This window comes from Methylosinus sp. shoA (assembly GCF_059718125.1).
Genome location: NZ_AP046091.1, coordinates 1,530,202 through 1,577,500 on the forward strand (window position 1 = coordinate 1,530,202; position 47,299 = coordinate 1,577,500).

Annotated in this window: 41 protein-coding genes, 7 pseudogenes and 1 riboswitch (2 of these 49 running past the window's edge); of the genes and pseudogenes, 27 read left to right on the top strand and 21 right to left on the bottom strand. The window is 65.3% G+C overall.

From position 1 onward, the window contains the following. The 5 genes and pseudogenes from tnpC (AC6IW9_RS06940) to AC6IW9_RS06960 form a co-directional block, all read left to right on the top strand. Positions 1–316: the end of an IS66 family transposase gene (gene tnpC, locus AC6IW9_RS06940; RefSeq protein ID WP_497763766.1), read on the top strand. Its footprint begins 1,322 nt before the window's first position; 316 of the gene's 1,638 nt are visible here — the last part of the coding sequence; its start codon lies beyond the left edge, outside the window; the stop codon is at positions 314–316. A 56-nt stretch (positions 317–372) separates the two neighbouring features. Continuing rightward, positions 373–1,958 (top strand): annotated as a pseudogene (locus AC6IW9_RS06945) (ISL3 family transposase); the annotation flags it as partial. Between the two features lie 212 nt (positions 1,959–2,170). Next, positions 2,171–4,462, top strand: a complete 2,292-nt coding sequence (locus AC6IW9_RS06950) for a protein-disulfide reductase DsbD family protein (RefSeq protein WP_497770662.1) — start codon at positions 2,171–2,173, stop codon at positions 4,460–4,462. Positions 4,463–4,490: 28 nt separating this feature from the next. Beyond that, positions 4,491–5,177 (top strand): redoxin domain-containing protein, encoded by a 687-nt coding sequence (locus AC6IW9_RS06955; protein ID WP_497770666.1) that lies wholly within the window; start codon positions 4,491–4,493, stop codon positions 5,175–5,177. A 163-nt stretch (positions 5,178–5,340) separates the two neighbouring features. Then, positions 5,341–6,435 carry a DUF3500 domain-containing protein gene (locus AC6IW9_RS06960; protein WP_497770668.1) on the top strand — a complete coding sequence of 365 codons (1,095 nt, stop codon included), beginning with the start codon at positions 5,341–5,343 and terminating at the stop codon, positions 6,433–6,435. Here the strand turns inward: AC6IW9_RS06960 and AC6IW9_RS06965 are convergent. After that, positions 6,405–6,998: a hypothetical protein gene (locus AC6IW9_RS06965; RefSeq protein WP_497770671.1), complete on the bottom strand. Its 594-nt coding sequence runs from the start codon at positions 6,996–6,998 to the stop codon at positions 6,405–6,407. The two genes, AC6IW9_RS06960 and AC6IW9_RS06965, sit on opposite strands and share 31 nt — an antisense overlap. A 109-nt stretch (positions 6,999–7,107) precedes the next feature. Between AC6IW9_RS06965 and AC6IW9_RS06970 the strand changes: the two genes are divergently transcribed. From AC6IW9_RS06970 to AC6IW9_RS06980, 3 genes and pseudogenes are all read left to right on the top strand, one after another. After that, on the top strand, positions 7,108–7,470 hold the full coding sequence (locus AC6IW9_RS06970; protein ID WP_497770673.1) for a DUF2384 domain-containing protein: 363 nt from the start codon (positions 7,108–7,110) through the stop codon (positions 7,468–7,470). After that, on the top strand, positions 7,467–8,000 hold the full coding sequence (locus AC6IW9_RS06975) for an RES family NAD+ phosphorylase (protein WP_497770676.1): 534 nt from the start codon (positions 7,467–7,469) through the stop codon (positions 7,998–8,000). The genes AC6IW9_RS06970 and AC6IW9_RS06975 overlap by 4 nt, the downstream gene beginning before the upstream one ends. 9 nt (positions 8,001–8,009) lie before the next feature. Then, a pseudogene (locus AC6IW9_RS06980) lies at positions 8,010–8,690 on the top strand (IS3 family transposase); the annotation flags it as partial. A 337-nt stretch (positions 8,691–9,027) separates the two neighbouring features. Here AC6IW9_RS06980 and tnpC (AC6IW9_RS06985) read toward each other — a convergent pair. From tnpC (AC6IW9_RS06985) to AC6IW9_RS07000, 4 genes and pseudogenes are all read right to left on the bottom strand, one after another. After that, positions 9,028–10,279, bottom strand: a pseudogene (gene tnpC, locus AC6IW9_RS06985) (IS66 family transposase); the annotation flags it as partial. Positions 10,280–10,348: 69 nt separating this feature from the next. After that, positions 10,349–10,705: an IS66 family insertion sequence element accessory protein TnpB gene (gene tnpB / locus AC6IW9_RS06990; RefSeq protein ID WP_497770679.1), complete on the bottom strand. Its 357-nt coding sequence runs from the start codon at positions 10,703–10,705 to the stop codon at positions 10,349–10,351. A 204-nt stretch (positions 10,706–10,909) separates the two neighbouring features. After that, positions 10,910–11,428 (bottom strand): annotated as a pseudogene (locus AC6IW9_RS06995) (IS701 family transposase); the annotation flags it as partial. A 505-nt stretch (positions 11,429–11,933) separates the two neighbouring features. Further along, positions 11,934–12,158 carry a hypothetical protein gene (locus AC6IW9_RS07000; RefSeq protein ID WP_497770681.1) on the bottom strand — a complete coding sequence of 75 codons (225 nt, stop codon included), beginning with the start codon at positions 12,156–12,158 and terminating at the stop codon, positions 11,934–11,936. A 236-nt stretch (positions 12,159–12,394) separates the two neighbouring features. Between AC6IW9_RS07000 and AC6IW9_RS07005 the strand changes: the two genes are divergently transcribed. Then, positions 12,395–13,465, top strand: coding sequence for a FecCD family ABC transporter permease (locus tag AC6IW9_RS07005; protein WP_497770683.1), 1,071 nt, complete (start codon positions 12,395–12,397; stop codon positions 13,463–13,465). A gap of 22 nt (positions 13,466–13,487) precedes the next feature. Here the strand turns inward: AC6IW9_RS07005 and AC6IW9_RS07010 are convergent, their stop codons facing one another. From AC6IW9_RS07010 to AC6IW9_RS07020, 3 genes are read right to left on the bottom strand one after another with little or no spacing between them, the layout of a single operon-like run. After that, positions 13,488–14,468, bottom strand: coding sequence for an LLM class flavin-dependent oxidoreductase (locus tag AC6IW9_RS07010; protein WP_497770686.1), 981 nt, complete (start codon positions 14,466–14,468; stop codon positions 13,488–13,490). A gap of 21 nt (positions 14,469–14,489) precedes the next feature. Further along, on the bottom strand, positions 14,490–15,524 hold the full coding sequence (locus tag AC6IW9_RS07015) for an ABC transporter substrate-binding protein (protein ID WP_497772460.1): 1,035 nt from the start codon (positions 15,522–15,524) through the stop codon (positions 14,490–14,492). A gap of 55 nt (positions 15,525–15,579) precedes the next feature. Beyond that, positions 15,580–17,712, bottom strand: coding sequence for a TonB-dependent receptor (locus AC6IW9_RS07020; RefSeq protein ID WP_497770689.1), 2,133 nt, complete (start codon positions 17,710–17,712; stop codon positions 15,580–15,582). A gap of 599 nt (positions 17,713–18,311) precedes the next feature. On the opposite strand from AC6IW9_RS07020, the pseudogene AC6IW9_RS07025 reads away from it, so the two are divergent. Then, a pseudogene (locus AC6IW9_RS07025) lies at positions 18,312–18,811 on the top strand (ABC transporter ATP-binding protein). Beyond that, positions 18,811–19,059: a hypothetical protein gene (locus AC6IW9_RS07030; RefSeq protein ID WP_497770692.1), complete on the top strand. Its 249-nt coding sequence runs from the start codon at positions 18,811–18,813 to the stop codon at positions 19,057–19,059. The pseudogene AC6IW9_RS07025 and the gene AC6IW9_RS07030 overlap by 1 nt, the downstream one beginning before the upstream one ends. 244 nt (positions 19,060–19,303) lie before the next feature. Here AC6IW9_RS07030 and AC6IW9_RS07035 read toward each other — a convergent pair. Continuing rightward, positions 19,304–19,908, bottom strand: a pseudogene (locus AC6IW9_RS07035) (PHP domain-containing protein); the annotation flags it as partial. A 196-nt stretch (positions 19,909–20,104) separates the two neighbouring features. On the opposite strand from AC6IW9_RS07035, the gene AC6IW9_RS07040 reads away from it, so the two are divergent. Further along, positions 20,105–20,449, top strand: a complete 345-nt coding sequence (locus AC6IW9_RS07040; protein WP_497770695.1) for a Tn3 family transposase — start codon at positions 20,105–20,107, stop codon at positions 20,447–20,449. Here the strand turns inward: AC6IW9_RS07040 and AC6IW9_RS07045 are convergent. Continuing rightward, positions 20,424–20,612 (bottom strand): annotated as a pseudogene (locus tag AC6IW9_RS07045) (transposase family protein); the annotation flags it as partial. The gene AC6IW9_RS07040 and the pseudogene AC6IW9_RS07045 overlap by 26 nt on opposite strands. Positions 20,613–20,739: 127 nt before the next feature. Next, a riboswitch (cobalamin riboswitch) is annotated at positions 20,740–20,941 on the top strand. 104 nt (positions 20,942–21,045) lie between these two features. Here AC6IW9_RS07045 and AC6IW9_RS07050 point away from each other — a divergent pair. Both AC6IW9_RS07050 and AC6IW9_RS07055 read left to right on the top strand, forming a co-directional pair. Further along, on the top strand, positions 21,046–23,064 hold the full coding sequence (locus tag AC6IW9_RS07050; protein ID WP_497770697.1) for a TonB-dependent receptor plug domain-containing protein: 2,019 nt from the start codon (positions 21,046–21,048) through the stop codon (positions 23,062–23,064). A gap of 20 nt (positions 23,065–23,084) precedes the next feature. Continuing rightward, positions 23,085–23,609, top strand: a complete 525-nt coding sequence (locus AC6IW9_RS07055; RefSeq protein ID WP_497770700.1) for a hypothetical protein — start codon at positions 23,085–23,087, stop codon at positions 23,607–23,609. Here AC6IW9_RS07055 and AC6IW9_RS07060 read toward each other — a convergent pair. From AC6IW9_RS07060 to AC6IW9_RS07095, 8 genes are all read right to left on the bottom strand, one after another. After that, positions 23,600–24,700 (bottom strand): hypothetical protein, encoded by a 1,101-nt coding sequence (locus AC6IW9_RS07060; RefSeq protein ID WP_497770703.1) that lies wholly within the window; start codon positions 24,698–24,700, stop codon positions 23,600–23,602. The genes AC6IW9_RS07055 and AC6IW9_RS07060 overlap by 10 nt on opposite strands. A gap of 119 nt (positions 24,701–24,819) precedes the next feature. Further along, positions 24,820–25,782, bottom strand: a complete 963-nt coding sequence (locus AC6IW9_RS07065; RefSeq protein WP_497770706.1) for a hemolysin family protein — start codon at positions 25,780–25,782, stop codon at positions 24,820–24,822. Between the two features lie 5 nt (positions 25,783–25,787). Then, positions 25,788–26,294, bottom strand: coding sequence for an rRNA maturation RNase YbeY (gene ybeY, locus AC6IW9_RS07070; RefSeq protein WP_497770709.1), 507 nt, complete (start codon positions 26,292–26,294; stop codon positions 25,788–25,790). Continuing rightward, entirely contained in the window at positions 26,291–27,337 is a 1,047-nt protein-coding gene (locus AC6IW9_RS07075) for a PhoH family protein (protein WP_497770712.1), read from the bottom strand. Before AC6IW9_RS07075 ends, ybeY begins: the two co-directional genes overlap by 4 nt. Next, positions 27,334–28,647 carry a tRNA (N6-isopentenyl adenosine(37)-C2)-methylthiotransferase MiaB gene (gene miaB, locus AC6IW9_RS07080; protein WP_497770714.1) on the bottom strand — a complete coding sequence of 438 codons (1,314 nt, stop codon included), beginning with the start codon at positions 28,645–28,647 and terminating at the stop codon, positions 27,334–27,336. The genes AC6IW9_RS07075 and miaB overlap by 4 nt, the downstream gene beginning before the upstream one ends. Before the next feature lie 133 nt (positions 28,648–28,780). After that, positions 28,781–29,578, bottom strand: a complete 798-nt coding sequence (locus AC6IW9_RS07085) for a lysophospholipid acyltransferase family protein (protein ID WP_497770717.1) — start codon at positions 29,576–29,578, stop codon at positions 28,781–28,783. Positions 29,579–29,637: 59 nt separating this feature from the next. Then, positions 29,638–29,934: a hypothetical protein gene (locus AC6IW9_RS07090; RefSeq protein WP_497770720.1), complete on the bottom strand. Its 297-nt coding sequence runs from the start codon at positions 29,932–29,934 to the stop codon at positions 29,638–29,640. Between the two features lie 185 nt (positions 29,935–30,119). Then, a complete protein-coding gene (locus AC6IW9_RS07095) occupies positions 30,120–31,157 on the bottom strand; it encodes an Ntn hydrolase family protein (RefSeq protein ID WP_497770724.1) in 1,038 nt (345 codons plus the stop codon). A gap of 249 nt (positions 31,158–31,406) precedes the next feature. On the opposite strand from AC6IW9_RS07095, the gene pgi reads away from it, so the two are divergent. Continuing rightward, positions 31,407–33,053, top strand: coding sequence for a glucose-6-phosphate isomerase (gene pgi, locus AC6IW9_RS07100; RefSeq protein WP_497770727.1), 1,647 nt, complete (start codon positions 31,407–31,409; stop codon positions 33,051–33,053). Between the two features lie 319 nt (positions 33,054–33,372). Here pgi and AC6IW9_RS07105 read toward each other — a convergent pair whose 3' ends face one another. Then, positions 33,373–33,879 carry a transposase gene (locus tag AC6IW9_RS07105; RefSeq protein ID WP_497770730.1) on the bottom strand — a complete coding sequence of 169 codons (507 nt, stop codon included), beginning with the start codon at positions 33,877–33,879 and terminating at the stop codon, positions 33,373–33,375. Between the two features lie 1,139 nt (positions 33,880–35,018). On the opposite strand from AC6IW9_RS07105, the gene amoC reads away from it, so the two are divergent. The 10 genes from amoC to AC6IW9_RS07155 all read left to right on the top strand — a co-directional run bounded on the left by amoC (position 35,019) and on the right by AC6IW9_RS07155 (position 43,630). Further along, positions 35,019–35,795 carry a bacterial ammonia monooxygenase, subunit AmoC gene (amoC, locus tag AC6IW9_RS07110; RefSeq protein WP_497770733.1) on the top strand — a complete coding sequence of 259 codons (777 nt, stop codon included), beginning with the start codon at positions 35,019–35,021 and terminating at the stop codon, positions 35,793–35,795. A gap of 155 nt (positions 35,796–35,950) precedes the next feature. Beyond that, positions 35,951–36,721, top strand: coding sequence for a bacterial ammonia monooxygenase, subunit AmoA (amoA, locus tag AC6IW9_RS07115; protein WP_497770736.1), 771 nt, complete (start codon positions 35,951–35,953; stop codon positions 36,719–36,721). A 123-nt stretch (positions 36,722–36,844) separates the two neighbouring features. After that, complete coding sequence (gene amoB / locus AC6IW9_RS07120; protein ID WP_497770739.1) at positions 36,845–38,122, top strand: bacterial ammonia monooxygenase, subunit AmoB; 1,278 nt, start codon at positions 36,845–36,847, stop codon at positions 38,120–38,122. 169 nt (positions 38,123–38,291) lie between these two features. Next, a complete protein-coding gene (locus AC6IW9_RS07125) occupies positions 38,292–38,768 on the top strand; it encodes a hypothetical protein (RefSeq protein ID WP_497770741.1) in 477 nt (158 codons plus the stop codon). Positions 38,769–38,970: 202 nt separating this feature from the next. Continuing rightward, the gene (gene aroA, locus AC6IW9_RS07130; RefSeq protein ID WP_497770742.1) at positions 38,971–40,317 is read left to right on the top strand and encodes a 3-phosphoshikimate 1-carboxyvinyltransferase; all 1,347 of its coding nucleotides are present in this window, start codon (positions 38,971–38,973) and stop codon (positions 40,315–40,317) included. After that, positions 40,310–40,963: a (d)CMP kinase gene (gene cmk, locus AC6IW9_RS07135; RefSeq protein ID WP_497770743.1), complete on the top strand. Its 654-nt coding sequence runs from the start codon at positions 40,310–40,312 to the stop codon at positions 40,961–40,963. Before aroA ends, cmk begins: the two co-directional genes overlap by 8 nt. A gap of 16 nt (positions 40,964–40,979) precedes the next feature. Further along, the gene (gene gluQRS / locus AC6IW9_RS07140; protein WP_497770746.1) at positions 40,980–41,816 is read left to right on the top strand and encodes a tRNA glutamyl-Q(34) synthetase GluQRS; all 837 of its coding nucleotides are present in this window, start codon (positions 40,980–40,982) and stop codon (positions 41,814–41,816) included. A 108-nt stretch (positions 41,817–41,924) separates the two neighbouring features. Beyond that, on the top strand, positions 41,925–42,809 hold the full coding sequence (locus tag AC6IW9_RS07145; RefSeq protein WP_497770748.1) for an FkbM family methyltransferase: 885 nt from the start codon (positions 41,925–41,927) through the stop codon (positions 42,807–42,809). A gap of 40 nt (positions 42,810–42,849) precedes the next feature. Beyond that, complete coding sequence (locus tag AC6IW9_RS07150; protein WP_497770750.1) at positions 42,850–43,254, top strand: VOC family protein; 405 nt, start codon at positions 42,850–42,852, stop codon at positions 43,252–43,254. Positions 43,255–43,303: 49 nt separating this feature from the next. Continuing rightward, a complete protein-coding gene (locus AC6IW9_RS07155) occupies positions 43,304–43,630 on the top strand; it encodes a hypothetical protein (RefSeq protein ID WP_497770752.1) in 327 nt (108 codons plus the stop codon). Between the two features lie 5 nt (positions 43,631–43,635). Here the strand turns inward: AC6IW9_RS07155 and AC6IW9_RS07160 are convergent, their stop codons facing one another. Next, a complete protein-coding gene (locus AC6IW9_RS07160) occupies positions 43,636–44,673 on the bottom strand; it encodes an AI-2E family transporter (RefSeq protein ID WP_497770755.1) in 1,038 nt (345 codons plus the stop codon). Between the two features lie 141 nt (positions 44,674–44,814). Here AC6IW9_RS07160 and AC6IW9_RS07165 point away from each other — a divergent pair, with 141 nt between their 5' ends. Then, positions 44,815–45,054: a hypothetical protein gene (locus tag AC6IW9_RS07165; RefSeq protein ID WP_497770757.1), complete on the top strand. Its 240-nt coding sequence runs from the start codon at positions 44,815–44,817 to the stop codon at positions 45,052–45,054. 44 nt (positions 45,055–45,098) lie between these two features. After that, a complete protein-coding gene (locus tag AC6IW9_RS07170; RefSeq protein WP_497770759.1) occupies positions 45,099–45,680 on the top strand; it encodes a hypothetical protein in 582 nt (193 codons plus the stop codon). 3 nt (positions 45,681–45,683) lie between these two features. Here AC6IW9_RS07170 and AC6IW9_RS07175 read toward each other — a convergent pair whose 3' ends face one another. Next, positions 45,684–47,299 carry the 3' portion of a M23 family metallopeptidase gene (locus AC6IW9_RS07175; RefSeq protein WP_497770762.1) on the bottom strand. Its footprint extends 421 nt past the window's final position, so 1,616 of the gene's 2,037 nt are visible here — the last part of the coding sequence; its start codon lies off the right edge, out of view; the stop codon is at positions 45,684–45,686.

Genomic DNA, 47,299 nt, shown 5'->3' on the forward strand with positions numbered 1-47,299 from the left:
TCTTCTGAATCATTGGGCCGGGCTGACCCTGTTCCTCGACGATGGACGCGTCGAGATGGACACCAACCTCGTCGAAAATCAGATTCGGCCGCTGACTCTCACGCGCAAGAATGCGTTATTCGCGGGGCACGATGAAGGTGGACGTTCCTGGTCACGTCTCGCTTCGCTCATTGCGACATGCAAGTTGAACAGCGTCGATCCCTATGCCTGGATGAAGGCGACGCTCGAGGCGATCGCCGATGGCCATCCGCAGTCGCGCATCGACGAGCTGATGCCCTGGGCCTTCAAATCCTCGTCGCCGACGCCAGCCGCCTGATCGCTCACCATTGCGCTGAACCAATCGCTGACAAAGCTTTGCGCCAAAGGCTTGCAATGCCTTGTCGCAACGAATTGCAAGCTATTCTTCCATTCCAGCGGCAATGGGACGACAACGGCGCTTACGCTGGGTCCTTTCGGCGCGTGCCGTTGGCGAGCGGTCGTGCCCCGGGCTGTGGCGACGTTTCGACGTCTCGGCATGATTGGCATCGTCGACGTCTGCAGGATCTGCCCGTTCAGGGAACGCCGCTCGTGCTCGATCTGCGTCTGGCACGCTGGCGATGCCTCAACGAACGGTGTAGCCGTAAGACCTTCGTGGAACGCCTGCCTTCGGTGGCGGCTCCCATGGCGCGCCACACTGTCCGGGTCGCAGAGATCGTTCGGCTGTTCGGACACGCTGCAGGAGGTCTGCCGAGTGAAAGATTGCTGGCGCGGCTCGCCATGCCGATCAGCAACAATGCGATCCTGCGTCAGCTGAAGCGCCATGTTCGTGAGCGCGCCGACCCGGCTCCTCTGCGGGCGATCGCCATCGACGACTGGAGCTGGCGCAAGGGTTTTACCTATGGGACGATCGTCGTTGATCTGGAGCGCCGAACCGTCGCCGATGTCCTGGAGACCCGCTCGGCCAAGGAGACCGCGGATTGGCTCGCGCGGCGGCCAGAGATCGAGATCGTGAGCCGCGACCGCTGCGGACTGTACGCCCAGGGCATCCGGCGGGGCCCTCCGCAGGCTCGCCAGGTCGCGGACCGCTTTCATTTGCTGCAAAACCTGCGCGAGGCCATCGAGCGGCAAATGACGGCGGTCAGTTGCTTCAGCGGTCGCTCCCGCCTGCCCCAGGCGACCGTCAATTGGTGCTGCGCAGCAGAAATCGTGACGCGAGGGAGCAGATGTTCGCGCAGGCCAAGGCCCTCCACGCCTCGGGCAAGAGCTTTGTCGCCATCGCCGCGGAGATTGGGATCGGCCGTGGAACAATCGCCAAGTGGGTCGAGGCGGATTCGTTGCCGGATCGTCGTCGAGTGACGCTGAAGCCGAGTTCTCCACTATATTTCCAGGAGTTTCTTGCCCGCCGATGGGCGGAGGGCGACAAGATCGGCCGTCGACTAGTTCACGACGTCCGGCATCGCGGCTACACAGGCAGCCGTTCCCATCTGGAGCGACTTCTTTCCGAATGGAGGCGCGTGGAGCGTCCCGAGACGAGCCGGCGGAGAGAGGCGACAAGAGAAGAGCGCGCTATCGATCCCGCGACGGGCTGGCAAATCTCTCCCCTCGTCGCGGCCGCTCTCTGCATGAAGCCGACGCGACTGCTTACCCATTCTCAGACCGCAAAGGTCACTGTGTTGAAAGAAGCCTCTCCGAGCTTTGTCGTCATGCGCAGACTGGCGATGCGATTTCGTGGCCTCTTACGGGGCGCCGATCCCGACAAGCTCGGCTCTTGGCTCGATGACGCGCGCCATTCCGGCATCCACGCCCTACAACAGTTCGCGCGGACGTTGGCCTGCGATATCGACGCCGTCAGGAATGCGATCGCCGAACCATGGAGCAGTGGTCAGGCCGAAGGCCAGATCAACCGATCGAAAACCCTCAAGCGGGCCATGTTCGGCCGCGCGGGCATTGAATTGTTGCGGGCACGAATGCTGCCAATCCAATAACTCCATCTCCCCAGAAAGTGACGAAGACCCAAGAATTGTCGCAACTGTTGCGGCGACGCCCTTCCTGTGCAAGGGCGAGGATATGCGGTCCAGGGCCCAAGACATAGTCCTATCCATGTGATATGTATTTCGCAGTTGAAGGCGACCTTTCCAGCGCCCTCGCCGGTCGCTCGTGATGACCTCGATGTCATGAACGCATGGAAGCAATGTCTTCCATCCTCGGCCCCTGCGGGTCGGCCCGGTTTGACGATTCCTATAAATCAACTAGATTGAATGACGACGACGCGCGATTTCCGGCGCCGCCCGCCTCGGACGCAGAACACGCCGATCGCGTTCTCGTCTCGTTGCGCCTTCTGAGTTCGCATAGCGAAGGATCGAGCATGCGCCCCTATGCCACGAGCCGACCATGGATCGCTTTTCTGGAAGCGATCGCGATGCTGGTCTGGGTCGCGTCTCCCGGAGCGGCGATGGAAAGCGACGCGCATGTCAGTCCGCGGGCCTCCGTGACCTTGATCAGCGATGTGGACAGCGTCGCGCCCGGCCAGAGCTTTCGCGTCGGGCTGCGCCAAAAGCTCGCGCCGCATTGGCACAGCTATTGGAAAAACCCCGGCGACGCCGGCATCGCGCCGAATCTCTCTCTGGCATTGCCCGAAGGGGCGAGAGCGAGCGCGATCGCCTGGCCGGGACCCGATCGCATCGACACGGGGCCGGTGCGCAATTTCGGCTATGAGAACGAGATCGTCCTCCCCGTCACCGTGACGGCGCCCACGACGATCGCGCCGGGATCGACATTTTCCATCGCGGCTGACGCCGACTGGCTCGTCTGCGCGAAGCAATGCATTCCAGAGGCGGCGAGCTTTCGGCTCGAGCTCCCCGTTTCCACGGCCTCGCGCCCGGCCGACGGCGACGTCGCGGCCGCCTTCGCGGCGACGGACGCCCGAGCGCCGGAACGACGCGGCTGGACCGCGCGTCTGACGAATGAAGGCGCCGCGCTCGCGCTGACCGTCGAAGGCGAGGACATCTCGGCGGAGACGATCGAATCGGCCTTCTTCTATCCCGCCGAATGGGGCGTCGTCGTCCATGCGGCGGCGCAGCAGCTCGAGGTGGAAGACGGCCGCTTGCGGCTCGCCATGGAGAAGGGCGCCTCCTTCGACGCGCTGGGCGACGACGTCTCCGGCCTGCTCGCGATCTCGGACGACGCCGGCGGTCGGCGCTGGATCGAGATCGCGCCGAGCGTCGCCCCGTCGGGTCCCGGCGTCGCCGATGCGACGCCGAGCGCGAAATATGCCGAGAGCCTCCCATGGGCGCAGGCGGCGCTCTTCGCCTTCCTCGGCGGGCTCATCCTCAATCTGATGCCCTGCGTCTTTCCTGTTCTCGCGATCAAGGCCGCCTCGGTCGCTGGCCTCTCGGGCGGAGCGCTGCGCGAAACCCGCCTCTCCAGCATATTCTACACGCTCGGCGTTGTCGTCGCCTTCGTGTCCCTGGCGGGCGTTCTGCTCGTTGCGCAGGCAGGCGGCGCGGCGGTCGGCTGGGGCTTTCAATTCCAATCGCCCGTTTTCGTCGTGGCGATGAGCTGGCTGTTTCTGGCGATCGGACTGAATCTTTCCGGGGTCTACGAAATCGGTCTCGGGGCGACCGGCGCCGGTCAGAGCCTCGCCCAGAGGCGCGGACACGTCGGCAGCTTCTTCACGGGCCTCTTGGCGGTGGTCGCGGCGACGCCCTGCACGGCGCCTTTCATGGGCGCGGCGGTCGGCGCGGCGCTCGCGGCGCCGCCGCTCGTCTGCCTCGCGCTCTTCGTCGCCCTCGGGCTCGGCCTCGCGGCGCCTTATGTGCTCTTGGCGCTGTTTCCGCGGCTCGCCCGCCGGCTGCCGCGCCCCGGCGCCTGGATGCTGCGTCTGCGTCAAGCGATGGCCTTTCCCATGTATGCCTCGGCGGCATGGCTCGTCTGGGTGCTCGCGCAGCAGGCCGGAGACCTCGGCGTCCTGATCGCCCTCTCCGGCGCGCTTCTGGTCGCCTTCGGCGCCTGGACATATGGCGTCGCCGCGCAGAGCGCCACGCGGGACCTCGCCGCAGCCTCCGTCCTCGGCCTCGCAGCCTTGCTTCCGCAGCTCGGCGCGGCCACGGCGCCACGCGCGATGGACGCGGTCGCCGGCCGGGAGCCGTTCAGCGCCGCGCGCCTCGCCGCGCTCCGCGCGGAGGGCAAGCCGGTCTTCGTCAATATGACCGCGGCCTGGTGCATCACCTGCCTCGTGAACGAGCGGATGACGCTCTCGACATCGACGGTCAAAGACGGCTTCCGGGCCCATGGCGTCGCTTATCTCGAGGGCGACTGGACCAATCAGAACCCCGAGATCACCGCCTTTCTCCGCGGTTTCAACCATGACGGCGTGCCCTTCTACGTGTTCTATCCGCCGGGCGGAAAAGACGCCGTGCTGCTGCCTTCGGTGCTGACCGTTTCGGCGGTGGTGGATGAATTGGGTCGTGTCGTCGCCAATTGATCTTCAGAATTCAACGGGAGACATCCGCATGTCGAAAACTCGAAATTCGTCATCCATCCGCCCGCAGGCGCCCGTGATCGACCGGCGCGAGGCGCTGGTCGGCGGGACCGCGGGCCTCGGCGTCCTGCTGGCCGGCGGCGCGCTGCTCGGCGGCGGCCCTGTTCTCGCGGCGCCGCAGGTCGGCCGGCCCACGCCCTCCTTCTCGGCCACCGACACCAAGGGCGTCGCGCGCGATCTCGCCGCGCTCGAGGGCAAGATCGTCGTCCTCGAATGGACCAACGCCGAATGCCCCTTCGTCGCCAAGCACTATAATTCCGCCAATATGCAGAAGCTGCAGAAGGAGGCGTCGGCGGCTGGCGCGATCTGGCTCTCGATCATCTCCTCGGCGCCCGGAGAGCAAGGCTATGTCGAGGCCGCGGGGGCGAATGCGCTGACGGTCGCGCGCGACGCCGCGCCGACGGGCGTCATTCTCGATCCGGATGGCAAGATCGGCCACGCCTATGGCGCGCAGACGACGCCGCACATGTATATCATCGATGCTCATGGCGTGTTGCGCTATGTCGGCGGCATCGACAGCATCCCCTCGACGCAGGTCGCCGACGTCCCCAAAGCGCAACCCTGGTTCCGCGAGGCCTTTCTCGCTGTGACTCAGGGACGGCCGGTGAAAAATCCGGCGACGCGGCCCTATGGCTGCTCCGTCAAATATTCGGTCTGATGCGAGCGGCGCCGGAGCATCGCTCTATCGGCGCCGGCGACACCAGAGCGCTTTCCGATCCGTTTTAGATCGGAAAGCGCTCCAGCTTTTCGTTTGGAAGCGAATTCTGATTGCTCGAGCAATTCCGTTCGAGCCGAAAGCGTTAGCGACGAGGATGCGCGCCATGAGGGTCCAGATCGACTCGACTCATAGCGACAGTCACGAAGATCCGCTCGATCGACGTCAAGTCCTGAAGCTCGCAGGAAGCGCCGGCGCCGCAGCGCTGCTCCCCTCGTTGCCGGCGGCGGCCGAGCCGGCCGGATTTTCGATACGGCGGGCGGCCGCGTGCTTGCTCGGGGGCTCGTCCACGCGGGAGCGCGAGCGGCTGCATCTTTCTTTCGGCGCGCCGCAGCGCTATCGCTGGAGCTACCTTCCGGGCGAGCGTCCGGGACTCGCGGCGGCCGACATGACGCAAGAGACGCGCGATCGCGCTTTCGCTCTGCTGCGCGCCGGACTGAGCGAAACCGGCTTTGCGAAGGCGCGGGGCGTGATGTCGCTCGATTCGGTGCTGAGGCGGCGGCCGAAGCCGGGCCCGACGCTGCAAGACGGCGAGAACGGCTATGCCTTCGCCCTGTTCGGCGACCCCGCCGGGAACGAGCCCTGGGGCTGGCGCGCCGAGGGGCATCATTTGTCGCTCAACTACACGCTCATCGGCGACCGCGTGATCGCGACGACTCCGCACTGCGTCTGCGCCGATCCGACGGATGTCCGGGACGGCCCTTTCGCCGGCCTCGCTGTGCTGAACCGGGAGGATGACATCGGCCGCGACCTCGCGCGCAGCCTCGGCGAAGCGCAATATGCGCGGGCGGCGCTCGGCGGCGATGCGCCGAACGATATTCTCGCGGGACCGGGACGCGCGCAGGCGTCTCCCGGCCCCGGCGGCCTTTCCTTCGAGGAGCTTTCGAACGAGACGCAGCGCCATCTGGCGCTCGCGATCGCCGACGCCTGGTTCTCCAATCTTCCGCTCGACCTCGCCGAGCGAGAGCTCGCGCGTCTCGACGACAAGGCGCGCGAAAGATTGTCGTTCCAATGGATCGGAGGGTTCGACCCGACCGATTTGCACTATTACAGGCTCAGCGGGCCCACATTGCGGATCGAATATTCGACCCGCTTCCGGGCCAGCCATGTGCACGCCGTGTGGCGCGATCCGGCGAACGACTTCGGCCGCAGGGACCTGCAACTGATGGGCTACGCGTCCCCGCCGCCGGCCGACGCCTGACGCCGCGCGCGCCGATAGGGGACGAGGAGGTCGGCGACGAGTCTATCGCCGTTCCGAATGCGCACGCGGACATTATCTCCGAGTGAGATCTTCAATTCGTCGAACAGGGACTTCGGTATGTCGGTCCAGACATTCCCGAAATGCGCATCGAGCACGGGGATGACGCCGACGACCGTGTCGCCTTTGCGTTCCGCGGCCCGATAGGGAATCGTGATCAACGCGTCCCGCGGCAGCTTTCGTCCGATCTGCTCGAAGGACTGGACGCCGGCGGCGAGCCACGCGCCGGCGTAAGCGAAAATATCGCGGCCGTGGAATATGTAGGAATCCTCGGAGCCCGGCCTTCGGTTGGAAGCCTCGGGGCGCTTCAACAGACCTTCCTCCTCCAGCCGCTCATGATCGGGGAGATCGCGCGGGTTGCCGAGGCCGAAACGGCGAGGAACTTCTCCGGCGTCGATGAGGCCGAGCCGCTTCAGGCGGGCGATGGTGTCGCAACCGATCGGCCGGCCGGCGAGCCGCGTGACATCCGCCCGCGTGGCGGTCTGCAGATAGCCGATCGCCGTCACGGCCAGCTGTTCGGTCGACCCGGGAGCGTCGGCGTCGATGATCGCGCCTTGAAAACAGTGCGCTAAATGTGCATATAGTGACTATACAACGCACAGACGGCGACCGAACATGCTCAGCGCTTTTCTCGACCAAGTGACCGACCGACACGGCGGCTTCATCTCGCCCCAGCGGGTGAGCGAGGCTTTGCACGTCCCGCTCGCTAAGATCGCGCGCCTCGCCAAGGTCCACCGCAACACTCTCGCCCAGCATCCGGATTCGCCGGTCGTGCAAGAGCGTCTCGGCGACATCGCCCGTATCATCACGACCGCAACCGAATTGCTCGGCGGCGAACAGGGGCGCGCGATCGTATGGTTCAAACATCAGCCATTGGCGGGCTTCGACGGCCGGACGGCCGAAGAGTTGGTCGGCGCCGGCCATAGCGACGCCGTGCTGGCCCATCTCGATCTGTTGCGGGAAGGCTCCTACGCGTGACGAAAAAGCGCGTGCGAACGATCCGCGTCGCTCGCCGCTATTGGCGCATGCTCGCGCCGAAATGGGCTCATGATCCCCTGAGCGGCGCGGGAGCCGCCCTTCGTGGTGGGCGTTTTAATCCTCCAGGGACGCCGGCTCTTTACATGTCGGAAGAATTTTCGACGGCGGTCGCCGAATACGAACAGGATCTCGGCATCCGACCGGGAACATTGTGCGCCTATGATGTGCAAAGCGAACGGATCGCTGATCTCTCAGACGCTCGCATCCTCGAGTCGCTCGGCGTCGACGCGGCGACGTTACGCGCACCGTGGAAACATGTCGCCTTTGTCGAAAAGCGCCGACCTCCGACTTGGTCGCTAGCCGAACGACTGCTGGCGGCAAGGGTCGACGGAGCGCGCGTCGCGTCGGTTCAGGCGGTTGGATTCAACCTTGTGCTCTGGCGTTGGAACGCCGACAGCGCGACAAGCGTGGTGGCGCTCGATCCACTCCGTGAGCTTCCGGTTGATCAATCTTCGTGGAAAGACAAATGAACTTATCCTGTGCGGCGCGAGGGCGAGGATGTCGCGCGCTGCACGGTGGAGCGGCTGATGCGGCGCATGGGCTTGCAGGGCGTCGTGCGCGGCAAGGCGATCAAGACGACGGTGAGCGACAAGAAGACGCTTTGCCCGCAAGACAAGGTGAACCGGCAGTTTGCGGCGGATCGGCCGAACCGGCTGTGGGTGGCGGACTTCACCTATGTCGCGACCTGGCAGGGCTTTGTCTATGTGGCCTTCGTCATCGATGTCTTTGCTCGGCGGATCGTCGGCTGGCGCGTCTCGCGTTCGGCGAAGACGCCCTTCGTGTTCGACGCGCTCGAACAGGCGCTGCATGATCGCCGGCCTGTTCGCGGCGGTCTCGTGCATCACTCGGACCGAGGCGTGCAATATGTCTCTATAAAATACACGGAGCGCCTCGCCGACGCTGGCGTCGAGCCGGCCGTCGGCAGCGTCGGCGACTCTTACGACAATGCGCTCGCCGAAACGATCAACGGGCTCTACAAGGCCGAGGTGATCTGGCGATGCGGACCGTGGCGCAGCCTCGAGCAGGTCGAGTTCGCCACGCTCGAATGGGTGGACTGGTTCAACAACAAGAGACTGCTGGAGCCGATCGGAAACATCCCCCCGGCCGAAGCCGAAGCGCGCTACTATGCGCAGATCAAAGAGCACGCCATGGCGGCGTGACTCAAACAAAACGGCCTCCGGCAAACCCGGGGCGGTTCAGCGCCGTCGCGCTCACCACTGTCCAAGAGGAGGACTGACCATGGCCACCTATTGCGTATTCGCCGATGCAGAGAACAAGCGTCGCGCCGATCGCTGCAACACGATCATCGTGCGAGCCGATGACGCCGATGCGGCTCGTGCCGCTGCCGAGGTGCACATCGGCGCCAACCCGGTGACCTTGCCGACTTCGCTGTGGTCGATCTCGCGTCCGCTCCGAACTTCGTCGTTCGCGGTCATCCGCCGCTTGGCGGCGCCGGGCAGACCGTCTGGCCAAACACCATCCATTCGTTGTGAGGGCATCTATGAAGCGCGTCAAGCCGTCCCAACGCGAGAGCGCGTAGCGTATCGCCTCGGCCAGCTTGGTCTTCTGGCTGATCAGCGCGAGCTTTTCTCGCAGCCATGGCTCGAGCGCGTCGAGCATGGGGCGAGATTTTTCCTGTCGCGCATCGCGACGCCGGTCGGGGCTTCGCCCGCGGATTTCGCTCTCGACCGTGTAGAGCGCGCCGATACGTTCGAGCGCCTCGCTGGCGATTGGCGCAGGGCCGGCGGCGGCGAGTTCGTAAAAGCGCCTGCGGACATGCGCCCAACAGAAGGCGAGCGCCACGCTGTTCTTCTGCGCCAGCGCACGATAGCCGGCGTAGCCGTCGACCTGCACGACGCCGGTGAAGCCGGCAAGATGCGCGAGCGGCTGCTCGGATTTGCGGTTTTGCGCATAGACATAGACGGCGATCGGCGGGTCGGAGCCGCACCATGGCCGATCGTCTCTCGCATAAGCCCAGAGCTGACCGTTCTTGGTGCGTCCGCGCCCGGGATCGAGCACCGGCGCCCTCGTTTCGTCGGCAAAGATTTTCGTCGACGATCTGATGTGTTCCAGAAGGCGCTCATGCACGGGCCGCAAATGCCAGGCGGCGCGGCCGACCCAGTCGGCGAGCGTCGAGCGATCGAGCGCGATCCCTTGCCGGGCGTAGATTTGCGCCTGACGATAGAGCGGCAGATGGTCTGCATATTTGGAGACCAGCACATGGGCGACGGTCGCCTCGGTCGGCAGACCCCCTTCGATCAGCTGCGCCGGGGCCGGCGCCTGCACGACGGCGCCCTCGCAGGCGCGGCAGGCGTATTTGGGACGCCGCGTCACCAGAACACGGAACTGAGCCGGCACGATGTCGAGCCGCTCGGAAACGTCTTCGCCGATCCGGTGGAGCGCGCCCTTGCAGCACGGACGGCCTTGTCCTCGATATCGACGACGGTCTCGATGCGCGGCAAATGCGCGGGCAGAGCGCCCCGGTTCGTGCGGCGTTTGTGCGTCGCCTTCTCACGTTCGGCCGCGGATTTGGCTTCCGCTTCCGCCGCCGCGCCAGCCTCTGCCTGCTCGACCTCTTCGAGCGCGAGCAGCTCTGGTCTTCGGGGAGCGTTTCGGCGCGCCGTCCGAAGCGGTGTCGTTGCACCTCCTTGATGATCTGAACGAGGCGCTCGCTGCGCGCGCGTTCGGCGAGAAGCATCGCCTTCAGCTCGTTCGGATCGTCGGGAAGCTTTTCGATCGCCTGCGCCATACCCGCAGGAGACCATATTTTCCCGCGCTTTTCGATGACCTTCGACGCACTGATTCACTGTGTCGCGGCTCATCCGGGCGCCGCCGGCGCCGGCGTCTCTTTCGCCGCGCGCACGCGCCGCCAGTCGAGGCCTTCGAGCAGCGCCGAAAATTGCGCCGCCGACAGGCGCATCACGCCGTCCTCGATCTTCGGCCAACGGAACTCGCCATCCTCGAGACGCTCGGCGAACAGACACACGCCCGCGCCGTCCCAGAAAACCAGTTTGATGCGGTCGGCGCGCTTGGCGCGGAAAACGTAAATCGCGCCGTCGAAGGGATCGGCCCTCATCGTCTCGCGGACCAGCGCCGCCAGACCCTCCGCGCCCTTGCGGAAATCGACCGGCTTCGTCGCCACCATCACCCGCACCGCGCCGGTCGGACCGATCATTTGGCGGCTCTCAACGCCCGGATCACCGCAGTGATGGTCTTCGCTTGCGCGCCGCGTCCGACCCGAACCGTGACGCCATCGACTTCGAGTTCGATCGTCGGCGCCGAATCGATTTCCTGGCGCAGGGCTCGTCGTTCGCGTTTCGCCGGCGGCGCGGGCTCAGGCCCTTGCATGACTGCGGGAACGAACAATGGCGATCAATTCCTGCGGGACATGCGCCTTCCTCATACGTTCTTTGTCGCCCGCCCAGCTCTTCGGCAGATAGAGCTCGCGGTCGATGAAGGCATGGCCGCGATGCGACACATAGCAAGCGAAAACGCCGATCTGGCAGTTCGTGATCTTTCCCGCCGAGCCCGTGTATTGCCGTGCGACGCCGCAGGATGCCTTGCCTTGCTTCAGAAAGCCGGTCTCGTCGACGACGAGAACCGCATCGTCGTCGGCCAACGTCTCCAGCGCATAGTCGCGCACGATGTCGCGCAAGGCATCCGCGTCCCAACGTCCGCGGCCAAGAATCGCCTGCTGTCGCCACGGCCCCGGATCACCGGCGGATTCCGCCCGCATCCAGCCCGTCTTGCGTCGCTCTTCACCGAGCAGGCCGTCGAGAAAATCCTCTGCCGATCGCGCCACGCGGTCTTGCGTGAACAACGGATGCATCCGATGTTTCACATCACGCAGCGACGACGCCCACAACTCCAGCGTCGTCTCGATCGAAGTTCTCGCCATCCCATGACCTCCAAGCCGAATCATGGTGGCCCAGTGAGTCAGAAACCGCCAGAATATGCAACTGTAATGCTAGGCTGGCAATTCCCGGTTGGTGTCACGTTACGCTTAATTGCAAGAATGTGGCGGTTCGAGCGCTTTGCTGTAGCTTATTTGAGAATCTCTTGGCGCAAGATTATCAATTATGCTGCAATAATGATAATGTCTTGGGGTGGATGCTGAGCATGGTTGAAGCGAGCTCGCTAAAGCGCGTGCAGTTTTGACCAATGGTTTTGCTTTGGAGCCATGTCAGTATGGCGGGTCCTTCGCGTTCAACGATTGAGACTGCAGCCAGCAGCGCCGGGCACAACCAAAGCGGTAGAATCGGGCTTGCCCGGGAAGGCAGTGAGATCTGGCGCGGAAATCCGGTCCGATCTGCACTTGAGCGACATCCTCGACGCCATCAGTTTCTGACGCCATTTCAAGATTTTCCGATTATTTTCACCGGGGGGCCGACTTCGGCGCGAGTTCACAGCTCGCGTGGGCGCGCGATCGACGTGATGCACCTCGCCAATCCCGAATCGACGCCGTCGCCGACGTGGTCGAGTTCGAGAACATCTATGAGACGGAACGGCAACTGCTTTACGTCGCCGGGCGTCGAGCTGCGGGATTTGGTGTTCGCGCGTGGTACGGCGTCGTAGAAGCCGCACGACGCGCAGGCTCGGTCGAACGCCGGTTCGGTGCTCGCCGCCACCAGAGCCCGATTTTGACGCCTCGCGACCGACGAAGGTCCGCGTCTCGAAGAAGGCGCCGAGCAAAACAATCTATGTATACAAATTACATATCTGCGATACTATGAAGCATCCCACGTTGGTGATCGTGTCGAGTTCCGGAGGATGATGTGCGCTCAGTTTCGTGGTCGGTTCTCGGAGCGCCAGACGCGCGTGAAGCTCGGAAGGGCTCGGCCGACATCGGGCCCCTGAAACGCCGATGACGCTGCGAGACCTCTCTCACTCGGCGCGGGACCCTCTCGCAAGTCCCGCCCGGCCGCGCGCTTCGGCCTGGATTTTGGGCCTTACGGTCGTTCTCGCGCTATTTGCGCTCTTCGCCATCTGTGTCGGCCGCTTTTCCATTTCGATCTCGACCGTCTGCGGCATTCTCGTCGGCGGCGTGCTGCCGATCTCCGAGACATGGACCCACACCGAGGCGACCGTCGTGAATGTGGTCCGCTTGCCGCGCGTGGCGATGGCGATCATCGCCGGGGCCGGGCTCGCGATCTGCGGCGCCGCGTTTCAGGGATTGTTTCGCAATCCTCTCGTCGGTCCGCAGATCCTCGGAATATCCTCCGCGGCGTCGTTCGGCGGAGCGTTGGCGATCACGCTCTCCGCGTCGGTCGTAGGGATCATCGGTTCGGCCTTCGGATTCGGGCTGGTCGCCCTCATCGCCATCTTCATCCTGTGTCGCGCGACGCCGAGAGCAAACCTCTCGATCATTCTCGCGGGCGTCGTCGTCGGCTCCTTCTTCACGGCGCTGGTCGGCGTGCTCGAATACGCGTCCGATCCGCTGACGAAGCTGCCGAGCATCGTCTACTGGCTGCTCGGCAGCTTCGCGACGGCCAATCCTCAAAAGCTCGTGGCCCTCGCCATTCCGACCTTCATCGCCAGCGCAACGCTCTTGGCGATGCGTTGGCGTCTCAATATTCTCTCGCTCAATGAGACCGACGCGTCCGCCTTGGGGGTAGACGTGAAGAAATGCCGATGGCTGGTTCTGATGACGGGCGCGCTGATCGTCGCCGCTCAAGTCGCGGTCAGCGGCGGAATCGGCTGGGTCGGCCTCATCATTCCGCATTTCGGGCGCATGTTGGTCGGCCCGGACCATCGCCTGCTGCTGCCCGCTTCGGCGCTGCTCGGCGGGCTCTATCTGTTGGCCGTCGACACGATCGCCCGAACGGCGACAACCCAAGAAATCCCGCTCGGTCTGCTGACGGCGCTGATCGGCGCGCCGATCTTCGGCTATCTCTTGTGGCGAACACATCTGCGAGGATGGGGCGGCGGCGAATGAATCCTTTTCGCCGCCTCGATGCTCAAAGCGCCGGCATCACGTCGCGCGAGAGCAGCCGAAGCGATTTCATTGTCGTCTCCAGCGGCATGAAGCCGAAGAAAGACGACTGCATGTTGATGCGGCGGATTCCGTATCTTTCCTGCAATCTTTCGAGCTTGCGGATGCAGGTGTCGACGCCGCCGATGATGGCCAACTGCTCGTAGAGCGCTTCCGGCTCGATATCCTCCTCGCGCACGGTTCTGGCGCGTTGCGCTATGCCGATCGCCTTCAGCCGCTCCGACAATTCGCGCACCGCACGCTCGGCTTCACATCTCGCCTGCTCATCGGTCTCGGCCACATGAAAAAAGCGGCCGAGGGGAACGTCCTCCACTCGTCCTCCGGCCGCACGATAGGCGTCGAGCATTCGCTCGAGATGCCAATCGGCCTGAATGCCGCTCTGGATGATGCGATGTCCATCGCGCGCCACTGCGGCCCCAGTCTCTGGCGTGTAGGTCGCGACATAGATCGGCGGATGGGGCGACTGCGCGGGCTTCGGCAGCACATTGTATCGGCCGCTGCCGAGCGTCGATTCCTCCTCTTGCCAATAGGACAGGATCTTGCCGAGATTGTCGTCGAAGCGCGCTCTGGTTTCGTCGACCGTAACCTCATAGGCGTCGCAGTAGCGCGGATTGGCGCCTCTGGCGACGCCGAAATCGATGCGTCCGCGCGAGATCACATCGAGCGTCGCGATTTCTTCCGCCAGTCGCAATGGATGATGCAGAGGCAGCAGCAGCGCCGAAAACCCGATGCGTATCGTCGTCGTCGCTTGCGCGACCGCCGCCGCCATGACGACCGGCGATGGACAGATGCGGCCTCCCGATGTGTGCAGGAGCCGCTGAAAATGCTCCTCGTTGAACCAGACGCTCTTCAGTCCGAGCGCTTCGGCCTCGGCGATCAGCGCCGACAATGCCGAGGCGTCGGGAGCCGCAAGTCCGGCGTCGCAGCCGGCCAATCCGAATTCCATGGTGAAAGCTTCTTCTGCTTGTCAACGATCCGGAGCGCCCGTCAGTATGTCGGCCGCCTCCTCGTCGTCGAGCGTGTAGGAAAAGAACCCCGAGTAGAAGCGCTTCAGCTCGCCCGTGAGATCGATGTCGCCAAAGCGATTCGGGTGCAGCAGCTTCGCGGCCCACAACAGGGTCAGCGGATGTTCGACCGTGTGATAGCCCCATCCGCAGACGCCCCAGGGAATGGCGTGGATGCGATTGGCGCGCACGGCGGTGAGGTCGGCGAGCCTGAGGTCCTTGCGGATCTCGTCGATCTCGCGTCGGGAATTGACGATGATGATGTCCGGGTCCCAGGCGATCACCTGCTCGATGGAGAGCGTCATCAGCTCCGTATGCCGATCGCGCGCGGTGACGCTCACGCCGCCGGCGCGCGCAATCCACCAATCCGGCACATAATGCTGCTGACGCATCAGGCCGTATTCGAAATAGAGAACCTTGGGCCGTTCAGCGTCGGAGAGGCCGGTCAGCCCCCTGCGCAGACGGGCGTGCGTCTCGTCGAATAATCGATCATAGGCGTCGGCCGCTTCCTCTCTGCCATAAAGCTTGCCGACCGCCGCGATGATGCGGCGATCGACCGCGTCGCTATCTCCATCCGCGCCGAAGCGCGTCAGGCGGAAGGGCGTCAAGCCCAATCGCTCCAATTGCTCCGCCGATTCCTCGGCGGCGGCGCCCGAGACGAGAACGACATCCGGCCGGGCGCCGAGCAGAGCTTCGATATTGGCTCTGCCCGCAGGGTCCTGCATGGTCGGCAGCTTTGCCAGGCGCGGCGCGAGACGCGTCTGAAAGCGCCATCGCGGCGTCGTCGCGAAAGCCGGCAGGCCGGTGATGATGGTGTCGCGATCGCCTGCGAGGAATACGTAGGAATTGACGACCGGCACGCCGCCGAGGATCGCGGTCTTCGTCACGACCTGCGGGACGCGGCGTTCGATTCCGCTCGCATCCTCGACCGATCGCTCGAGGGCGTGAGCGATCGGGGCGGCGAGAGCCGCTCCGATCCAGAGAGCCCCTCCGAACATTCGCACCACGCAGCGGCTCCTATGCGTCGACGACATCATCGTCCCGCTCGCTTCGTCACATTTTGGCGGAGAGAGTGACAGCGACGCTGAACGGCGCGCCCTGATAGAAGGTCGCCGCGCTGCTGCCGTCGATCGTGATGTCGCTGTAGCTGATCACGCCGATATATTTCGTGTTGAACAGATTCTGGATGTTGAGCGACAAGGACGCGTCCTTCACATAGGGGAGATCCTTCAGCGGATAGGCGACCGTCAAATCGACGACGCTGTAGCCGGGAATGGGTTGTGTATGCAGGACGTCGGCGTAGCGCTGTCCGAGCAAGTGCATCACGGGCGTGATGTTGAAGCCGAACAGCCGGACATTCGCTCCGAGATTGCCCTGGAACATGGGCGCATCCTGGACCTGCTTGCCTTTCGATCGCAGCGTGACACTCGTCGCGGTCTGGATGTCGTCGTCGAAGACGAAACGATTGTACGACGCCGATGCGAAGACGTCGATCTCCGGCGTAATCCGCCAATCGCCCGAGACCTCGGCTCCATAGCTCGTCGCCTGCGCGGCGTTCATATTATAGGCGAGGCCGACGGTGGGATCTACGGCCTGCACCTGACGGTTTTGGAAATGCGCGTAATACAGCGTCCCGTCGACTGTGAGCGCGTCGTCCTTGTAGCGCAGGCCGACGTCGATATTGTCGGAGGTCTCGATGTTCAGCCTCTGCGCGAGGCGATCCATCGTCACGCCTGCCGCGACGAATTTCGCTTCGTTGTTGAGAAAGGTTTGCGAACCGAATTCCGGCCGCGCATAATTACGTCCATAGGACAGGCTCGCTGTCACTTCTTTCGACAAGGGAAGGAGCACGCCGAAATTGGGGAGCCATCCGGTGAACGTTCGCGACGAGGTCGATGCATAGGGATCTGGAGTCGCAAAGCCGAAGATGCTGACATAATCGACGTCCGGCAGGCCGCTCGTATTATAGAACAAAGCGCTGCCGTAGTAGTAATTCAGGTAGCGCAGACCGGCCGTGACGGTGGCGTCGCCGATATGCGTCTCGATCATGGCGTAGGGCGAGTTGAATACGGTGTTGACGCCGTCGGCGAATTTGCCGAGCGCGGTCCATCCGGCGAACTGCATCTGACCCGCCGCGTTCAGGCTATAACCCTTCGCCGCGCTGATCGGCATGGCTTTGGCGTCGCGCTCATAGAACCAATAGCCGAACTTCCATGCGACATCGCCGAATTTGTCGTCATATTCCGCGACGGTCCCGAAGATCGTGGAGTCGCGATATTGCCGGACGATTCCCGCGCTTCCGCCGAGTTTCGACAAAGCGCTCGCCGAACCGGTGAGGCCGTAGCCGCTTTCCACCGAATAGAATGGCTTCAGCGTGAAATGCGCCTTATTGCCGACATCGAAGACGATGTTGCCGAAGAGACGATTGTCGATCAATCGCTGGGTGTTGTAATCGTAATATTGATAATCCGCGCGCGCATTCCCGGTGAGGAGGCCATAATAGTCGAGCCTGTAATTGTTGCGCAGGTCCATCGCTTGCGCGTAATTGAGTGGGCGATATCGATCCTGATCGAGATCCTTGTGGATGTAGAAGATCTCGGCCTTGCCGATGTCGCCGAGCGGCACGGTCGCTCCGAGCTCGAAATTGCCGCGCTCGGTTTCGCCGCTGCCCCGCCATTTGTTCACGGTCGTCCAGGAGCCGGAAACAAACGCCTTGGCGCCGCCGGGAAGAAGACCGGTGTCGGCGCGCGCATAGGTGCGCAGCAGGCTGTAGTTTCCGACGGTCTGATTGACCTGAAATCCCGGCAGGTCCGAAGGTCGGCGGATGACGATATCCATGCTGCCGGAGGTGTTGAAGAAGCCGACCGCTTTGTCGGTCGGCACGGCGCCGCGATAGACGTCGATGTGGTCGACGTCCTCGAGATCGAGAATATCGTTGGCGGCGTCGCGGCTGGTGATCGCCAATCCTTCCACGGTGCGGCCGAAATGGCGGCTGAACTTGCCGCGGGAATTTATATTTGTCTCGCTTTCGCCGATTCCGAAAGCCGCGGCGGATTCCACATGGATCGACGGTTGCTGGTCAATCGAGCGATAGAGATTGGTCTGGCCGGCGCCGCCGACGGCGGTGATCGCGGCCGAATCGAAACGCGTCGTTGTGTTCGGCGTGTCGATCGATCTTTTGCCCATGGCCTCGGCGCGACGCTCTTTTTTCTCCCCTCCGTCGCTCTGCGACGCCACATCGATGTCGGGTAGGCGCGCGGGGGGCTCCGCTATCGCGAACCCCGTCGACAGGATGAGGCTGGAAAGAGACGCGCCTGCGAGGGTTTTCGTCGAGCCCTTCGCGGAAGCGGGACGGCGTATGCGGCGATAGGACATGATCACGGCTCTCCTTCTCCGGCCGGCGGCGACGAGGGAGGCGGTCGCGCGGTCGTTCTGACCAGACATTATCAATATGTTTGTGATATATATAGCGTATATTTGACGCATGGCCGCATGTAGCATGTGCAGAGAATCAGGCCTCCACCTCGAAGGCAGGACGAGCTTGCCTCGACGGCAGGCAGGCGGGCGTAATTTTGCACGTTTTAACAACTATATAACTATAGGTTGCCGTTGGCTCCGGCCTGCTATCATAAGGAGCTTCCCGCGCGCCCGAGCAGGATGTCGCCCTGCGAGCAGGAAGGTCTGGTCTTCATCATGCTAAAGGCGTAAATGTATTTCGTGGCGTATCGGCCAGACAGAGGAGCGCTGCATGAAGAAAATATCAGAAATGGCGGTATCGATGTCAGATGCCGGCTACTTCTATCGGCCAGAACCTCTGGGTGCTGCGTCACTGCGAGGCGAGGATCTCGCGCGGGAGCGTCTTCGCTCTCCTCGGCCCCAATGGGCGCGGCAAGACAACCTTACTGTATCTGCTCGTCGGAGCTCTGAAGCCTTGCAAAGGAAGCCTCGTCGTGAGCGGTCGGGTCGCTTTCGTCCCGTAACTGTTCGAAGTGGGGTTATGGCGCTGATGGGCCGCGCGCGAAAGATCGGTCTGTTCTCGCAACCCTCGCGCGCCGACGAAGAGGCCGCGCCGGCCGCGCTCGATCGCTTCGGAATGGCTCATCACGCCGCACGGCCGTTTCACGAGCTCTCGGGCGGCCAGCGCCAGCTCGTGATCTTCGCGCGGGCGCTCGTGGCGGAGGCCGACATTCTCATATTGGACGAACCGACGTCGGCGCTCGACCTCGAGAACCAAGCTCTCGTCCTAGAGCGCATCGCTTCGCTCGCGCGCGAGGACGGATTGTGATGACCACGCATCATCCCCATCACGCGCTGGCGGTGGCCGACGATGCGCTGCTGATGCGAGGCGCCGGAGACTATCTCTGCGGCTCGGCGCGCGATATTCTTTCCGAGCAGAATCTGGGATCGCTCTATCGCGCGCCGCTGAAGCGGCTCGCCTTCGAGCATGAAGGCAAAGAGCTCGAGACGATCGCTCCTGTTCTGATGCCGCGTCGCGCCGTCGAAGCCGATCGGGCGTACAATGCCGCGCTCTGAAACGCGGCGGCCGAGCGAAGGGCCACCACAACCGCCGACGGCAGCGCTCGATGGACAATGAATCGCCGTCTGCCCACCCGTCGCCATGATCAAAAATTTGGATCGATATGCGCACTCTCGTCTGTCGTATCGCCGAGACGCGAACAGCCGGAATGCGCCCGCGCAGGACATGTTACGACTCCATCTCGAACTGGCATCGCGCGCAAAAAGCGTCCGGTTTCAACCCCTGTGGCGCAAAACGATCGTCGTCCTTGTCCCATTCGATCACTTGCCGATCGACCATGGCTGCGGGCTCGATCGGCGCGAGCTCATCGAGCCGATCGTGCGTCAGCACGAACCGCCGGGATGCTGGCTGAGATGGCGCGGCGCGCCCATGAGCTGACGGGCGAGATCGAGCGTCAGGCGCAGCCGTCGATCGGAGAGATTGAGGTTCAGCGCCTCGACATGCTTGTCCTCGACGCCATCGTCCGACCATCCCCAGACCTGAGAGGACAGCATCTTGATCAGGTCCTCGGTGAGGCCGAGCGCCTTGCCCACGTCGCGGATCGCGCCCTTGGTGCGGTAGCGAATGACAGTCGAGCAGAGGGCAGCGTGGTCACGGCCATATTGCTTGAAGATCCACTGCATCACCACCTCCCGCTTTTCATGTTCGAAATCGACGTCGATGTCGGGCGGCTGGCAACGTTCCTCGCTGACGAAGCGCTCGAACAGCAAATCATTCCTCGCCGAATCGATCGAGGTGATGCCCAACACGTAGCAGAAAGCCGAGTTCGCCGCGGAGCCGCGGCCCTGGCAGAGAATGTCCTTCGAGCGGGCGAAGCGCACGATCGAATGCACCGTTAGGAAATAAGTTCAGCTTCTCGATCAGCGTGAGTCTGGCGCAGTGTCCGCACCACATCATCGGGCAAGTCTGTCAAACGCCATCGAAACGGGACCCCGCATTTGCATACCCCTTTCGAGCGCGCGGTTTCCGCCGTTGTCGGCGTGACGGAGGGCGGGCGTAGCCCGACCGCAGTCATGCCGACAACAGCGGCGGCTCGACCGGATGCGCATCATCGATCTCCTTGCGGAGGTGCACGGATGGACGGGCTTCTCAGAGCGCTTTCTCCATCTGCGCAGCGGCGCGCCGCCGGAGGACATTCTCGCGCTGATGACCGCCTTGCTCGCCGACGCCACCAATCTCGGCCTCGCACGGATGGCGCGCAGCTCCACCGTCTCCACGCATTCCAAGCTGCTCTGGACCGCCGAATGGCATGTGCGGGACGAAACCTATCAGGCGGCGCTCGCCTGTCTTGTCGATGCGATTCACGCGCCGGCATGCCATTGGCGGAGGGGCGGAAGCGACGCAAAAGGTCGAGCTTCTTCTCGCCGAAGCGCGCGATGTCGGTGAAGGCCTCCGCCCCGGCCAGCACGGCGAGCAGGGACAAGAGCAAGATCTCGTCGAGCGGATACATCACCTTGCCGGGCCGCCGTTCGTCCGGCATGTCGTTGAAATAGTGCAGAAACACCGTCGTCTCGGCCAAAGCCGCGCAATCCGACCCGCTCTCGTCCATCGACTTGACCTCCTGCCCGAACCACAGGAGGTCGACTGATTCAGCACGAAAGCGATCTGTCACCTACTTCTTCACCCGATCGCCCCGGCCCGGCCTCGCCTCGAGCTTGACTCGCGCGCAGTCTCGCCTATGACTTATCGTCGATGGTTCCCCGTGAGGGATCGAATGGGAATGCGGTGAGCGTCGGCGGCGGCGCGATTCCGCGGCTGCCCCCGCAACTGTGAGCGGATAGCCGAAGACCGAAAGCCACTGGAGCAAGCGTTCCGGGAAGGCGGTCAGAGCGGCGAGGACCCGCGAGCCAGGAGACCTGCCATCATTCGTGGTCACGCGCGAGAGCGTCGGGCGGGGTGCACCGATGCGGCCGAGACCCGTTCGATGGACGGGTCGAGACCTTCGCAGTGACGGCCCACGTCACGCTGCGAGCGTTTCGTCCATGTCTTTCCATTCCGCGCGGTCCGCGTGTCTCGGCGCGCCGCTCTTTTCTGCTTCTCTCTTTGCGTTTCTTCCCGTTCTCGCCGCCGCGCAGGAGGCGCTGCCGACCGTCGAGATCGGCGCCGCGACCGTCGTCTCCGCTGATCGCGTCGAAGAGCCGGCGTCGCGCGCCGCCTCCGCCATCACTGTCGTCTCGGCCAAGGAGATCGAGAAGCGCGCCGGAACCGGTCTCGTCGAGGCTCTGCGCGGGACGCCCGGGCTCGACCTCTATTCATCCGGCGGCGTCGGAACGCAGAGCTTCGTCTATCTGCGCGGCGCAACGCCCGGCCAGACCCTCGTGCTCATCGACGGCGTGCGCATCGGCGATCCGTCCTCGACCGACGGCTCGGTCGATTTCGGCGCCCTCGTCGCCACCGACATCGAACGCATCGAGGTGCTGCGCGGACCGCAATCGTCGCTCTACGGCTCGAACGCCATGGGCGGCGTCATCGACATCATCACACGCAAGGGCGAGGGCGCGCCGAAAGGGTCCGTCCTCTTCGAAGGCGGCTCCTATGGAACGATCCATACCCGCGCGAGCCTTTCGGGAAGCGAGGGACAGCTTTGGTACGCCTTCGCGATCGATGCGCTGCATGTCGACGGACATCCGCGCTTCGGCTATCGCATCACGCGGCCGCTCACCATCGGCGACGGGGTGACGCCGCCGCCGCCCCTGCCGTCCGACGATCCGACCAACAAGGGCGGCGCCAGCGCGAGGCTCGGCTATCGCATTTCGGAGGAACTCTCGGTCGAGGCCGCCTTCATCGGCTACGATAGTGCGATCCGCTTCGACAATCCTTTCGCCTTCTCGCCGGCCGACGTGTTCGACCGCGAAAATCATTCCCATTCGTCCTTCGGCCAGGGCTATGTGCGCATCGACGCCGATCTCATCGACCGCAGGCTCCATAATCGGCTGGTCCTGTTCGGCAATGTGATCGACCGCGACGTCTGGCAGCCGAACGCCTGCTTCGATGCGAGCTTCGCCTCCTTCGACTGCCGGACCGGATCGCGCGGCGAGCGCCGCGGGCTCGAATATCAGGGCGATCTGACGCTCGATTCCTTTGGCCTCCTCACCTTCGGCGCCCGCGAGGAGACGGAGGCGGTCCACACGTCGCAAGAACCGGCGCCGGCGGGAAGCTTCACGCCGATCGACGCCGCGCAGACGACCCATTCCGGCTTCGCCCAGCACAAGCTCACCGTGTTCGACCGCTTCGATCTCTCCTATGGCGGCCGCATCGACGCCGTCGAGGCCAATCACACTTTCGGCACGTGGCGCGCGACCGCCGCCTATCGTGTCGAGGAGACAGGGACGAAGCTCAAGGCCAGCGCCGGAACGGGCGCGCGCATCGCCTCGCTCTATCAGCGCTTCAGCCAATATGGCGACCCGCGCCTGAAGCCGGAAACGAGCCTCGGCTATGACTTCGGCTTCGATCAGACCCTGTTCGGCGATCGCCTGTTCGCCTCGGTGAGCCTGTTCGAGAACGACTTCCGCGAGCTCATCGAATATGGCTCGTCGCCGACCTGCACGGCGACGCAAGTCTTCGGCTGCTATTTCAATGTCGGCCGGGCGCGGACCCGCGGCGTCGAATTTTCGGGCGAGGCCGCGCTCGTTCCGTCCGAATGGCGCCTGAAGGCGAGCTACACGCATCTCGTCGCCGAGGATCTCGCCGAGAACGTCGGCCTGTTGCGCCGCCCGCGCGACAAGGCCATGGCCGCGCTCGTCTACACCGGCGTTCCGGGCCTCGAGCTCGAGGCGCGGCTCAATCTGGCCGGGCCTCGCGCCGATTACGACTTCGTCAAATCGCGACGCGTGACGCTCTCGACCTATGCGCGGCTCGACCTCTTCGCCGATTACAGGGTGAACGAGCTTCTGTCCGTCTTCGCGCGCATCGAAAATATGAGCGATGCGCGCTATGAGGAAGTCTACAATTACGGAACGGCCGGGCGATCCGTCTATGGCGGCGTGAGGCTGAAATGGTGACCTCGAACAGGAGACTTCGGATGACGCTTTCTCTCGATCGTTTCGGCGGCCCCCGCCTCGCATGGCTCGCCGCCTTTCTCGCCGTCGGCGCTTTCACCACTTTCGGCGTCGCCTGCGCGGCGCCCTTCGCCGCCTTTGCGGCGATAGCCGCTCTCACAAATCCGCGCGGCGCCGCATTGGCGCTGACGGCCTTCGTCTGGCTCGTCAATCAGATCGTCGGCTACGCCTTCCTGCATTATCCGACCGATCTCGAGACGCTCGGCTGGGGCGGCGCGCTGCTCGCCGTCGCGCTGCTCGGCTGCGAGACCGCGCGTGTCGTCGCGCCGCGCGCCGGAGCCGTCGCCGCCTTCGTCGCGAGCTTCGTCGCCTATGAAGGCGCGCTCTATCTCGCCACTGTGGCGACGGGCGGCGTCACGACGCATTATGCGCCGGAGAGCGTGGCGCGCATCTTCGCCATCAACGCGGTCGTCTTCGCGGGGTTGTTCGCGGCGGGCCGGCTCGCTGCGGCGATCGCCGCGCGCCGTGCGCGCCTCGCCTATAGCTGAGCGTCGCGGCGCCGATCGGCCGTGCCGACCCATCGCGCGAGCGCGAGGCTCGCGGCGACGAAACGCCGCTCGGCGAGCAGGCCCTTCGCGCGCTCCTCTATGTCGGCTGTCGCGGCGCGGCCCTCGTCGGGCGTCTCCGACATGCGCGGCAGCTCGACCGATGTGAGCGCCGCGAGCTTTTCGATATCCTCGTCGACCAGCGCGGCGAGCCGGGCGCGCCGCTCGCCTTCGACGCGCAGCCGGCCGTCCGCGCATTGCGGCGTCGCGGCGAGCGACCGCAATATGCCCGCCCGCGCGAGCGTCAGGAGGAAGTGCCGCAGATATCCCCTGCGTGGAAAGGCTTCCTGGTCGCCGATGATCTCATTCACGCGGCGCATCGCCTCCAGCACGCCGGCGCCGGGATCGGCGTTGACGAAATCCCCGCGCTGCGGCGGCGCGCCGTCGAATCGAAGCATTTCCGTCCACAGCAGCTCGACGATGTCGCGTGATTTACGGAAGGGGAGGATCGTGACGCGCTCCGCGCCGAACACGCGGCGCCAGCGTGAAATCGTTTCCGCATATCGGCAATACCAATTCTCGGGAACGAGCAACTCGTCGACGAAGGCGTCGAGCGTCAGGCTGCGGCCGGCGCGGATCGTGCTGGAATAGGCCGAATAGACGCGCTCCTCATGAGGACGCAGCACGCTGACGATGCGGCAGTCGAAACTTTTGAAATCCTCCGCGAGCCGCTCGATCTGGAACGGATAGAGCCGCGAGGACAAGTGTTCGGCGCTGACGAGCGCCGTCGACGCCGCGTCGCTCTCGATCTCCGCGACGAGGGAATCGACGATGGGGCGGCGGCCCTTCCACGAGCGTGCGAGATTGAAGTCCGCCCAGCCGGCGTCTTCATAATAGCCGGCGACGAGCGCCGCGTGATTGCGGCTCCGGCGCGAGAAGGCGAGGTTCTTCGTCGGATAGAGCACGCCGCGCGCGGCGAGGGCGCGGCGGTGCGCGTAGCAGAAGCGCTGGAACGAGCTGGTCCCGGTCTTCTCGAGCCCGATGTGGAAGATGATTTTTTTGCGCGTGTTCGTGTGTTCGAGGGGCCCTTCCATCAGCTTCCCACGCGATCCGCGAGGAGGCGCGATCCTTCTCCCGCGAGCGGGAGAAGGAAGAAACACCCTTTTTGTCTCGAGTGCGGAACACGCAATCTGCGTCACTCCCTCGTCGTGCGCTATTTCGGCCCATGCACCAGGAGCCGCGCGACGCGGCGCGGGTCGGCCTCGACGATCTCGAACTCCCAGCCCTCGACCGGCGCGGGCACGATCTCGCCGCGCATCGGCACATGGCCGGCGAGCGAGGCGACGAGGCCGCCGAGCGTCGTCACCTCCGCGCCGGTGTCCTCGGGCGTGAAATCGACGCCGAGCCGGCGCGAGACGTCTTCGAGATCGGCCTTGGCGTCGACCATATAGACGCCCTCGGACACCGTTTCTATGCGCGGCTCCTCGTCGACGTCGTGCTCGTCCTCTATGTCGCCGACGATCATCTCGACGATGTCCTCCATCGTCGCGAGGCCGTGCGTGCCGCCATATTCGTCGATGACGAGAGCGAGATGCGTGTGCGTCGCCTGCATTTTCACCAAGAGATCGAGCGCCGGCATGGACGGCGGCACATAGAGAACCGGCTTCAGCACGTCGATGGTCGAGAGCGGCGCGGAGAAATCGATCGCGGCGAGCGAGACGGTCGGCGCATGTTCCTGCGGCTCGGCGGCCGGCGCGCCGGCTGTCGCCGGCTCCGCGCGCTCGGCGAGCGAGGCGAGATAATCGACGAAATCGCGGATGTGGATCATGCCGCGCGGATCGTCGAGCGTGTCGCCATAGACGGGCAGACGCGAATGGCCGGCGTTGCGGAACAGGGCCAAAGTCTCGCCGAGCGTCGCGTCCTGCCCCACGGCGACGATGTCGGCGCGCGGCACCATGGCGTCGGCGACGCGCAGATCATGCAGCGCCAGCACATTCTTCAGCAGCACGCGCTCGTGCGGCGTGACGTCGCCGGTCGAGTCCTCCAGCGCCTCCTCTATGTCCTCGCGCACCGAGACGGTGCCGAGGCCGATCAGGGCGCGCAGACGATCGACGATGCCGATCCGCGGCTCGCCGCGACGCGAACCCGCATGCTCGCCGTTATCGATCCTGGACATAGTCTTCAGCGGTTCCCTCGAATGGAAGGCCCGCCCACGAGTTCGGCGCCTTCGTAAGGATCGGCGAGGCCGAGCGACGCCGCGATGCGGCGCTCCAGCGCCTCCATCTCCTCGGCCTCGCGCGGCGATTGGTGGTCGTAGCCGATCAGATGCAGAAATCCGTGAACAATCAAATGAGTGAGATGCGCGTCGAAGCTCTTGCCCTGCTCCTCCGCCTCCCGCGCCGTCGTCTCGCGGGCGATCACGATGTCGCCGAGCGAGAGGCGCCTCGCCAGCGGCCCGGGCGTCTCGAAGGAGAGGACATTGGTCGGCTTGTCGATCCCGCGCCATTGCGCGTTCAATTCGCGGATCGTCGCGTCGTCGGTGAAATTGACGCTCAGCTCGCAGTCCTGCGCGAGCGGCGCCGCCGAGAGGGCGACGCACTCGCGCACGGTACTCTGCGTCAGCTCGTCCAGGCCCGCCTGCTGTTCCCAGCAGGAAGCCGTGACGATAATGTCGATGGAAAGGCTCATGGCTCCCGAGGCTTTGCCCTCTCCCGGCCGGCCGCCTCATAGGCGCCGACGATCTGCCGCACGAGGTCGTGGCGCACCACGTCGCCCTCGGCGAATTTGACCCGGCCGACGCCCTCGATCTTCGAGAGCAGGGCGATCGCCTCGCTCAATCCGGATTTCTGGCCGGGCGGCAGGTCGGTCTGCGAAGGGTCGCCATTGACGATCATACGCGATCCTTCGCCTAAACGGGTCAAAAACATTTTCATCTGCATCGAAGTGGCGTTCTGCGCTTCGTCGAGCAGGATACAAGCCTTGGTGAGGGTGCGCCCGCGCATGAAGGCGAGCGGGGCGACCTCGATCATGCCGGTCTGAATGCCGCGCTCCACCATGCGCGGGTCCATGAAATCGTGCAGCCCGTCGTAGATCGGGCGAAGATAGGGGTCGACTTTCTCGCGCATGTCGCCGGGCAGGAATCCGAGCCGCTCGCCGGCCTCGACGGCCGGGCGCGACAGGATGATCCGCTCCACGACGCCTTGCTCGAGCAGAGAGACGGCGTGGCCGACGGCGAGCCAGGTCTTGCCCGTGCCGGCGGGACCTTCGGCGAAAACCAGCTCGAAGCGCTTCAAGGCCCGAAGATAGAGGTCCTGGGCGAGGTTGCGGGCGCGCACCGGGCCGCGGCGGCGCGTCGAGATCTGCTCGAAGACGGCGCGGCCGGCGTCGGCGTCGGGGAAGAGCGTCCCCTGCCGGGCGCATTCCTGTATGGCGCCGTCGACATCGCCGAGCCCGACGCTCTGGCCCTGCTGCACGCGGCCATAGAGGATCTCCAGCACGCGCCTGGCGTGCTCGCAGGCCTCGGATCGGCCTTTCAAAGTGACATGATTGCCATTGGCGAAACAGGCGATGTCGAGCTTGCGCTCGATCTTGGCGAGGTTCTGGTCATAGAGGCCGAAGACCAGCGAGGCGTAGCGATTGTCCTCGAAGGCGAGCGTGATCTCGGCTTCCGGCTCGCCGGGACGCGGCGCGTCCGGCTGCTCGTAGACCCGTGGCTCGCGCTGAAGCCTCACAGGGCGGCCTCCCTCATGGGCTCGCCGATGCGTCCGGCGAGCGAATTGGAGCCGGCGGCGAGAACCGTCACCGGCAGGAGCGAGCCGATCAGCTCGGGGCCGCCGGCCGCATGCATGGCTTGCATATAGGGGCTCTTGCCGGCGATCTGACCTTCGTGCCGGCCCGGCTTTTCGAACAGCACTTCGACGGTTCGTCCCACCGTGGCGGCGTTGAATTCGCGGCGCTGCTCCTCGAGCAGGGCCTGGAGCACGGCGAGCCGCTCGACCTTGGCCTCTTCGGCGATCTGATCGTCGCGCTCGGCGCCGGGGGTGCCGGGCCGTGGCGAATATTTGAACGAGAAGCTCGACGCGAAGCCGACCGCGCGGACGAGGTCGAGCGTCGCCTCGAAATCGTCCTCGGTCTCGCCCGGAAAGCCGACGATGAAATCGGAGGAGAGCACAATATCGGAGCGCGCCGCGCGCAGCCGCGCGACGATGTCCAGATAAAAGTCCGCGTCATGGCGCCGGTTCATCGCCTTCAAAATGCGATTCGACCCCGATTGCACGGGAAGATGCACGAAGGGCGCCAGCATCGGAAGAGACGCATGGGCGTCGATCAGCTCCTGATCCATGTCGATCGGATGGCTCGTGGTGTAGCGCAGGCGCGTGACGCCTTCGATACGAGAGAGACGTTCGAGCAAGCGGGGAAGGGTCGACGGCGCGCCGTTTTCCTCGACGCCGCGGAAGGCGTTGACGTTCTGGCCGATGATGGTGATCTCGCGCACGCCCGCGGCGGCGAGCGCTTCTGCCTCGGCGACGATCTCGGCGACGGAGCGCGACACTTCCGCGCCGCGCGTGTAGGGAACCACGCAGAAGGTGCAGAATTTGTCGCAACCCTCCTGCGCGGTGACGAAGGCCGTCACGCCGCGCGGAATCGGCGCGCGGCGCAGCGCGTGGAATTTTTCCGCAACCGCGAAATCGGTCTCGGCCAGTCGCTCGCCGGCCTCGGCGCGGGTCAGCAATTCGTCGAGGCGATGATAGCTCTGCGGGCCGACCACGAGATCGACCGCCCGCTGGCGGCGAAGCACCTCGACGCCCTCGGCCTGGGCGACGCAGCCGGCGACGACGATCCGGAAATCGCGGCCCTCGGCGCCGCGCTCGGCCTTGAGCCGCGCGAGCCGGCCGAGCTCGGAATAGACCTTCTCGGTCGCTTTCTCCCGAATATGGCAGGTATTGAGCACCACGAGATCGGCGTCGTCCTCACTCGCCGCTTCGCCATAGCCTCTGCCCGCGAGCAGATCCGTCATGCGCTCGGCGTCATAGACGTTCATCTGGCAGCCGTATGATTTGACGAAAGCTTTCGTTCGCCCGGGCAATGTCCCGCTCGCGCTTGCGGCGAGCGGGAGAGGCGCGAGGGTTTTCGCGGCGGTATCGGAAATGTCAGCTCTCCTCGAGGCCGTGTGCTCATTCCTTCGGAGCGATTTTACCCTGCTCGGCGCGGCCTGCAACGCCGCCTTCCAGGAGCGCGCGCACACGCTGCTCGGTCGCCTGGGCGAGAGCCTTGCGGTCGCCTGCGCGCGGGTCCACCGCCTCACCCCATAATATATGACATTTTGCGCCGCCGCGCCTCATCAGGCTCCACAAATGTGGAAGAAAAGTCATGTCGCCGTACCAGCCGACGTCGAACCGGCGGCCGCTCCGCGGCTTCTTCTCCGCATAGACGATCGCCGCCGGGGCGAGGATCGGCGCCTCGCCATCCTCGGCGAGCCCGGCCAGCATGGCGAAATGCGAGGCGTTGAACTTCAGCACGCCGGAGCCGTCGCTGGAGGTCCCTTCGGCGAAGACGACGATGTCCTCTCCTCGGCCGAGCCTCTCGGCGAGGGCGGCGTTGACGATGGGGATCGCTCTACGGTTGCCGCGGTCGACGAAGATCGTGCCCTGCAGCCGGGCCAGAAAGCCCAGCACCGGCCAGAAGGCGACCTCGCGCTTGGCGAGGAAAACGAGCGGATAGCGGCTGGCGAGAGCAATGATGTCGGTCCAGGAAACGTGATTGGCGACGACGAAGCGCGGCGTCGCTCCCGGCGGCCGCCCCTGTTCGCTGACCTCTATGCCGATGATCGCGCACATGGTCCGGCAGAAGCCGGTCTGAATGCCGTGGCGAATCGCCCAGCCGCGCCGGCGCGCCAGCCATTGGACGGGAACGAAGAAGACGAACGCCCCGGTCATCGCCAGGACGAAAGCGATCGCGCGTAGATAGGCCATGGCCTTTCTTTCAACGCGCGAACGACAGTTTCGTGACAGAGCGACGAGGCGCCGGGGCGTCAGTCGATCCAGCGGGACCTCATACAATTGTAGAACCGGTCCTGCAGAGCGTTGCCGCGGGCGTAATCGCCGTGTCGAAAGGCCGCTCGCGACGCCGCGTTGAACCTGTGGCAGTCCTGCCAGCGGCCGACGCCAGAATAGCCGGAGCGCCCGCCGTGGCGCGGCCCCCATCCTCCGCCGCCGCCATAGGGGGACCCGCCCCAGCCCCCACCGCCTTGGCCGCCCATCATGCCGCCGCCGGCATGGCTCGGCGGCGCGGCGAGCGCGCCCAGCGCGAGGATGGCGACAGCGGCCAAAGACCGCTTTCCGAGAGGGAGCGCGCGCGATTTTTTCATTTGCCCGAGCATGACGACCCCTTCGCTTTGGGTTGGGGGGAGATCGCGGTGAGATGACGCGCCTAGTTGGGGCGGCGCCGGCGCTCGGCAATGCGTCGGCGCGCGCCCGGGAGAGCGGCCGCGAAAGGATCGTCGAAAGTCGTCGATCAGGCCGCGATCGCGTCGGCCCCGTCGGCGAGGCGAAAATCCTGCGTCGCCGGCTCCGGCAGGCGCCGCCAGGGCGCGCACTCATAGCCCCGCGCCGAGAGTTCGCCCGCGCCGTACGCCGACATTTCGACGACGAGCCGCGTCGTATGGTTGAGCACGGGCGGAACCGCCCAGGCGAAAGGAGGGGCCACGGCCGGCGTCGCGCGCAGCGCGGATTTGCGCGCCTCGTTGTTGTCATGGCCCATGCGCGCCCGCCAGCCGGCGGCCGGCTCCTGCCAGTCGTTGGCGACGACGATCGGGCCGCGCAGCACACGCGCCTCGCGTTCGGTGCGTTCGATCAGCGCAATCTCGTGCCGAGCCGTTCCGGTCAGCGTGAACAGCACCGGCCGCGCCAGCGGCTCGCGCGAGAGGAGCGCGACCGCCTCCTCGAAACTCGCGCAGCTCTCGAAGGCGAGGCGCAGCAGATGGTCGGGCGGCCAGCCGTTCTCCTGCGCCAGCGCGTCGCGCAGATTGAGCGCGAAATCGAAGGGAAAGGTGAGAACGCCGTCGCGGCGGCGGCGCATCGGCGCCTGATTGACGACGGCGGCGAAGCGGCCGGGGGCCATGGCCGTCAGCACGCCGACCGCGCCGGGCCAGGTGACGTTGTAGAAGCCGCCCGCCGGGCCCTGCTGCCAGGCGATCTCGGCGCCGCGGCCGAGGCCGCGAAACGGCCAGTCCAGCGAGCGGCGCAACGCCGGGACGCCGCCCGGCGCGAGATAGGCCGAGGTCGTGCAGGCGAAGAGATAGGACATGTTGAGCGCGACGGCGCCATGGAACCCGAGGATCTCGGCTACTCGCTCGAGGTCGCGCCGGTAGAGCGACGCCGATTTGCGCAGCCAGGCGGCGGCGAGATGGTCGAGAGGCGCGAGGCATACGTGGCTCCAGCGCGGCGCCGGCGCGAGACAGGCGTCGCGCAGCGCGGCGGCGGCCTCGAGGCGCGCCGCGGCATGCGCGATCGGACCGCCATCCCGCACATCCACAAAAGGAATCTGCCGCATCCTGGTTCCTCCGGCGGTTGTCATGAAAGCGATATGAATCTCACATACAACTGTCATATAACAGTCGGAAAGCGAGGTCTCCGCGGCCCCACGCGAAAAAATGCGCGTGGGGAAGCGCCGTCTCGACTGATCTTTCCGCTGGCTCGGCCGCTGGGCGGGCGCCCGCGATGTTCTCGGAGGGCGCGTTCGGGTTAGATAGGGCGTCGACGAGCGAATCGCCGCTCGACCTCGCCAATAGGGTGGAAGCGCATGTCTCGTCCGAATGTCCTCGAAGCGATGACCGCTCTGCAGGATCACGCGCGCACTCTGCGCGCCCTGCGCACGACGGAGCTGTTCTCGGCCGATCCCGGCCGCTTCGCGGATTTCTCCGTGACCCTCGACGATTTCCTGTTCGATTTCTCCAAGCACAGGATCACGCGCGAGACCTTGCGCCTGCTCGTCGAGCTCGCGCGCGCGGCCGATGTCGAAGGGCGGCGCGCGGCGCTATTTGCGGGCGAGACGGTCAATTCGACGGAGCATCGCGCGGCGGCCCATATGGCGCTGCGCGATCTCGGGCAAGGGCCGCTCGTCGTCGGCGGCGAGGATGTGCAGCGCATCGTCGCCGAGGAGCGCGCCAAAGTCTACGACTTCGCCCGCGCCATCCGCTCGGGCGCGTCGCGCGGCGCCCGTGGCGAGCCTTTCACCGATGTCGTCAATATCGGGATCGGCGGCTCCGATCTCGGCCCCGCCATGGCCGCGCGCGCGCTCTCGCCCTTCACTGCCGGCGGCCCGCGCACGCATTTCGTCTCCAATGTGGACGGCGCCGACATCGCCGACACGCTGAAGACGCTCGATCCCGCCCGCACGCTGTTCGTTGTCTCGTCGAAGACCTTCACGACGCTGGAGACGATGACCAATGCGCGGAGCGCGCGCGCCTTCGTCGTCGCGGCGCTCGGCGAGGCGGCGGTCCCCGCGCATTTCGCCGCCGTCTCGACGCGGCTCGACAAGGTCGCCGCCTTCGGCGTCGATTCGTCGCGCGTGTTCGGCTTCTGGGATTGGGTCGGCGGGCGCTATTCGCTATGGTCGTCGATCGGCCTCTCGCTGGCGATCGCGATCGGTCCCGAGCATTTCACCGAATTCCTGCGCGGGGGCGCCGATATCGACGCGCATTTCGTCGCCGCGCCGCTCGACCGCAATATTCCGGCGCTGATGGCGCTCATCGGCGTGTTCCATCGCAATGTCGAGGGCAGGGCGGCGCACGCCGTCATTCCCTACGACCAGCGCCTCGCGCGCTTTCCCGCCTATCTGCAACAGCTCGACATGGAGTCGAACGGCAAGTCGGTCGCGCGCGACGGCGGCGTCGCGGAATTCGCGACGGGCCCGATCGTCTTCGGCGAGCCCGGCGCCAATGGCCAGCACGCCTTCTTCCAGCTCTTGCATCAGGGAACCGACGTCACGCCGATCGATTTCCTGATCGCCGCCGAGCCGATCGACGCCGATGCGCATCATCACGCGCTGCTGTTCGCCAACTGCCTCGCGCAGAGCGAGGCTTTTATGCGCGGGCGAACGCTCATGGAGGTGAAGGCGCTGCTCGCCGCACAGGGGCTCGGCGAAGCGGAGATCGAGGCGCTCGCGCCGCACAAAGTGTTCTCGGGCGACCGGCCGAGCAGCGTGCTGCTCTATCGCCGCCTCGATCCGCGCACGCTCGGCCGCCTCGTCGCCCTCTATGAGCACAAGGTGTTCGTGCAGTCGGCGATCTGGGACATCAATCCCTTCGACCAATGGGGCGTGGAGCTCGGCAAGGAGCTCGCCAATCGCCTCGCGCCGATCGTGGAGACATCTTCGGCGCCGCTCGACGGGCTCGACGGCTCGACGGCGGGGCTCATTCGCTGGCGCCGGGAGAAGGCGGAGAGCTGATCATCGACGCGCCTCGCACATCGGCGCTTTTGCCCGGGCGTCAGCGCGCCGCGCAAATCCTCGTCCTCGTCGAGCGCTGCCGTTTCGGCGGCGGACTGCTCGCCCCAGCCGCAGCAATCGACGGCGATCGTCGCTCGCCCTCGCATCGCGGACGACGCCGGCGGCGAGCGCTTTTACGAATCGCCCCGAGGGGCCGAGCGCGCGGCCGGTCTCCGCGTCGATGACGATCGCATCCACCTCGGCGTGATCGTTCTGGACCGCTTCGAGCGGCCGCCCGGCTTCTGATCTCTCGACGCGCCTTGCCGCTGCAGCCGTTGGATTATTCGGATTCGCTGCGCCGCCGCGCGCGCGTCTCCACATCGATGTCGTGCACGCGCGCCTTGATGGTTCGCCAATTCGGCGCGGGCAGGCGCTCCTTGAGGCAGCGCTTGCTGATCTCGCGCACGAGCTGGCTGAACTTCGGCCGCGAGGGCTGCAGATAGAAATTCTCGATGGCGTCGCGGATCAGCGTCTCGCGCGTCGCGTCGAGCACGCGCGCGCCCTTCGGCCGCCCGACCGGACGCGTGAAGGGCGAGGTGACCGCGCCGCAGGTGCGGAAGGTCTTGATCATGCGATAGGCGGTCGCGCGGCTGACGCCGAGGTCGCGCGTCAGATTCTGGATCGCGCCCTGAGACAGCCGCTCCCCCTCGCGCGTCAGCAGCTCGCGAATCATCTCCTCGCGGCGACGCTCCTCCTCCGGACGGCGGCTCCGTCTCTCCTCTCTCTCGTTCGCCGTCGTCGGCGACGCCACGGCGGGGCGGTCGGGCTCGAGAATATTCCCACTCATTTTCTCGGCGCTCCTCGCGAAAGCTCGTGTGGTTGCTCCCGTCACGGCGAGGCCCATGCGCGGGCGCCGTGACTGGAAGAGTTTTTCTCATGTTTTCAAAACCGAACACAATGTTCGATTTTTCGCTCGCGAGCGCTTCTGCAGCCCGTCGCCGCGGTCTCTGGTCCGCTCGGCGACCGTCGTCTCTCATAATCTGCACGAAAAAATCCCCGTCGGACAGGCGCTTTCGGTCGACCCGGCGTGAATTAGAAAAGTTCAAAATTTCGTCGGGCATGGTCGAAATTCGAACGGGCTTTAGTCTTGCTACATAATGTCGCATCGTCGAGTCCAATAATCGTAGCGGAGCCCGGGCCGGTACGGAGTCGTACCTTACGATGACCGTGCAGATCGAGGGGTCTTCCGATCGCGCATGAAGAAACCCGGGTCCGCGCAGCGCGCGCCCGGGTTCGGGACGTGACGCGTCACGCGCGATAGGTCAGAGATTGAGCGCTCGGTTGACCGTCGGGATGAAGATAGCGAACACGAATACCGTGACGAGAATCCACAGCGCGACCCATTTCAGCTCTTCCGCCTTGTGCAGCATTTTCTGAGCTCCTCCCTCTGTTGCCTCGGAATTTCGGCGCCGCCGCGCCGCTCTGCGGCCCATCGGCGCCCCATCGTTCTTGATCCAAGATTCTGCTGCGCACAATGAGCGCTTGCGGGCGGCACGATGTCGCATGTCTCCTACGATCAAAGACATCTCGCCGTTTCAATACAAGTATCATTCAAAAATACAGCCATTAATGCTTACATATGCCTGCGTGTCTCATTGTAAATAACATTGATGTATCATCATAAATGACAGTATCAAGTATAAAATGCAACAAATGCTGCATAATGTCGCATGTATATCGCTTTATTGTTCGTTGACGTACGAAGATTTCGCAGTATCAATTTTGACACTGTCGTCAGTTGCTCCAGCAATGCTGTAGCACATGCGTCGCATGGAAAGAAATTCTGCGACAGGGCCGGGCGCCGCGAGTCGGCCTCGTACGGGTGGACAGTGGCCCGGGCGGCCGGCTCACGGAACGTAAAAACGTCGTCCGAGCGAGGCGGGAAAAATTTCTGCCAACGGACGATCTGTGAGGAGGAAGTCTAGGATGAGCCTTACGACCGAGAAAGCATCCGAAGCCGTACGAGCGGCGGAGAGCGACTCCATTGTCAATTACTGGCCTGCCTATTGGACGATGATTTGTCTCGCCGTGTTCTACATCGCCATTCGCATCTACGAGCAATATTTCGGCTGGAAAGCCGGACTCGATTCATTCGCGCCCGAGTTCCAGACCTATTGGCTGAACCTGATGTGGACCGAGCTGCCGCTCGAATTCGTCGCCTTCTGCGGCATCGGCGGCTATCTGTGGAAGACCCGCGACCGCAACATCGACAATGTCGCGCCGCGCGAGGAGATGCGCCGGCTGCTGACTCTGGTCGGCTGGCTGGCGATCTACGCCTTCACCGTCTATTGGGGCGCCTCCTATTTCACCGAGCAGGACGGCACCTGGCATCAGACGGTCATTCGCGACACGGACTTCACGCCGAGCCATATTCTGGAGTTCTACCTCAGCTATCCGATCTACATCATCGCCGGCTGGGGCGCCTTCATGTATGCGCGCACGCGTATTCCGCAGTTCGCGAAGAAAATCTCGCTGCCCTTCCTGCTGTTCTTCGCCGGCCCGTTCATGATTTTCCCGAACATCGGCCTCAACGAATGGGGCCATACGTTCTGGTTCATGGAAGAGCTGTTCACGGCGCCGCTGCATTGGGGCTTCGTGTTCTTCGGCTGGTTCGCCCTCGCGGTGTTCGGCACGGCCTGCCAAGTGCTCGATCGCGTGATCGAGCTCTCGAAGGACTATGAGGCGGACGTCCTGTCTCTCTGATCCGACTGGATGGAAACAACCGCGGCCGGCGACGGCGAGGCGCCGCCGCTCGCATTCTCCGTTCCTTCCGAAGCGATCGCGTCCGAGGGGCGAAGGGGACAAGTCCGAAATCCGGCGCGCGCGCCGGGGAAGAGAATCTCGAGGAGCAAGAAAGAATGTCCATCTCGACAGAGGCCGGCGCGGCTGCCGGCAAAACATGGAAATCGAAGGAGGAGTTTCTCGGCTGCGTGCTGCTGACCGACTGGATCTTGCTGGTCGTCCTGTTCGCCGTCGTGCTCGGCTCGTTCCACATCCACTATATGCTGCTCGCCGGCGACTGGGATTTCTGGATCGACTTCAAGGATCGCCGCATGTGGCCGACCGTGGCGCCGATCGTCGCCATGTGCTTCGCCGCCGCGGCGCAGTCCTTCCTGTGGCAGAAGTTCCGCCTGCCGATCGGCGCGACGGTCGCCTGCCTCGCTCTGCTCGTCGGCGAATGGATCAACCGCTATGACAATTTCTGGGGCTGGACCTTCTTCCCGATCAATCTGGTCTTTCCCTCGGCGTTCATCCCCATGGGCTTCTGGCTCGACGTGGTGCTGATGCTGTCGGGCAGCTGGCTGGTGACGGCGCTCGTCGGCTCGATGGGCTGGGGCCTTCTGTTCTATCCGATCAACTGGCCGGTCCTCGCGCAATATCACCAGTCCGCCGAGATCGACGGCGTGCTGCTGACGCTCGCCGATCTCATCGGCTTCAACTACGTCCGCACGGGCACGCCGGAATATATCCGCATGGTCGAACGCGGCACGCTGCGCACCTTCGGCAAGGATGTCGTTCCGGTCGCGGCCTTCTTCTCCGCCTTCATCTCGATGCTGATCTACTTCCTGTGGTGGAAGATCGGAACCTGGTTCAGCAACACGAGATATATCGAGGCAGAGGACATCTGACCGCTCGAGGCGACCGAGGCGGGCCGCCGGAGCCGGACCGCCTCCCGAGACGAAGATCGAGACAAACGCGCTGTCCCTTCCGCTCGGGAGGGACCAGGCGAGACCACGGGGAGAGAAATAAAGATGACCACCTTCTTCGGGAAACTGGCCGAATATGCGAGGAGCGCGCGCGCGGCCTTCGGCCTCGCGGCGGCGATCGCCGCCACGACGCTGCTGGCGGCGAGCCCCGCGTCGGCGCATGGCGAGCGCTCGCAGCAGGCCTTTCTGCGCATGCGCACGCTGAACTGGTACGACGTCAAATGGTCGAAGACCGAAGTCGATGTGAACGAGGAGATGGTGCTCACCGGCAAGGTGCATGTCTTCTCCGGATGGCCGCAGGCGGTCGCCAAGCCCGAGGTCGCCTTCCTCAATGTCGGCGAGCCGGGCCCGGTTCTCATCCGCAAGGGCGCCTATGTCGGCGCCGTGCCGGCGCCGCGCTCCTTCTCGATGGAGGTCGGCAAGGACTATGAGTACAAGCTGGTGCTCAAGGCGCGCCGCCAGGGCCGTTTCCACGTTCATGTGCAGATCAATGTCGAAGGCGGCGGACCGATCGTCGGCCCCGGCGAATGGATCACCATCAAGGGCGACATGGCGAACTTCGCCAATCCGGTGACGCTGCTCGATGGCGCGACGATCGATCTCGAGACCTATGGGATCAATTGGGTCTTCACCTACCACTTCCTGTGGATGGCGGCGGCGGCGGTCTGGATCCTCTACTGGTTCATGACCAAGGGCATCATCGTGCGCTATTGGTGGGTGAAGGCCGGCAAGGCCAACGAGCTCATTACCGCCAATGAGAAGAAGTTCGGCGGACTGTGGCTCGCGGGAACCATGCTCGCGGTGATCTTCGGCTACGCCTGGGCCAACAGCGCCTTTCCGCGCACCCTGCCGATGCAGGCCGGCCTGCTGAAGGGCATCGATCCGATCCGTCTGCCGCCCCAGTCGGTCGCGATCCGGTTCAAGGGCGGCTCCTATACCGTGCCCGGCCGCGAACTCGCGATCAGGCTCGAGGTCACGAACAGCGGAACGGAGCCGGTGAAGATCGGCGAGTTCACGACCGCGGGCCTGCGCTTCCTCAATCCGGAAGTGTTCACGACGCGGCCGCAGTTCCCCGACTATCTGCTCGCCGACCGCGGCCTCTCGGTCAGCGATCCGGCGCCGATCGCGCCCGGCGAGACGCGCGACCTGACCGTGCTGGTGCAGGACGCCCGCTTCGACATCGAGCGCCTGTCGGATCTCGCCTATGACACGGACAGCCAGTTCGGCGGACTCCTGTTCTTCTTCGCTCCCTCCGGCGCGCGCCAGGGCGTCGAGGTCGGCGGACCGGTGATCCCGAAATTCCAGGCCGGCGCCACGCTGTGACCTGAATCCGAGCTTCACGCGGTTCTCGCTCTTCTCGCCGCGTGTCGGCCCGAACTTGCCCCCGCCCGGTTCGCCGGGCGGGTTTTTTGCTTCGGTGGGGCAAGGCGCCTCTCCCGTAGGCTGGTCGAGGCCGGAGCCGCGCAGGTCCCTCGTCCGAAGGGAGATTACAATGCACAAGCACGAACAAGCCGGGGATGTTCGCGCCGTTCCGGCGCATATATTGGACCGAGGCTTTCGAATTTTAGTGCTGCGGGAGTTTCGTGAGACAGATCAACCGCCGGCTCTGGCTTTGATTCAACAAAATATTTTGCGCGATGTGCATCGAATCCAGCGCCACGGCATATTTTTCAGCTGTACTTTTCTGCCCGATATCACGCAATGGCTGAATGAATTATTGGGCCGTCCTTCCCTTCATCCGCCGGATTATCCAGAGAGCCCCGCTTTTCGCAATCCGGCTTGGCCCTCTTTTCGGTGGCGTCGGGAAAACCGGCTTTGGGACGCGGGCATTCGGACGGTCGAGTGGCATGCCGATGTGATCTTTGCCGATCAGGCGTCTTTCGATGCATTCATGGCGCGCTGGCGAGACCGTTTGATCGAAGGGGCGGCGCCGAGCGAGGCCGGGGACCGATCATCGGCCGCGCTCTGATGAGCGTGCAGCCTTTGCGCGTATCCTCTATTACGCGCAGAATCTGGCCATCTCCCCGTGAAGGGGGGCGGGGAAGGGATGGGGTCGCGCCCTCGCGCTCTCGCCTGCGTCCGCCCATTTGTGACGCGGCGGCGCGCGTTGTATATGCGCGAAGCCGCGCGGGCCGGATGAAACGGCGCCGCGGCGGGAGATCGAACGAAAATTGCAAACGGACGCCGAACATCCCGCGTCGCCGCTGCGCGCCTCGCGCGCGAAGGCGCTTTCCGGACGCTGCCGGCCGCCCGGCGACAAATCCGTCTCGCACCGCTCGCTGATACTCGGGACGCTCGCCGTCGGCGAGACGGCGATCGAAGGCCTGCTCGAGGGCGATGACGTGCTGCGCACCGCCGAGGCCTGCCGCGCGCTCGGCGCGCGGATAGAGCGGCTCGGCCCCGGTCGGTGGAGCGTGTGCGGCCCCGGCCTCGGCTCGCTGCTCGAGCCGCGCGGGACATTGGATTTCGGCAATGCCGGCACGGGCTCGCGGCTGATGATGGGCATCGTCGCCGGCCATCCGATCACCGCGCGCTTCGACGGCGACGCTTCGCTGCGCAAGCGGCCCATGCGCCGCATTCTCGACCCGCTGACCTTGCAGGGCGCGCGCGTGCTGGAGGAGGCGGAGGGCGGGCGCTGCCCGATCCTGCTGCGCGGAACGGCCGAGCCCCTGCCGATCGAATACAAGACCCCGGTCGCCTCGGCGCAGATCAAATCCGCCGTGCTGCTCTGCGGGCTCAATTCGCCCGGCCGCACCGTGGTGATCGAGAGCGAAGCCTCGCGCGATCACACCGAGAAAATGCTCGCCCATTTCGGCGCGCGCGTCGCGAGCGGGCCCTTCGGCGCGCATGGGCGCAAGATCACGCTGGAAGGGCGGCCGGAACTGCGGCCGGCGCCGGTGCGCGTGCCGGCCGATCCGTCCTCCGCCGCCTTTCCGCTCGTGGCCGCGCTGATCGTCCCCGGCTCCGAGATCGTGATCGAAGGCGTGATGATCAATCCGCTGCGCAACGGCCTGCTGACGACGCTGCAGGAGATGGGCGCGCGCGTCGATCTGGAGAACCGCCGCGCCGAGGGCGGGGAGGAGGTCGCCGATATTCGCGTCGCCTCCGCCGCGCTCGCCGGCGTCGACGTGCCGGCGGAGCGCGCGCCGTCGATGATCGACGAATATCCGATCCTCGCCGTGGCGGCGGCTTTCGCGCGAGGCGAGACCCGCATGCGCGGCCTCTCCGAGCTGCGCGTGAAGGAGTCCGACCGGCTCGCGGCGATCGCCGCGGGCTTGCGCGCCAACGGCGTCGAATGCGAGATTATCGGGGACGATCTGATCGTCGGAGGCGGCGCCGGGCGCGTTCCGGGCGGGGGAGTGGTCGAGACGCGTCTCGACCATCGCATCGCCATGAGCTTTCTCGTGATGGGGCTCGTCGCCGAGCAGGATGTGACGGTGGACGACGACCGCATGATCGCGACGAGCTTTCCCGATTTCCGCGCCCTGATGGAGGGGCTGGGAGCGCGCTTTGCCTGAGCGGGGCCTCGTCATCGCCATCGACGGACCGGCGGCGTCCGGCAAGGGCACGCTGGCGCGGCGGCTCGCCGCGCATTTCGGCCTGCCGCATCTCGACACGGGATTGCTCTATCGCGCCACCGCCTGCGCTCTCCTGGACGACGGCCGGCCGCTCGACGACATTCGCGCGGCGGTGGAGGCGGCGCGCGGCCTCGCTCTCTCCGATTTCGACGAGGCGCGGCTGCGCACGCGCGAATTGGGAGAGGCGGCGTCGGTCGTCGCCGCCATACCGCAGGTGCGCGCGGCGCTCGTCGACATGCAGCGCGGTTTCGCCGCGCGCCCGCAAGGGGCGGTGCTGGACGGGCGCGACATCGGCACGGTGATCTGCCCGGACGCGCCGGTGAAGATCTTCGTCACCGCGAGCGCGGAGAAGCGCGCCCAGCGGCGCGCGCTCGAACTGTCATCGCGCGGCGAGAAGGTCGATTATGCGGCGGTGCTCGCCGATGTGCGCAAGCGTGACGAGCGCGACAGCGGCCGTTCCCAAGCGCCGCTGAAACGAGCCGCAGACGCGGTCGCGCTCGACACGACGGACCTCGATATAGAAGCCGCCTATCGCGCCGCCCGCGAGATCGTCGAGGAGAGGCTGGCGCTCGCCGGGAAGGTCTGACGCGAGGCGCGGCGGCATGAGCGAATCGGGCAGGCAGAAGGTTTTCCGCTTCGCGCCGTCGCCGAACGGCTATCTGCATCTCGGCCACGCTTATTCGGCGCTGCTCGATTTCGATCTGGCGCGCCGCGCCGGCGGCCGCTTCCTGCTGCGCATGGAGGACATCGACCGCGGCCGCGCCCGGCCGGAGTTCGAGCAGGCGATCTACGAGGATCTCGCTTGGCTCGGCCTTCGATGGGAGGAGCCGGTTCGCCGCCAGTCCGAGCATTTCGACGATTACGCCGCGGCGCTCGCGAAGCTCGACGCGCTCGGCCTGCTCTACCCCTGCCGTTGCTCGCGCGGCGACATCGCCCGCGCGACGCAGGCGCGCGCGGACTGGCCGCGCGATCCCGACGGCGCGCCGCTCTATCCGGGAACCTGCCGCGGCGCCCGATGCGGAACGGGGCCGGCGAGCCTGCGGCTCGACATGGCGAAGGCGGCGGCGATGGTCGGCGGGGAGGTGCGCTGGCGCGAGGCCGAGGCCGGCGAGATCGCCGCCGCGCCGTCCGCCTGGGGCGACGTCGTCCTCGCGCGCAAGGACATTCCCGCGAGCTATCACATCGCCGTCGTGGTCGACGACGCGCTGCAGGGCGTGACCGATGTGGTGCGGGGCAGGGACCTCTACGAGGCGACGCGCATCCACAGGCTTCTGCAGATCCTGCTCGGACTGCCGGCGCCGAGCTATCGCCATCACGCGCTGGTGCGGGACGAGGACGGCAAAAAGCTCGCCAAGAGCCGGCTCTCCGAGCCGCTGCGGACGCTGCGCGCGGACGGCGCGACTCCGATGGACGTGCGGCGACTCCTCGGTTTGGCGTGACTGAGGAACGGCCCGCCGCCGGCTTAGTCGTGAGAGATCCCCGCGGGGATTGCGGGGGGACGGAAACCGGACCATGATCGAATTGTACGGGAGAGCAGCGCGGACGTGATGAAGAAGATCATTTATGATTTCGGGGCGAATAATGGCGACGATATTCCCTATTTTCTCGAAAAGGCCGACGTCGTCGTGGCCGTCGAAGCCAATCCCGCATTGTGCCGGACGATCGAACGCCGATTTGGGGACGCGCTCGAAGAAGGCCGGCTGCATGTCGAAAACGTCGCTCTGAGCGTCGACGGAACGCACGAGACGCTCTTCTACATCCACCATGAGAACCATGTCCTGAGCCAGTTGCCGCGGCCCTGCGACGATGTGATCGACAATTACGAATGCGCGCGCCTGCCGGCCGCTTCGCCGTCCGACATCGTCGGGAAATACGGCGATCCGCATTATGTGAAGATCGACGTCGAGCATTACGACCATGTCGTGCTGCGGGACCTTTTCGCGAACGGCGTCTTTCCGCCCTACATTTCCGCGGAGGCGCATGACGTCGAGGTGTTCGCGCTCCTCGTCGCGGAGGGCTCGTACGACGCGTTCAAGCTCGTCGACGGCCGCAGCGTCTGCGAGCTCTATCGCGATTGGCCGATCGAGACGAAGGACGGCCGAATCGTCTCCTACAGCTTTCCGTTTCATTCGGCGGGGCCCTTCGGCGAGGATGTGGCCGGCGAATGGCTGAGCGCGAATGAGTTTTTCCCGGTGCTGGCGCGTGAGGGCCTCGGCTGGAAGGATATTCATGCGACGAATGCGGTCGTGGCGAAGCCGTCGCGCGCGCCGGGCTCGCATGCAGCCGCGCCGTTCGGCGCCGTTCGGCCCGACCCGTCGCATCGGCCGACCGCAGCGATTCGCCGCGTGGCGGAACTTCTTCTCACACTGGGGCGCTGGTCGGGGAGCGCCAGGCTCACCAGCGTCGGCGAATGGCTGTGGCGCCTCCGATGAAGCGGTTTCGAGCAATGATATGAACGAAAGGCGGTTCGCGATGAAGCCCAAGATCAGCATCGTCACGCTGGGCGTGCGCGACTTCGCCGAATCGCTTCGATTCTATCGAGACGGCCTCGGCTTCCCGGCGCATGATTACTCGGAGGGCGAAGATCATGTCCTGTTCCGGCTGGACGGTTCGTGGCTGTCCCTTTATCCTCGCGACAAGCTCGCGGATGACGCGACAGTGTCCGGCGAGGGAGGAGGCTTTGCCGGCGTGACTCTGGCTCACAACGTCGGTTCGAAAGAGCAGGTCGAAGCGGTTGTCGCTCGAGCGGTCGGCGCTGGAGCAAGGGCGGTGAAACCTCCTCAGGATGCATTTTGGGGTGGATACCACGCCTACTTCGCCGATCCGGACGGTTTTCTCTGGGAAGTCGCGTACAACCCCTTTACCGACCTTAGTTGAGACGGTCTCTCCCCTTCGGATCTCCTCTCGTGAGACAGCGACTATGAGGATGCTGTTCGTCGTTTCCGTCGTCCTCGCCGCGACGGTGGGCTCGGCCCGCGCGAATTTCGGCTATTGCTTCGCCCCCGGTCTCGCGGGCGGGACCAAGGTCGTGATCCACGACCATGTTCGCGAAGCCGATTTCTGGGACGGCGCTACGGTCGACGCCTATCGCAAGATCCTCGAGACGTCGCATCGGTTCCGGTTCGGCTCCCTGAGCTGCCCGGGGTTCGACACGGAGGCGGAAGCGCTGGAGAGCCTGGCCCGGTTGACCAGGGTCTATCTCGAGCACGGCTTCGTCGATTTCCCCTATCCGCCTCGGCCGGCGGCCGACTGACGGTTTCAGGACTCCTCGCCGTCCTTGCGCGGCGCCTCGCCCGCGGCGATCCGCGCGATCCAGCGCGTCGACGGGAAATGCTTGCACATCGTCAGCACGGCGATGGCGATGGGCACGCCGATGAAGGCGCCGGGCAAGCCCCAGAGAAAGGTCCACAACAGCACGGCGAAGACGACCATCGTCGGCGACATCGCCAGCGCCGTGCCGGAGAAGATCGGCTCCAACCCGCTGCCGATGACGAGCTGAACGACGCCGAGCGCGCCGAGCACGAACAGCGCGGCCTGCGCCGAATCGAACTGCACATAAGCGAACAGCGCCGGAAGGACGGTTACGACCAGCGGGCCGATATAGGGCAGATAATTGAGCGCGAAGCTCAACACGCCCCAGGCCGCGGCGAGGTCGAGGCCGATCGCGAGCGCGAACAGAAAGACGAGGGCGCCGGTCGCGAGGCTCGCGGCGGTTCGCACCAGCATGTAGCGGCGGAATTTTTGGGCGATGTGCGAACTCGCGCGCAACACCCGCGAGGCCGTCTCCTCGTTCGTCGCCGCGGCGACGTTCTTCTTCAGCGCCGACGTCTCGGCGAGGCCCATCACGACATACACGAACACGATGAGCGCGAAGCCCGCGAGCACATTGATCCGAGTCGCCGCCGCTCGGATCACGCCGAGCATCCAGGCGGCGTTCGCATGTTCCGTGATCAGCGCGCCGACGAAGATGTCATGCGTCTCGAGCCATTTCGTCGACGCTTCGAAGCTCGTTCTCACGCGCTCGAGATTTCGGGCGAACCAATCGACGATTTCGCCGCCGCCCCAGACGATCAGCGAGGACAGCGTGATCACGACCGCGAGCGCGGCGGTCACGGTGAGCGCGAGCGCCGCCCAGCGCGGCAGCCGCGTCTCCAGCGCGGTCTGCAGCGGAAAGATCAGCGCGATGATGAAGATCGCGAAGACGATCGGCTCCACGACGGTCTGCCCGACATGGGCGGCGACGAGCGTCAGGAATATCAGAAGCGCAGCGCCGGCTACGTTCGCGGTTTCCGTCATGGTCCTTCCCCTGCGCGACAACGGCGATCGGAAGGTAGAGCGTGCAGCGCGATCGTGAACGCTCGCGCTGCACGCTCATTGCCGCGGCCGCGCGCCGCTCTAATTCCGCGTCCGTATCGCTCGCTCATTGGAGGAATGCGCATGACGGAGACCACGAAGCCTGTTTCGCGCCGCTCGCTGCTCGGCGGCCTGCTGATCGCACTCGCCGCGGCGCCGCTGGCGACGGTCGCGCCTTCCGCAGCAGAGGCGCAGGAGCGTCAGTTCGTGCGCCCTTCGCATACGCCGCGCGTCATGCGGCCGCGCAGCGAGTTGCGCGGGCCGCGGACGCATCGCAGCCTGTTCCGTCTGCGTCGCCGCGTTCCTCCGGCCGCCGTGCGGTGAGCCGCCGGAGCGAGCCGTAATGATCCCGACCGGGAGGCTCCCCGATGAATGATCATAGCGCGAGCGTCTCCCGGCCGCGGGCCTCGTCCGACCCCTTGCCCGGAATCGCCGGCTGGGCGCGGCAGAAGGCACCCTATCTCGCCGTGCTCTTTCTAGCAATCCTCGGCGTCGCCTATACGAGCGTCGCGCAGAAGCCGCTGTTCGGCTATTGGGAGTTCCTGGGGCTCGCCGTCGGCGTCGCCTGTGTCGTCATCGGCTGGCGCAAGACGGACGACCGGCGCGAGCGCATTGCCATCGCGCGCACGCAGTTCCTGCATTGGGCGGCGTTTCTCGTGGCGATGAACATCCTGCTGTGGCCGAGCGTCAACAACTTCCTCAACGCGCCGGCGACCGGACTCGCGCTTCTCCTGCTGCTCGCCCTCGGCACATTCGTCGCCGGCGTTCACGTCTCCGCGGATATCGCCGTGCTCGGCCTCGCGCTCGCGGCCGCCGTGCCGGCGCTGGCCTGGTTCAAGCAGGCGGCGCTGCTCTTGGCGCTCTCGGCCCTGGCGGTCGTGGCGATCGGCGTCGCCTTGTGGTCGCGTCGCGACGACGCGGCCACACGCCGAGGCGTGGACGCGGCGTGAGGTTCAGCGTCCCTGGCGCGTCGCGACACGCGGATTGTTCGGCGCCTTGGCCATCAGCTGGTCGATGCGGTCCCGCTCGCGCTTGAAATCGCCGAGCAGGCGCCCGTCGAATTCGCGAGTGCGTGCGAGCCTGACCCGCATCGGATCGACGAAATGGCCGTTGACCATGACTTCGTAATGGAGATGCGGCCCGGTGGAGAGGCCGGAGGAGCCCAGGAAGCCGACGACCTGGCCTTGGCGCACGCGCACGCCCTCGCGAACGCCGCGCGCAAAGCCCGACATATGGCTGTAGGCGGTGACATAGCCGTTGGCGTGCTGAATCTCGACGCGGCGCCCATAGCCGCTGTGCCAGCCGGCCTCCATGACGACGCCATTGCCGGCGGCGAGAATGGGCGTGCCGATCGGCGCCGCCCAATCGACGCCCGTGTGCATCTTGTAATAGCCGAGGAGCGGATGGCGCCGCATGCCGAAGCCCGAGCGCGTCTCGCCGGCCGCGATCGGCTTGCGCACCAGGAATTTGCGGCTCGAACGGCCGTTCTCGTCGTAATAGTCGATGACGCCGTCGTCGGCGGTCTGATAGCGGTAATAGCGTAGCGTCTCGTTATGGCTGGTGATCGAGGCGTAGAGCAGCGCCTCGCGGCCCGGCCCTTCCTCGCTCTCGTCATAGAGAACGTCGAGCGAATCCCCGGCCGCGACTCCGCGCTGCAGATCGAGGTCGCTCGCGAAAATGCGGACCAGTTCGTTGATGATCGGGCGCGGAATGTCCTGCTTCAGCGCGGTCTCATAGAGCGAATCGTAGAGGCGCATCGCGCCCGAATCGTCGGATATGTCGTCGCCGTCCTCCTCGAGGCTCGCCGCGCCGCGCCGGCCGGCCCTGGCGAGATTGGTCGGCGCCGTCACCTGCAGAAAGCCGCCTCGATCCGTCGCCGCGACCATGGTCTCGAGCCGGTCTTCCGAATAGATCGAGATTCGCGCGAGCTGCATCTCGGCGCCGGACCCGTCGAAGTCGGCGAACAGCAGCTTGATGCGCTGCCCTTCGCGCGCCGCCGTCTCGATCCGCCGGCCGCCGAGAGCCGCGGCCACTTCCGCGATCGCGGCCTTGGTCGCGCCATTGGCGAGCAGCGCGTCGGCGAGCGTTTCGCCATGGCGCAGAACAATGAGCTTCTCGTCCATCTGTGTCGGCTGCGACGCGCTGGAACGAGGCGCGATGGTGACATTCTCCGGCACCATGCGCACTTCGATCGAGGAGAAGGGCGCCGCGGCGAGCGATGTGACCCCGGTCGTCGCGTAAGCGAGGGCGGGGGAGCCGAGCGAGGCGCGGCTGGTGCGCGAGAGCAGCCATTGCCCGGGCGCCGCGAGCGCGGCGTTGGGGCCGGCTTCGAGCTGCGATTTCGCCTGCTCGGCGACCTGCGCGCGGCACTCTTCGATGGTGAGGGCCGCGTTCTGCTCGCCGAGCTCGGCCGTGAAGAGATCGCGCGTGACGAAGGAGATCTCGGCGTCGTCCAGGGCGATGTCCGGCTCCGTCGAGGCGTCGGCGGGATTTCGTGCATCCGCCAACAGCTTCAGTGGATTGAACGGCGGCACCTCGTCGGCGAGGCTGGTCGGCGCGAGGGTCAGCG

Excerpts from the sequence above, each read along its gene's own strand:
- AC6IW9_RS06950 (WP_497770662.1), top strand. The coding sequence starts at position 2,171 with ATGTCTTCCATCCTCGGCCCCTGCGGGTCGGCCCGGTTTGACGATTCC.
- AC6IW9_RS06955 (WP_497770666.1), top strand. The coding sequence starts at position 4,491 with ATGTCGAAAACTCGAAATTCGTCATCCATCCGCCCGCAGGCGCCCGTG.
- AC6IW9_RS06960 (WP_497770668.1), top strand. The coding sequence starts at position 5,341 with ATGAGGGTCCAGATCGACTCGACTCATAGCGACAGTCACGAAGATCCG.
- AC6IW9_RS06970 (WP_497770673.1), top strand. The coding sequence starts at position 7,108 with ATGCTCAGCGCTTTTCTCGACCAAGTGACCGACCGACACGGCGGCTTC.
- tnpB (WP_497770679.1), bottom strand. The coding sequence starts at position 10,705 with ATGATCGGTCCGACCGGCGCGGTGCGGGTGATGGTGGCGACGAAGCCG.
- AC6IW9_RS07005 (WP_497770683.1), top strand. The coding sequence starts at position 12,395 with ATGACGCTGCGAGACCTCTCTCACTCGGCGCGGGACCCTCTCGCAAGT.
- AC6IW9_RS07010 (WP_497770686.1), bottom strand. The coding sequence starts at position 14,468 with ATGGAATTCGGATTGGCCGGCTGCGACGCCGGACTTGCGGCTCCCGAC.
- AC6IW9_RS07015 (WP_497772460.1), bottom strand. The coding sequence starts at position 15,524 with ATGTTCGGAGGGGCTCTCTGGATCGGAGCGGCTCTCGCCGCCCCGATC.
- AC6IW9_RS07020 (WP_497770689.1), bottom strand. The coding sequence starts at position 17,712 with ATGGGCAAAAGATCGATCGACACGCCGAACACAACGACGCGTTTCGAT.
- AC6IW9_RS07030 (WP_497770692.1), top strand. The coding sequence starts at position 18,811 with ATGACCACGCATCATCCCCATCACGCGCTGGCGGTGGCCGACGATGCG.
- AC6IW9_RS07040 (WP_497770695.1), top strand. The coding sequence starts at position 20,105 with ATGCGCATCATCGATCTCCTTGCGGAGGTGCACGGATGGACGGGCTTC.
- AC6IW9_RS07050 (WP_497770697.1), top strand. The coding sequence starts at position 21,046 with ATGTCTTTCCATTCCGCGCGGTCCGCGTGTCTCGGCGCGCCGCTCTTT.
- AC6IW9_RS07055 (WP_497770700.1), top strand. The coding sequence starts at position 23,085 with ATGACGCTTTCTCTCGATCGTTTCGGCGGCCCCCGCCTCGCATGGCTC.
- AC6IW9_RS07060 (WP_497770703.1), bottom strand. The coding sequence starts at position 24,700 with ATGGAAGGGCCCCTCGAACACACGAACACGCGCAAAAAAATCATCTTC.
- AC6IW9_RS07065 (WP_497770706.1), bottom strand. The coding sequence starts at position 25,782 with ATGTCCAGGATCGATAACGGCGAGCATGCGGGTTCGCGTCGCGGCGAG.
- ybeY (WP_497770709.1), bottom strand. The coding sequence starts at position 26,294 with ATGAGCCTTTCCATCGACATTATCGTCACGGCTTCCTGCTGGGAACAG.
- miaB (WP_497770714.1), bottom strand. The coding sequence starts at position 28,647 with ATGAACGTCTATGACGCCGAGCGCATGACGGATCTGCTCGCGGGCAGA.
- AC6IW9_RS07085 (WP_497770717.1), bottom strand. The coding sequence starts at position 29,578 with ATGGCCTATCTACGCGCGATCGCTTTCGTCCTGGCGATGACCGGGGCG.
- AC6IW9_RS07095 (WP_497770724.1), bottom strand. The coding sequence starts at position 31,157 with ATGCGGCAGATTCCTTTTGTGGATGTGCGGGATGGCGGTCCGATCGCG.
- pgi (WP_497770727.1), top strand. The coding sequence starts at position 31,407 with ATGTCTCGTCCGAATGTCCTCGAAGCGATGACCGCTCTGCAGGATCAC.
- AC6IW9_RS07105 (WP_497770730.1), bottom strand. The coding sequence starts at position 33,879 with ATGAGTGGGAATATTCTCGAGCCCGACCGCCCCGCCGTGGCGTCGCCG.
- amoC (WP_497770733.1), top strand. The coding sequence starts at position 35,019 with ATGAGCCTTACGACCGAGAAAGCATCCGAAGCCGTACGAGCGGCGGAG.
- amoA (WP_497770736.1), top strand. The coding sequence starts at position 35,951 with ATGTCCATCTCGACAGAGGCCGGCGCGGCTGCCGGCAAAACATGGAAA.
- amoB (WP_497770739.1), top strand. The coding sequence starts at position 36,845 with ATGACCACCTTCTTCGGGAAACTGGCCGAATATGCGAGGAGCGCGCGC.
- AC6IW9_RS07125 (WP_497770741.1), top strand. The coding sequence starts at position 38,292 with ATGCACAAGCACGAACAAGCCGGGGATGTTCGCGCCGTTCCGGCGCAT.
- gluQRS (WP_497770746.1), top strand. The coding sequence starts at position 40,980 with ATGAGCGAATCGGGCAGGCAGAAGGTTTTCCGCTTCGCGCCGTCGCCG.
- AC6IW9_RS07145 (WP_497770748.1), top strand. The coding sequence starts at position 41,925 with ATGAAGAAGATCATTTATGATTTCGGGGCGAATAATGGCGACGATATT.
- AC6IW9_RS07150 (WP_497770750.1), top strand. The coding sequence starts at position 42,850 with ATGAAGCCCAAGATCAGCATCGTCACGCTGGGCGTGCGCGACTTCGCC.
- AC6IW9_RS07155 (WP_497770752.1), top strand. The coding sequence starts at position 43,304 with ATGCTGTTCGTCGTTTCCGTCGTCCTCGCCGCGACGGTGGGCTCGGCC.
- AC6IW9_RS07160 (WP_497770755.1), bottom strand. The coding sequence starts at position 44,673 with ATGACGGAAACCGCGAACGTAGCCGGCGCTGCGCTTCTGATATTCCTG.
- AC6IW9_RS07165 (WP_497770757.1), top strand. The coding sequence starts at position 44,815 with ATGACGGAGACCACGAAGCCTGTTTCGCGCCGCTCGCTGCTCGGCGGC.
- AC6IW9_RS07170 (WP_497770759.1), top strand. The coding sequence starts at position 45,099 with ATGAATGATCATAGCGCGAGCGTCTCCCGGCCGCGGGCCTCGTCCGAC.